Origin of the sequence: Pseudomonas sp. ANT_J28 (genome assembly GCF_008370005.1) — a bacterium.
Classification (GTDB): Bacteria; Pseudomonadota; Gammaproteobacteria; order Pseudomonadales; family Pseudomonadaceae; genus Aquipseudomonas; species Aquipseudomonas frigoris.
The window spans coordinates 1-57,671 of sequence record NZ_VOBM01000001.1 but is presented as its reverse complement, the minus strand read 5'-3'; the positions used below and the strand labels follow the sequence as shown (position 1 = coordinate 57,671).

Here is a 57,671-nt window from a genome sequence, read left to right as displayed (position 1 = left end):
GAAACTGATGCTGCCGTCCGGGTTCCACTCGACGGTGTCGCCGCTCAGGTAATAGTTGCCGACGAAGGCCTTGGTCGGTGCGCCTTCATAACCGGCGAACCAGCACATCGGCGACTGGGTGCGATCGATGGCCAGAATGCCCGGCTGACCGACGCCGAGTTCTTTGTACTCGTCATCCAGCACCACAATACGGTGGCCCGGCGAGGCGAAACCGGCCGCACCCATGTGGATCGGATGCTCCAGGCCATGGTGGTTGCACAGGACCATGCCGAGTTCGGTCTGGCCGTAATGATCGTGGATGACCACGCCGAGGTTGTCGGCGAACCAGCGAATCACTTCCGGGTTCAGCGGCTCGCCGGCGCTGCTGACGATGCGCAGCTTGCCCTTGATCGAGCGGGCGAACTCGTCGCCACCCGCGATCAACAGGCGATAGGCCGTCGGCGAACCGGTGAGGTTGGTGATCCCGTATTTATTGATCACCCGGCAGGTGCTTTCGAGGGTGAACGGGCCATCGTAAAAGGTGATCGGATGCCCCATGGCCATGGGACCTGTGACACCGAAATAGATGCCGTAGGCCCAACCCGGATCGGCGACGTTCCAGAAGGCGTCTTCAGGGCGCAAGTCCACGGCGTCACGGGTGTAGCTCTGGAAGGCGACGATGGCCTTGAGCGGTACGGACAGCGCTTTCGATGGACCGGTGGTGCCCGAGGTGAACATCAGCAGGAACGGGTCTTCGCCGGTCAGCAGGACCGGTTCGCACTCAGGAGAATAATTGGCCAGTTCGGCCCAGAAGCTGTAATCGCCGCGGACGATGCCTTGGCCTTTGGGGCCGGCGACGGTGACGATGGTCGGGCAGTCGGCGACTTCAGAGAGTTTGGAGCGATTGCCCGCGTCGGTGACCACCACTTTGGCGCCAGAGGAGCTGAGGCGGTGTTCGATGGCTTTCGGGCCGAAGGCGGTGAACAGCGGCTGGTAGACCGCGCCGATGCGCCAGGTGGCGAATACGGTGATCAGTAATTCGATGTTACGTGGCAGGAGACCGGCAACCTTGTCGCCTTTCTTCACGCCCTGGGCCAGGAGGAAATTGGCGAAACGCGCAGCTTTGTCCTGCAAGTCGCTGAAGGTGTAGGTCGCGCTGGCGCCATCGCGACCTTCCCAGAACAGCGCGATGCGCCCCGGCAAGGCATGCCGGTCGCAACACTCGACACAGGCGTTGAGGGCAGTCAAATCGCCGGCGAGCGCGGCGTCGACGGTGTGCTGATAATTGAACTGTGAGGTAGCAGACAAATAATCGCGCATTGCCAGAATCCCTTTGTATTTTTATTAGGTCGGGGGAACCGTAATTAACAGGGAAATACTCGCTCTGCGCGGGGCGCGGGACAATGGTCAAAGCTATCAAGTTGCGTGACTGGTTTGGCCAAGGTGGCCATCGGTCAGCTCGCTTCGTTGAGGATCAAACTCCGGTAGTGCCCCGGATTTGACCCCGACCACTTGCGAAACGCTTTGTAGAACGAGCTGGCGTCGGCAAACCCTAAACGCGTGGCGATCTCGGCAAAGCTGATGGTAGGTTCTGCCAGCCAGACAATCGCCAGTTCCTTGCGCACGCTGTCCTTGAGCCCTTGATAAGTCTGGCCCTCTTCGGCCAGGCGCCGACGCAGGGTGGAAGCCGACATACACAGCTGTTGCGCCAGGGGTTCGGTTTCCGGCCAGTGTTCGGCGGGCAGTTGCCGTAAATCATGCTTGATCCGGCTGGCCAGGCTCTGCGGATCACGGTACTTGACCAGAATATTGGCCGGCGCATGGGCCAGGAATCGCTTGAGTTCTTCCGGGCTGCGCTTGATCGGCAAGTCCAGGCACTCGGCGGAGAAAATCATCCGCGTGCGCGGCCGCTCGAAACGCAGGTTCTCGGAGAACATCACCTGATAGTCATCGCAGAAGTCCGGTGCCGGGCAGCGCAACTCGATGGCCAGGATCGGAATCCGCCGCCCTGCCAGCCAGCAGGCGACGCCGTGAACGATCATCCAGTAAGTGAAGTAAGTGAAGGCGCGGCGCGGTTCCTGGTCGTCTTCGAGCAGGACGATTTCCGCTAGACTTTGCTGACGAACCAATTGCGCCGGCAGGTGTTCGAGCATCAACGACAAAAAGCTCAATCCCGAGGTCAGACCGGCGGCCAGGCTCGGCTGGACCATGGAGCAACGACAGAGAAACTCCAGGCTGCCGGATTTGAGCTTGCGCGGGTCCATGCCAAAAAACTCATCGTCCCGGCGCCGGGCCAACAAGCGCCACAGTCTTGCGTAAGCGGTAGCCGGCACGCGGGCAGTGGTGGTTTCCAGCAGCGCCGGATCGATGCCGACCTTGTTCAACACCTCATCGGTGGCCGCTCCGGGGGCGCAACTCTGCAACAGCGCTTCACGCACCAGTTGAATGGAGATGGTGTCTTTTTCCGACATTGACCGAGGCAAGCCCTGTTCTTGTTTGAAATGGGGGCATATTAGCGCAGCCTTCGGCAGCTCCTACAGTGGGATGACGTACACCCGTAGGAGCTGCCGGCGGCTGCGATCTTTTGCTTTAAGCCTTACAAAATCCGATAGAGCAACCGCTCGATCCGCACCCGACTCACGCGCTTGAGAAACTTGGCCACCCCCGCCGGGTATTCCGGCAGCGTTTCCAGGTCCTGATAACGCTCGATGCGGCGGGTGTTCTCGAAAATCTCCGCCAGCTCTTTACGACGCGGCTCCAACAACTCGCCTTTCGGATCATCGATCAGCAAGGCGTTTTCCAGATCGAGACGGAACGCCCGCGGGTTGAGGTTGTTACCGGTCAGCAAAGTGTAGCGCTGATCGATCCACATGCCCTTGAGGTGGTAGGTGTTGTCGCCGTCACGCCACAGATGCAGGTTCAGCTGGCCGCTGTCGACACTGCGATGATGACGCTTGGCGAAACGCCGCAGGCTGATCTCGTAAAGGTACGGCAGCGCCGAAATCACCTTGAACGGTTCGCTCGGCGGGATGTAGAAGTCGTTGGCCGTCTTGTCGCCGACGATGATGTCGATCTTCACGCCCCGCGCCAGTGCCCGGTTGATTTCCCGGGTCACTGCCAGCGGCAGGTTGAAGTATGGCGTGCAGATGGTCAGTTGATGCTGAGCGCTGGCGATCAACTCGCAAATCACTCGGCTCAACGGGTTGTTCTTGCCGACACCGAGCAATGGGCTGACCGACAAACCGCCCTTTTCCGTAGTGCCTGTCGTGGTGTCGTACGCCGCGTGCTTGAGGCGGCTGCGCAGATCGCCGATGTCGTTGCGCAGGCTGCGGGTGGTCGGCAGGTTCGGTAAATCGAGACGATGCACCGCTTTGGAGGCGATCAGACCGTGCTGGACCAGGTGCTGCATCGAATCGGCCAGCGCGCTGTTATTTAGCAGGTGATAACGGTCGTAGCGGTACTTGTCGAATTTGTGCAGGTAAACGTTGTTCAGACTCGCGCCGCTGTAGATCACGCAATCGTCGATCACGAAGCCTTTCAAGTGCAGCACGCCGAACAGTTCACGGGTCTGCACGGGAACGCCGTACACCGGTACTTCACTGGCATGAGTACGGGTGGTTTCCTGATACCAGGCCGAGTTGCCCGGCTGCTTGCCCGCGCCGATCAAGCCGCGCTGGGCGCGCAGCCAGTCAACCACCACCACCACGTCCAGTTCCGGACGCGCCAGTTTGGCGGCGTGCAAGGCATCGAGAATTTCCTGGCCGGCTTCATCCTGTTGCAGATAGAGCGCGACGATATAAATGCGCTGGGTGGCGCTGGCGATCTTTTCCAGCAGGCACTGGCGAAACTCGGCAGCGCCAGAGAGGATGGTGACGGCATCGGCGGTCAGCGGAAAACTGCGCAGTTTGGGCAGCAGAGAGCGTTTGAAAAGCGACGGCATAGGGCTCGCAAAAAGGTCGAATCCGAAGAACCCGAGAGCTTACACCATGGATTGCCTTGGGTCTTGTGAGTGTCTGTAAAGGCCCCTTCGCGAGCAGGCTCGCTCCCACATTGAAATGCATTCCCCTGTGGGAGCGGGCTTGCTCGCGAAGACGATTTTTCAGACGACAAAAACATCTACTTGACCAAGGAGAACGATCGTTCTACTGTTCGCCACATGAACGAAATAACCAGCAACGACACACGCGACATAATTCTGGATGTCACCGAAAAGTTGATCTACAAAATTGGCATCGCTGCCACCGGGATGGATCTTCTGGTGAAAACCGCCGGCGTCTCCAGAAAGAGTATTTACCGCTACTTCGCCAACAAGGAGGAGCTCACCGTCGCGGCCCTGCAACGCCGTGATGTGCGCTGGATGCACTGGTACAGAAGCGAAGTCGACCAGGCCGAAACACCGGCCGACCGGCTGCTCAACCTGTTTACCGTACTCAAGGCCTGGTTCGCATCCGAAGGCTTCCGTGGCTGTGCATTCATCAACACCAGCGGCGAAACCGGCGACCCGCAAGACCCGGTTCGCCTGGTTGCCAAAGACCACAAACAGAAGCTGCTCGACTACGTGCGCGAGCTCTGTACCGAACATGGCGCCACAGACCCGGAGACGTTGGCCAAACAGCTGCTGATCCTGATCGATGGCGCCATTACCGTAGCGCTTGTCATGGGTGATCACAGTGCCGCCGATAATGCGCAATGCATGGCGCGAAAGTTATTGGACCTGTAACACTTCAACCAAGCCCGACAACTTGCTAGAACTTTACTTTGATAGGGAGACTATTAATGTCTAATGCCGAAGTTCGTCCGCCATTGCCACCATTCACCCGTGAATCGGCCATCGAAAAAGTACGCCTGGCCGAAGACGGCTGGAACTCCCGCGACCCGGAACGCGTGTCGCTGGCCTACACCCAGGACACCAAATGGCGCAACCGCGCCGAGTTCGCGTACAACCGCGAAGAAGCCAAAGGTTTCCTGACGCGTAAATGGGCCAAGGAACTGGATTACCGCCTGATCAAAGAACTTTGGGCCTTTACCGGCAACCGCATCGCCGTGCGTTATGCCTACGAATGGCACGACGATTCGGGCAACTGGTTCCGCTCCTACGGCAACGAAAACTGGGAGTTCGACGAGAACGGTTTGATGGCCAATCGGTTTGCCAGCATCAACGACATGCCGATCAAGGAAAGCGACCGCAAGTTCCACTGGCCGCTGGGTCGTCGCCCTGACGACCATCCAGGTCTGTCCGACCTCGGCCTGTGAGCTCACACAGTTCAAATGTGGGAGCGGGCTTGCTCGCGAAGGCGGAGTGTCAGTCGACATCATTTTGCCTGATACACCGCTTTCGCGAGCAAGCCCGCTCCCACAGGGTTTTGTGGTGTTCAGGCTACCGCGGCCTGCTGCTTGGCCGCTGCTTTTGCTTCCAGCTCACGTACCAACGGCAACACCCGCTTGCCGAAATACTCCACCTCTTCCTGAAAGTGCAGAAACCCCGCCAACACCAGGTCCACGCCCCCCGCTTTCAACGCGACGATCCGCTCGGCAATCTGCTGCGGCGTACCGATCAGGTTGGTCTTGAAGCCGTCGTTGTACTGCACCAGATCTTCGAACGTCGACTTGGCCCAGTTGCCCTCGCCCTCAGGCGATGCACTGCCAGCTTGTTTCGCCGCATCGCCAAACGCATTCACCGCCTCCGGGTCCGCCTGGTCGATGATTTGCGCCAGCACGGCGCGCGCTTCTTCTTCGGTGTCGCGGGCAATGACAAACGCGTTCACGCCGACTTTCACCGAATGATTGTTCGCTGCCGCCTTGGTGCGAATGTCGTCGACCTGGGCCTTGATGCCTTCCGGGGTGTTGCCGTTGGTGAAATACCAGTCGGAAACCCGTGCCGCCATGTCCCGAGCCGCGCGGGAGCTACCGCCCTGGAAGATTTCCGGTTGACCCAGTGGTTTCGGTTTGAGGCTGTAGTTGTCGAAGCGGTAGAAGTCACCGCGAAAGGTAAAGTTGTCCTGGCTCCAGATACCCTTCAGCGAGCGGATGAATTCTTCGGAGCGGCGATAACGCTCGTCGTGTTCCAGCCAGTGCTCGCCAATCGCCTGGAATTCACCTTTGAACCAGCCACTGACGATGTTCACCGCCACCCGGCCGTTAGTCAGCTGGTCGATGGTTGCCAATTGCTTGGCCGCCAGCGCCGGTTGCCAAGGACCGGGCAGGATGGCGGCGATCACTTTCAGTTTGGTGGTGGCAGCCAGCAGCGCATGGCTGAAGGCGACGGATTCGTGCTGGTACTCGGCACCGTAACCGGCGGTGAAGCGGATCTGCGTAAGGGCGTATTCAAACCCCGCCTCCTCGGCCAATTGCGCCAGTTTGCGGTTGTAGTCGATGCCCCAGTGGGTGCGTTGCTCGATCTTGCTGACCACCAGCCCGCCGCTGACGTTCGGCACCCAGTAGGCAAATTTGACGGCTTGCTGACTCATTGGCATGTCCTCGGGACTTTAGGGATGTCCTGAGGTAAGAGCAGCAACCGTGCCAGCGCGCAAACCGCAGATTAAAGGGACATTCACGATTGTTTGCTGTGAGCAATCAGGACGATTTGCTGATGGACTGTTGGCGGAGCAACAGTTGGGCGCGCTTGAGCAGCGACTTCACGGCGTAAATCCTGGCCGCGCGCTCCCGGCATGGACCGTGCAATCCCCTTGGCGTGTAACTTTTTTTAGCCGAGCCCAGGAGCCGTCCCATGACCGAACACCAGGTAATCAATCCGCTCTCCATTGGCACCGACTATGAAGCGCTGGCCGCAAGGTTCCGGCCGATCTTCCAACGTATCGCCGCCGGTGCCGTTGAACGCGAACAGTCCCGCAGCCTTCCCTACGAACCGATTCAGTGGCTCAAGGACGCCGGTTTCGGCGCAGTACGGGTTCCGGTTGAGTACGGCGGTGGCGGCGCCTCCCTGCCACAACTGTTTGAGCTGCTGATCGAAGTGGCTGAAGCCGATTCCAACGTCCCTCAGGCCTTGCGCGGGCATTTCGCCTTTGCCGAGGATCGCTTGAACTCGGCGCCCGGGCCGACGCGGGATCTGTGGTTCAAACGCTTCGTCGACGGTGACATAGCCGGCAATGCCTGGACCGAAATCGGCAGCGTCGCCATTGGCGATGTCATCACCAAAGTCTCGCCTCACGGCGATCAGTGGCGGCTCAACGGCGAGAAGTTCTACAGCACCGGCAGCCTGTTTTCCGACTGGATCGACGTGTACGCGCAACGCAGCGACACCGGCGGCGACGTGATTGCCGCGGTCCGAACCCGTCAACCGGGCATCGTACAAAGCGACGACTGGGACGGTTTCGGCCAGCGCACCACCGGCAGTGGCACCTCACGGTTCATCGATGCCGATGTGGAGGCCGAGAACATCATCGACTTTGCCACCCGCTTCAAATACCAGACTGCGTTTTATCAGTTGGTGCTGCTGGCGACCCTGGCCGGGATCGGTCGTGCAGCGTTGCGCGATGTGGCTCATCAGGTGCGTGAACGCAAACGCATCTACAGCCATGGCAATGCGCAGCACGTCAGCCAGGATTCGCAGGTGCAGCAAGTGGTCGGTGAAATCGCGGCACTGGTGTATGCGGCCGAGGCCAGCGCCTTGAGGGCTGCACAACCGGCCCAGCGGGCTTATGTGGCGCGTTTCTCGGGTGATGAAGCCTTGGAACAGGCAGCGAATGTCGCGGCAGAAATCGAATCGGCCAAGGCTCAGGTGGTGGTGTCGGAGCTTATCCAGCGAGCGACCACAGAGCTGTTCAATGCACTGGGGGCTTCGGATACCCGCGTGGGTAAATCGCTGGACCGGCACTGGCGCAATGCGCGGACGGTGTCGTCGCACAATCCGGTGATCTACAAGGCACGGATTGTCGGGAATTGGGAGATCAACGGGACCGAGCCGCCGTTTGTGTGGCAGATCGGGAATGGGCCTGACCGCAAGTGATGTAGCGCAAGGGAGGACGCCTTCGCGAGCAAGCCCGCTCCCACATTTAACCGTGTTCCCACAGAAGAATGCGGTCAAATGTGGGAGCGGGCTTGCTCGCGAAGGGGCCGGACGGGTCGCCGCAAAGGGTGGATATGCGTAAGATATCGGCCCTTCCCCGCAGCCCTGTCCTGCACCCCGCCGAATAAGCCGATTCCATGCCTTTCGAACTCAGTGTTGACCTCACCACCCTGGCCATTCTGGCACTCGTCGCTTTCATTGCCGGTTTCATCGACGCCATTGCCGGCGGCGGCGGTCTGTTGACCACCCCGGCGCTGCTGACCGCAGGCCTGCCGCCACATCTGGTGCTGGGCACCAACAAACTCAGTTCGACGTTCGGCTCGGCCACCGCCAGTTTCACCTTCTACCGACGCAAGCTGTTCCATCCCAAGCAATGGATGCACGCCATTGTCGGCACGCTGGTGGGCGCGTTGACCGGTGCCGTGGTCGCTCACTACCTGCCGGCGGAATGGCTGAACAAGATGCTCCCGGTGATCGTTTTTGGCTGCGGCGTCTATCTGTTGTTTGGCGGCACGCCAAAAGCGCCGCTGGACAGTGACGCACCGATCAAGAAAAAGTGGCAATCGACCCAAGGCTTCGGACTCGGGTTTTACGACGGCGTGGCCGGTCCGGGCACGGGTGCGTTCTGGACCGTCAGCACGATGCTGATGTACCCCATCGACTTGGTGAAGGCCAGCGGCGTGGCGCGCAGCATGAACTTCGTCAGCAACATTGCGGCACTGTCGGTGTTCGTGTTTTCCGGGCAGGTGGACTGGATCATCGGCCTGAGCATGGGCCTGTCGGTGATGGTCGGGGCGTTCTTCGGGGCTCGCACCGCCATCAGCGGCGGTGCGAAGTTCATTCGCCCGGTGTTCATTACCGTGGTGCTGGGCTTGACCGTGCGGTTAGCCTGGCAACACTGGTTCAGCATGGCCTAAGCGCCGAGCCACATAGACGTCGATCAGGTAACGGGCAATCGAGCGTGACGCCGGCAACGGCGGCAGCTCATGAACGTTGAACCACTGGGCGTCTTCGATCTCGTCTTCCTGACACACGATCTCGCCACCGACGAATTCGGCATGGAAACCCAGCATCATCGAATGCGGGAACGGCCAGCACTGGCTGCCCATGTACTGGATGTTCTTGACCTCGATCTGCACTTCTTCGCGGACTTCGCGAATCAGGCAGTCTTCGGCCGACTCGCCCGGTTCGGCGAACCCCGCCAACGTGCTGTAGACCCCGCTGACAAAGCGCGGCGAACGGGCCAGCAGGACTTCATCGCCCCGGGTCACCAGCACGATCATGCTCGGCGAAATGCGCGGGTAGCTGCGTAAATCACACGGTTTGCAATACATCGCCCGTTCCCGGGTCACTTGGGCCATCGCCTGCCCGCAGTTACCGCAAAAGCGGTGTTCGCGGGCCCAGGTGCCGATTTGCGCGGCATAACCGAGCACTTTGTAGAGCGTATAGTCGCCTTCGAGCATGAACGCCCGCAGGCCTTTCCAGTTGCAGCCCGGCACATCGCTGTGACTGCGCAGCTCCAACAAATAGACCGGTTCGCCGTCCAGGTGACCGATGCCATGTTCGGCGAGGATCGACAAGTCCTGACGCTTGAGCCATTCGCGCGGAAACAGCGCGCCATTGTCATCGAACAGAAAGCCTTCGGGGCTGCGCGCCACCGCCCAGCCGCCGGGCTGGTGGGTGTCCAGTACTGCAGTGGTCCAGCGTGAAGTCATTTTTAATCAATCCAGAAATTCGGGTTTCTGTTTGCTCATATGAGCCGCCATGGCCACGCGCAGATCGGTGGATTGCAGCATGGCGGCGTTCCAGGTGGCGACGTATTCGAGGCCGTCGTCGATGCGATGGTCGCGCATGTAGCTGATCATCTCTTTAGTGCCGGTGATCGCAATCGGCGACTTGCCGGCGATCTCGCGGGCTATGCCCATGACACCGTCGAGCAGGCTGGCCGTGTCGCTGTAGACGCGATTGACCAGGCCCATGCCACGCGCTTCTTCGGCACCGAACGTACGACCAGTGTAAGCCAGTTCACGCAGCATGCCGTCACCGATGATCCGCGGCAAGCGTTGCAAAGTGCCAACGTCGGCGGCCATGCCGATGTCGATTTCCTTGATCGAGAATTGCGCGTCTGCGGCGGCGTAACGCATGTCGCAGGCGGAAATCAGGTCGATGGCGCCGCCCAGGCAATAACCCTGAACCGCCGCCAGTACCGGTTTGCGGCAATTGTCGACGGCATTGAAAGACGCTTGCAGGGCGAGGATCTTGCGGCGTAGCAGGCGCGCGTTGCGCCCCACGTCCTTGCCCAGTTCATTGGCCACGCCGGCCAGCATCATCAGGTCGATGCCCGACGAAAAATGCTTGCCCGCACCACTGAGCACCACCACCCGGACTTCGTCGGTGTCATCGACCCACTGGAAAATCTCGATGATCTCGCTCCAGAACGCGGCATTCATCGAATTGATTTTTTCCGGCCGGTTGATCTGCACATGAGCGATTTTATCGGCCAGTTCGACGGTGAACGCAGTGTACTGAGACATGGCAGTGATCCTTTTACCGGGCAGAAAACGAGGCCCGGACTATAACAAGGCATCAAGGCCGGCCGTAAGGCAGCGGTTCGGCCAAAAACGGGACTGGCCGCTGCGCACCATAACGATGCATGAGCATTGCCGCGCTTCGCACACTCATGTGACATCTCGAATTTCTTTTAAGGCTAAACGGTAAAAAAACATGCTCTTCGTCGGTGCGTTTCCCCCTCCAAGCGGTACGTCCGTACCTCTTTAAACCGATTGTCGAACAATTTTGCCATCTGGCCTCCCCCGCTCTAAGTTCTGGCCTAGACTCAGTTCCGCGGGGCGAAACCGGTCGGTCACGAAGCGGAAAGAAAGTCGAAACTTTTGCCGGTCGTAACGGGTCAGGTTAAAGGGAGGTGCGTTGCGACTGGTGCAATCCTTGCAATGATCTCTACAGCCATTCTGCTACATCGTATTGGCAGCGCTTGCTCACCGATGCGTAGCGCGTTTGCGCCCGGCCACAGGAATTGGCCACGAAACACCGTTTGTGCCAGACCTAAGAATTAGATCACCAACACGGGAGATTCATATGATCAGTGCGGCTTTAGGTATTCAGGGAGAACGTGCGCATCAGCAGGTCGGCGAAACGAGCGCTGTGAGCGCCCCCAGTCACCAATCGATCAGCGTACCAGGCACCAAGACGCTGACACCGGTGGCCAGCCAGAACCCTAACAAGAAGAAAGTGCTGTTCGTCACCTCGGAGATCGCCGATCTGGTGAAAACCGGTGGTCTGGGCGATGTTTCCGCAGCGCTGCCGCGAGCCATGGCTCATTTGCACGATGTGCGAGTGTTGATCCCCGGTTACCCGCAAGTGCTGAACAGCGAAAACCCGATTCATATCATTGGTGAGCTCGGTGGCCACGCCGCCTTGCCCCCTTGCAAGATCGGGCGCATGGACATGCCCGACGGTCTGGTCATTTACGTGTTGATCTGCCCCGAACTCTACGAGCGCGAAGGCTCACCTTACGGCGCCAACAACGGCCGCGACTGGCCGGACAACCACATTCGTTTCGCCCGCCTGGGCCTGGCAGCCGCCGATATCGCCGCTAATCTTGCACAAATTCACTGGTGCCCGGACCTGGTGCACGCCCATGACTGGCCTGCCGGTCTGGCGCCCGCTTACATGCACTGGCGTGGACAGCGCACCCCGACGCTGTTTACCATTCATAACCTCGCCTATCAGGGCGTGACCAGTCTTGGCTCGTGCCCGGAACTGGGTATCCCCCTGCATGCCTTGCAACAGGAAGGCATGGAGTTCTACGGCAAGATGTCGTTCCTCAAGGCCGGCATGGCTTACTCGAGCCACATCACCACCGTCAGCGCCACCTATGCCCAGGAAATCACCACCCCGGCCTTCGGCTGCGGTCTTGACGGTTTTCTTACCGCCAAGACCCAGCAAGGTCAGCTCAGTGGTATTCCCAATGGCATCGATGAAAGCTGGGACGCTGCCACCGACCCGCACCTGTTCTGCCCCTTCAAAATTGGCGATTGGGAAGGCAAAGCGGTCAACGCCGCCCACGTGCGTAAGCTGTTCGACCTGGACGCCTGCGAAGGTCCGCTGTTCGCCGTGGTTTCGCGACTGGTTTATCAGAAAGGCCTGGACCTGACCGAAGCCGTCTCCGAGTACATCGTCAAATCTGGGGGGCAGATCGCGATCATCGGTCGTGGTGAGCCGGAAGAAGAACAAGCCATGCGTGAACTGGCCCTGCGTTTTCCAGGCCAGATCGGCGTACGCATCGGCTTCAACGAAACCGACGCCCGTCGCATGTTTGCCGGCAGTGATTTCCTGCTGATGCCTTCGCGTTACGAGCCTTGCGGGCTGAGCCAGATGTACGCCCAGCGCTTCGGTTCGTTGCCGGTGGCACGCAACACCGGTGGTTTGGCCGACACCATTGAAAACGGCGTGACCGGTTTCCTGTTCGACGAATCCACGGCCGAGAGTTACCAGGAAGCCCTGAGCCGGGCCTTCAAGGTTTTTGCCTTCCCCGAGCTGCTCAATGCCATGCGCTGCCGGGCCATGGCCGCGCCTTTCAACTGGTGCAAGGCGGTCGAACCGTACGCCGAACTCTACGAAAAACTGGTGACCAAGGCGCTGGGTAAATCGGGCAAACATTGAGGTTTTCAAAGATGCCGTTACGGACCCTTGAGACCTGGCCCCACGGCGCAATCATGCTGGACGCAGAGCACACGCGTTTTGCCTTGTGGGCGCCAGATGCGTTTTACGTCAGTGTCGAACTGGAAGATGGGCAGTCCTTGCCACTCCTGCCCCAGGCAGATGGCTGGTTCGTGATCAACACCCGCAGCCCCGCCGGCACGCGTTACCGCTACAACATCGACGGTGAGCTGGAGGTGCCCGACCCGGCCTCCCGCGCGCAGGCCGGTGATATCGACTGCCACAGCGTGGTGGTCGATCCACTTGCCTATCAATGGCAACACCGCGCCTGGCTCGGGCGGCCGTGGAATGAGGCGGTGATCTACGAATTGCACGTCGGTGCGCTCGGCGGCTTCAGCGAAGTCGAGCAGCACCTGGCGCACCTCGTGGAGCTGGGCATCAGCGCGATCGAATTGATGCCGCTGGCGCAGTTCCCCGGTGATCGCAATTGGGGCTACGACGGGGTTCTGCCCTACGCGCCCCAAGCCTCCTACGGCACTCCCGAACAACTTAAACACCTGATCGACACCGCCCACGGCCATGGCCTGGCGGTGATTCTCGACGTGGTCTACAACCACTTCGGCCCGGACGGCAATTATCTGCATCGCTACGCCAAGGGCTTCTTCCGCGAAGACAAGCACACCCCGTGGGGTGCGGCCATCGACTTCCGGCGACGCGAGGTGCGGGACTTCTTCATCGACAATGCGTTGATGTGGTTGCTGGAGTACCGCTTCGATGGTTTGCGTCTGGACGCAGTACACGCCATCGAAGACCCTGACTTTCTTCAGGAACTGGCGCAAAAGGTTCGCCAGCAAACCGATCCGGCCAGGCATGTGTGGCTGACCGTTGAAAACGAACACAACCAGGCCAGTCTGCTGGAAGAAGGTTTCGACGCGCAGTGGAACGACGACGGCCACAACGCCTTGCACGTATTGCTGACCGGCGAAACCGACGCCTATTACGCCGACTATGCGCAAAACCCGACTGAACAACTGGCGCGCTGCCTGAGCCAGGGCTTTGTGTTTCAGGGCCACGTGACCCGTCACGGTACAACCCGCGGTGAGCCCAGCGGTCATTTGCCGCCCAGTGCTTTTGTGCTGTTTCTGCAAAACCACGACCAGATCGGCAACCGCGCCTTGGGCGAACGGCTGCATCAACTGGCCAATCCCGACGCGCTTAAGGCAGCCACCGCATTACTGCTGTTGTCACCGATGATCCCGCTGATGTTCATGGGCGACGAGTTCGCTGCCGAGCAACCGTTCCTGTTCTTCACCAGCCATCACGGTGAACTCGCGGAGTTAGTCCGCGAGGGACGACGTAACGAGTTTGCAGCGTTCAGCGCGTTTGCCGATCCGCACAAACGCGAGCAGATTCCCGACCCCAACGCGCGCCAGACCTTTGAGGCTTCACGCCCCAAGCTGACATCAACCCGCCAATCCGCCATGCACGATCTGTATCGCCAACTGTTGCAGATCCGTCATCAGCAGATCATTCCCCGCCTGCCCGGTGCTCAAGCACTGGGCGCCGAGATGCTGGCCGCCGGCGCAGTAACGGCGCGCTGGCGACTGGGCGATGGCAGCCTGCTGTGCATTGACCTGAACCTCAGCGACACACCTGTGGTCCACACCCCACAGGCCGACGCTTCGTTGTTGTTCGAATACCCGCCACAGTCAGCCGGCCTGTTGGATCAGGGCACGCTTGCCCCGTATTGCGCGCTAGTCAGCCTCACGGCCGCAGCCCCTTTGCTAACCCCGGATGGAGAGCGCCAATGAGCGATGCGCAACTGGAAATACTGGCCAGCCGAGCTGGCCTGGCTGTCGATTGGATCGACGCCAACGGCCGCCCACAGAAAGTCGCCCCATCGGTGTTACGCAACGTCCTCACCGGACTCGGCCACCCGGCCGGCAGTGCCCAGGAAATCGACGCCAGCCTGCTGGAACTGCAGCAGGTGCAACAGACCCGGCACCTGCCGCCGCTGCTGACCGCCGACTTCGGTGTCGGCCTCAGCCTGGCACATTACTTTGAGCCCGAAACACCGTGCGAAATTCACCTTGAAGATGGTTCGCGGCTCAACCTGAAACTGGATGCCGAGGCGATATTGCCCGGCCTGATCCCGGTCGGTTATCAGCACGTCAGCATCGACGGACAGGAATTTACCTTGGCCGTGGCACCGACTCGCTGCCACAGCGTCGGCGATGCCGTCGACAGTCCGATACCGCGCGCCTGGGGCCTGAGCGTGCAGCTGTACTCGCTGCGTCGTCCGGGCGATGGCGGTTTCGGCGATACCCAGGCGCTGGAAGACCTGGCCCGGGTCGCCGGCGAACGCGGTGCCGAAGCGCTGGCGATCAGTCCCCTGCATGCGATGTTCGGCAGCGACACCCAGCGTTACAGCCCTTATTCGCCGTCCAGCCGCTTGTTCCTCAACAGCCTGTACGCTGCGCCCGGCGCCATCCTGGGTGATCGAGCGTTGCGTACGGCGATTGATGCCACAGGCCTGGCGGCAGAACTCAAGCACCTTGAAGCATCACCGTTGATTGATTGGCCGGTGGCGGCCGAAGCCAAACATCGTCTGTTGCAGGCGTTGTACGAAGGCTTTGTGCAGGGCGAACACCCGTTGCATGCCGACTTCAGCAGCTTCCGCCACGCCGCTGGCGAAGCCCTGGAAAACCACTGCCGCTTTGAAGCCATTCAAGAGTCCCGCGCCGCCAAGGGTGAAAGCCTCGACTGGCGGCAGTGGCCCGAACAATGGCAAGACCCGCGCAGCGCGGCCCTGGCCGAATTCGCTGAAGAGAACGCCGGACGCATCGGCTTCTTTGCCTTCTGCCAATGGCTGATCACCCGCTGCCTGGAACGCGCACAAACCGCCGCCCGCAGCGCGGGCATGAGCATTGGCTTGATCGCCGATCTGGCGGTGGGTGCCGATGGCGGTGGCAGCCAGGCCTGGAGTCGTCAGGACGAGTTGCTCGCCTCGCTGACCGTGGGCGCCCCCCCCGACATCCTTAACCGCACCGGTCAGGGCTGGGGGATTTCCGCGTTCTCGCCCGAAGGTCTGGTACGCAATGGCTTTCGTGCCTTCATCGAAATGCTCCGCGCCAATTTTGCTCACGCCGGTGGCCTGCGCATCGATCACGTCATGGGCCTGCAACGTCTGTGGGTGATCCCCAATGGCGCGTCACCCGCCGACGGCGCCTACCTCTATTACCCGGTGGACGACCTCCTGCGTTTGCTGACCCTCGAGTCCCATCGGCATCAGGCCATCGTCCTCGGTGAAGACCTCGGCACGGTGGCTGACGGTCTGCGAGAAAAGCTCATCGCCCGCTCGATCCTCGGCATGCGCGTGCTGCTGTTCGAACAGGACAACGCGCACTTCAAACCGATACTCGACTGGCCGGACAACGCCCTCGCGACCACCAGCACCCATGACCTGCCGACGCTCAATGGCTGGTGGCATGGCCGCGATATCGACTGGAACGCCCGACTGGGGCTGGTCGACGCCGAGGGTGAAATCGCATGGCGCCACCACCGCGAACGCGAGCGTGAAGGCCTGCGCCGGGTGTTGAGCGAGGACCCGCAGAACTTTCGCGAAGAGTCCCATGAAACCGATCAGGTGCTCGACGCCGCGATACGTTTCCTCGGTCATACCCGTGCGCCGCTGGTGTTGCTGCCGCTGGAAGATGCCCTGGGCATCGAGCAGCAGGCCAACTTGCCCGGCACCACCGACACGCACCCCAACTGGTCCCGACGCTTGCCCGGCGACAGTGAAGCCTTGCTCGATGACCCGGACGCCGCCCGGCGCCTGGAACTGCTCGCCTGTGCGCGGCTTCAGGCGGCCGAGCGTGACCAATGAAGCAAACGCTTATCCAACCGCTGCGGGCAACCCTGCGGCTGCAGTTCCATAAAGATTTCACGCTGGACGATGCGGTGCCGCTGGTGCCGTACTTCGCCAGCCTCGGCATCAGCCATGTCTATGCGTCACCGTTACTGAGTGCTCGCGCCGGCTCCATGCATGGCTACGACGTCGTGGACCCGACCACGGTCAACCCGGAGCTGGGCGGCGAAGCGGCGCTGCGGCGATTGGTCAGCGTATTGCGCGAGCAGAACATGGGGCTGATCCTCGACATCGTCTCCAACCACATGGCCGTCGGCGGTGGCGATAATCCCTGGTGGCAGGATTTGCTGGAATGGGGACGCCTGAGCCCTTACGGCGAATTCTTCGATATCCAGTGGCATTCACCCGACCCGTTGATGGAAGGCCAGTTGTTGCTGCCCTTCCTCGGCAGCGACTACGGCATCGCCTTGCAGGATGGCACCCTGCCCCTGCGCTTCGATGCGCAAAAGGGCGCGTTTTATGTCGAGCACTATGAGCATCACTTCCCGATCTGCCCGATCCATTACGGCGAACTGCTCAGAACCGATGACCCGCTGACCGCCGAATCGCTCAAGTCGCTGGCAGACCGTTTCAGCACGTTGAGCTACCAGACCGACGCCCACAGTCTGGCGATACCACTCAAAGCAGAGCTGCGTGAACTGGCCAATGATCCGGCGATTCTGCAAGCCATCCAGCAAAACCTCAGCGCCTACGACTCGCTCACCGACGAAGGTTTCCAGCGCCTGCACCCGTTGCTTGAACACCAAAGCTATCGCCTGGCCAGTTGGCGCACGGCGGCAGATGACATCAACTGGCGGCGTTTTTTCGATGTCAACGAACTGGGCGGCCTGCGAGTCGAACGCCCCGCCGTGTTCGAAGCCACCCACGCGAAAATCTTCGAGCTGGTGGCCGAAGGTCTGGTCGATGGCCTGCGCATCGACCACATCGACGGCCTCGCCGACCCTCGAGGTTACTGCCGAAAACTGCGGCGGCGGGTCGACAGCCTGTCGCCGGATCGGCACCTGCCGATCTACGTCGAGAAGATCCTCGGCGAGGGTGAAACCCTGCACCGTGACTGGTCGGTGGATGGCACCACGGGTTACGAGTTCATGAATCAGCTGTCGCTGCTGCAACACGCTCCCGAAGGCGCCGACACCTTGGGCGAACTGTGGAATCGCTACAGCGAGCGGCCCGCCGATTTTCGTCAGGAAGCGCAACTCGCCCGCCAGCAGATCCTCAACGGTTCCCTCGCCGGAGACTTCGAAAGCGTCGCCCAGGCCCTGTTGCAAGTGGCCCGGGATGACCTGATGACTCGCGATCTGACCCTCGGTGCGATCCGTCGGGCGTTGCAGGAACTGATCGTGCATTTCCCGGTGTACCGCACCTATATCAGCCCCTGTGGGCGTTCGGCGCAAGACGATGTGTTTTTCCAGCAAGCCATGGACGGTGCGAGGCTTACCCTCGGCGAGGCCGACTGGCCGGTGCTCGATTGCCTGGCCAGCTGGCTGGGGGGTGAACCCTGGCGCAAACACCCGTTGGGCCGGCCGCGCAAGATGCTCAAGCATGCCTGTGTGCGTTTTCAGCAACTGACGTCGCCGGCGGCAGCGAAGGCTGTGGAGGACACCGCGTTCTATCGCTCGGCGACATTGTTGTCGCGCAATGACGTGGGCTTCAGCACCGAGCAGTTCAGCGCGCCGGTGGCTGATTTCCATGCGGTTTGCATCAACCGTCTCGAAACGTTCCCCGATAATTTGCTGGCCACCGCGACCCACGACCACAAACGCGGCGAAGACACCCGCGCGCGCCTGGCGGTGCTGAGCGAGCGCAGTGCCTGGTACGCCGAGCAAGTCCCGCTCTGGCGGACCCTCGCCCGCCCCCTGCGCGACGACGACCAGATGCCGACTGCGGGCGATGAGTTGATCCTCTATCAAGCGATCCTCGGCAGTTGGCCGCTCGATTTGCGCAGTGATGATCAAGCAGCTCTGGAGAACTACGCTCAACGTGTGTGGCAGTGGCAACAGAAAGCCTTGCGCGAAGCCAAGTTGCAAAGCAGCTGGAGCGCGCCGAACGAGGCTTACGAACAAGCGGTTCACCAATTCCTGCAACGTCTGCTTCTGAGCCCCGAAAGTGAACTGTTACGCACTGCCCTCGGCAAAGCAGCCAAAAGTATCGCCGTCCCCGGCGCCCTCAACGGGTTGGCGCAAACCTTGCTGCGCATGACAGTGCCGGGGGTGCCGGACCTTTATCAGGGCAACGAGTACTGGGACTTCTCGCTGGTCGATCCTGACAACCGCCGGCCGGTGGATTACGTCAGCCGTCAGCAGTCGTTGCAGACGCCATTGGCACTGCCCGAGCTGTTGGCTGACTGGCGGGACGGGCGTATTAAACAAACGCTGATCGCTCAAGTGTTGAACCTGCGGCTGGAGCACACCGAACTGTTTCGGCGAGGGACGTATCAAGCCCTTGAAGTCGTCGGCAGCCAGGCTCACCGGGTGCTCGCATTTGCTCGCTCGCTGGAAGGAAAACGCGCCATCGTAATCGTACCGATACGTTGCGCCGAACTGCTGAAAAACAGTGCCGAACCCCGGATTGAAGCGCCGCTGTGGGGCGATACACGGGTCAAATTACCGTTCACCGACCCTGATGAAAATTTGAAGGGACTTTTTTCAAGCACAACAGTCACACAGCAAAGGGAGCTGAACATCAGCGACGCGCTAGTGGATTTCCCGATCAATCTTTTTATCCAAACTACCCAAATTTGAGTTCAGTTCAGGAGCATTGCGATGAGCACTAACGATAAACGCATCCGCGAATTCGCCTATCAGATCTGGGAATCGGAAGGAAAACCCGAGGGTCAAGACGCTCGCCACTGGGAGATGGCCCGCAAACTGGCTGAAGCCGAAGCCCTGGCACCGAGCAAATCGCCAAAAGCCGCTGGCAGCAAAACCGCCGCCGCCAAGGCCCCAGCCAGTAAACCCAATGGCAAGGCGGCGGAGCCAAAAACCAAAGCCAAGCCCGCCGCTGCCTCCAAGGTCATCCCGCCGGGCGAAAAAGCCACCGAGAAAAAGCCTCGAGCAGCGCGTAAACCGCCCGCTGTCTGACGCCTCTCACCTGTGTCCTGATTGACCTCGTGGCGAGCCTTCTCGCCACCGAGGGCTCGCTCGCCCTCAAAAAAAACCAGAGCCAAGAACCGTCCCCCCTTTGCAGGAGCAACTATGACCAATCCAAAAAAAGCCGCGCCAGAACCTCAGGTCGAGGCCTCGCGAATCCGTGAAGGCTTGCCCTTCCCACTGGGCGCGACCTGGGATGGCCTGGGGGTCAACTTTGCCTTGTTTTCCGCCAATGCCACCAAGGTCGAGCTGTGCATCTTCGATGATGCCGGCGAGGTCGAACTGGAACGCATCGAACTGCCGGAATACACCGACGAGATCTACCACGGCTACCTGCCCGACGCGCATCCGGGGATGATCTACGGCTACCGTGTCTATGGCCCGTACGACCCGGCCAACGGTCATCGCTTCAACCACAACAAACTGCTGATCGACCCCTATGCCAAACAATTGGTCGGCCAGCTGAAATGGTCCGAAGCGTTGTTCGGCTACACCATCGGCCACCCCGACGCCGACCTCAGTTTCGATGAACGCGACAGCGCGCCCTTCGTGCCCAAGTGCAAGGTGATCGACCCGGCTCACACCTGGGGCCGCGACCATCGGGTCAGCGTGCCGTGGGACAAGACGATCATTTATGAAACTCACGTGCGCGGCATCAGCATGCGTCACCCTTCCGTCCCCGAGAACCTGCGTGGCACCTTCGCCGGGTTGATGGTCGATGACGTGCTGGAACACATCCGCAAGCTCGGCGTGTCAACTGTGGAATTGCTACCGATTCACGCCTTCGTCAACGACCAGCATCTGTTGCACAAAGGCATGACCAATTACTGGGGCTACAACAGCATCGCGTTCTTCGCCCCCGACCCGCGCTACCTGGCCAGCGGCAAGATCGACGAGTTCAAGGAGATGGTCGCGCACCTGCACGAAGCCAATCTTGAAGTGATCCTCGACGTGGTCTACAACCACACCGCCGAGGGCAATGAGCAAGGCCCGACCCTGTCCATGCGCGGCATCGACAACGCCTCCTACTACCGCTTGATGCCCGACGACAAGCGCTTCTACATCAACGATTCCGGCACCGGCAACACCCTGGACCTGAGTCACCCTTGCGTACTGCAAATGGTCACCGATTCCCTGCGTTACTGGGCTACGGAAATGCACGTGGACGGTTTCCGCTTCGACCTGGCGACCATTCTCGGGCGCTACCACGATGGCTTCGACGAACGTCACAGCTTCCTTGTGGCCTGCCGTCAGGACCCGGTGCTGCGTCAGGTGAAGATGATTGCAGAAGCCTGGGATTGCGGCCCCGGTGGCTATCAGGTCGGTAACTTTCCGCCCGGCTGGGTCGAGTGGAATGACAAATTCCGCGACACCGTGCGTGCGTTCTGGAAAGGCGACGACGGCCAACTGGCGGACTTCGCCAGTCGCATGACCGCCTCCGGCGAGATGTTCAATCAGCGTGGCCGGCGGCCGTACGCCTCAGTGAATTTCGTCACCGCCCACGACGGTTTCACCCTCAACGACCTGGTGTCGTACAACGACAAACACAACGAAGCCAACGACGAGAACAATCAGGACGGCAGCAATAACAACCTCTCCTGGAACCACGGCGTCGAAGGCCCGACCGACGATCCCGAGATCAATGAGCTACGTCAGCGGCAGATGCGCAATTTCTTTGCCACGCTCCTGCTGTCCCAAGGCACGCCGATGCTGGTGGCCGGCGACGAATTCGCCCGCACCCAGGAAGGCAACAACAACGCCTATTGCCAGGACAGCGAGATCGGTTGGGTCAATTGGGACCTGGGCGAAGACGGCAAAGCCCTGCTCAAGTTTGTTAAACGCCTGATCAAGTTGCGCCTGGCCTACCCGATCCTGCGTCGTGGTCGGTTCCTGGTGGGCAATTACAACGAGGACATCGGCGTCAAGGACGTCACCTGGCTCGCGCCGGATGGCAGCGAAATGTCCATCGAACAATGGGAGGAAGGCCATGGTCGCTGCCTCGGCATGCTGCTCGATGGCCGCGCCCAGGAAACCGGTATCCGCCGCAAGGGCGGTGACGCGACCCTGTTGCTGGTGGTCAACGCGCACCACGACATCGTCAATTTCACCTTGCCGCAAGTACCTGACGGCTATCACTGGACGTGCATGATCGACACCAATCAACCGTCGATTCGCGGGCAGGAACGCTTCGAGTTCGGACACGAATATTCCGTCACCGGTCGTTCTCTGCTGCTGTTCGAATTGCAGCATGAGGAAGAAGAGTGAAATGGACCTTCAGGGATTTCTCCAGCGTCAGCCAGCGGACTACGCCGACACTCAGGCGTTAGGCCGGTGCCTGCGGGCGCTGGTTGAGGCGGGTCTTGATCAGCTTCCGTTGCCCGGCGGTGGCCAGACACTGGCAAGATTTCAGCGCCTGGCCGAGGTCGGCGGTCATGATCTGGGGTTGTGCAAGTTGTACGAAGGCCATACCGACGCTTTGGCGATCATCCAGCAACTCGGCGGTTCACCGACGCCTTCCAGCACGTGGGGCATTTGGGCTGCAGAACCACCGCAAGCGCGCGTGCAAGTCAGGCCGCAAGGTCCGATGGTTGTGTTGAATGGGCGCAAGGCCTGGTGTTCAGGCGCTTCGGTGTTGAGTCATGCATTGCTCACGGCATGGGATCATCACGACCGGCAGCAATTGGTTGCGGTGGCGCTGGATCAACCCGGCGTGACCGTTACGGATCAGGGCTGGGAAGCCGTCGGAATGAGTGCCACCGGCAGCGTCGAGGTGCTGTTCGAAGGCGCCGAAGCACAAGCCATTGGCAACCCCGGTGATTACCTGCAACGTCCCGGCTTCTGGCAAGGCGGAATCGGCATTGCCGCTTGCTGGTACGGCGCGGCACAGAGCATCGCCGAACGCCTGCGCAGCCATTGCGCTCAACTTGGAGAACCCCACGCCCTCGCCCACCTGGGCGCGGTCGACAGTGCGCTGCATGCTGCCGCCGAGGTATTGCGGGTCAGCGCATTGATGATCGACGCCGCTGCGCTGGACGACGCCGAACTGCTGGCCCTGCGCGCCCGGGCGGTGGTGGAACACGCTGTCGAACAGGTCATGCTGCACGTCGGCCATGCCCTCGGCGCGGGCCCCTATTGCAAAGATCGACAGTTCGCCCGTTTGATCGCCGACCTGCCGGTGTTCCTGCGTCAAAGCCACGCCGAACGGGATCTTGCAGCGCTTGGGCAGAAAGTACTTTCGGGGACATGGGCGCTATGAAAACCAATCCGATTGTCGGCCAGGGAACGCCTCTGCATTTATGGCAAACCTCAAGCCATCTGGCGCAGTTGCCAGTGACCGACATCCTGACGCTGGTGCCGCAAGGCTCGCGCGCCGTGATCATCGCGCCCCATCCGGATGACGAAGTGCTGGGGTGCGGCGGCTTTCTGCAATTGCTCGCTGCAGCCGGCCGGCCGCTGCAACTGATCTCCGTCACCGATGGCAGTGCCAGCCATCCCGGTTCCGAGCGCTGGCCGGTGGAACGCCTGAGCGCGGTCCGCCCGCAGGAATCGGCCCAGGCCTTGCGCCGTCTCGGCCTGCCGTTGCACAGCCTGAAATGGCTGCGCGGTGGTTTCGCCGACAGTCAGGTGGCGGCACGGGAAGCCGAGTTGTGCGAGTTCATCGAACGTCATCTGCGGCCCAACGATGTGGTCTTTACCACGTGGCGTGAAGACGGCCATTGCGATCACGAGGCGGTGGGGCGTGCCAGTGCCGAAGCGGCGAAACGGGTCGGTGCGACGCTGCATGAGCTGCCCGTCTGGACCTGGCACTGGGCAACCCCCGAAGACAGTTTCGTGCCTTGGCACCGGGCGCGAAAGATTCTGTTGGCCCCGGCGCTGGTGGCGCGCAAACGTCACGCCATTCATGCCTTCGCCAGCCAACTGGAGGGCGACCCGACAATCGGCTTGCCACCGGTGCTGGCACCGTATGTGCTGGACCGGTTACTGCAACCGTTTGAAGTGGTGTTTGTATGAGCATCGAGGATCGCTATTTCGACGGCTTGTTCGCCGGCAACGACGATCCCTGGGCGTTCCGTCAGCGCTGGTACGAACAGCGCAAACGCGCCATAACGCTGGCTGCACTGCCCCGACCGCACTACCGCGCGATCTTCGAACCCGGTTGTGCCAACGGGGAACTGAGCGCTGATCTGGCCACTCGCTGCGATCGCCTGTTGTGTTGCGATACGGCAGCCGCCGCCGTGGCGCTGGCTCGCACTCGTCTGAGTCTGTTCGACCATGCCGAAGTCCGCCAAAGCCGTCTGCCGGGGGATTGGCCGAAGGAGCAGTTTGACCTGATCGTGCTCAGCGAAGTCGGTTATTACCTGGATGCCGAAGACCTCAAGCGCCTGATCGAACACGCCGCCCGCTCACTGACCACCGACGGCCAGCTCCTGGCCTGCCACTGGCGCCCACCGATCGATGGCTGCCCGCTGAACGCCCGGCAGGTCCATGACCTGCTTCACGAACAGTTGCACTTGCCGCGCCTGGTCCTGCATCAGGAGGCCGATTTCCTGTTGGAACTCTGGAGCCGTGAACCGCGCTCCGTGGCCGCGCTGGAGGGCTTGCGATGATTGGCATTTTGATCCCGGCGCATAACGAAGAAGAGTTGATCGAGCAGTGCATACGGGCCGCCCTGCGCGCCGCGTGCCATGAACGGCTGGAGGGTGAAACGGTCCTGGTGCTGGTGGTGCTCGACAGTTGCACTGACCGATCCTCAGAGATTGTTGACAGCTATCCGGTGCACAGCCTGGCGATCGAGGCGTGTAATGTCGGCCAGGCGCGCGCCGCGGGTGCACGGTTTCTACTGGATCGGGGGGTGCGCTGGATTTCCTGCTCCGACGCCGACAGCCGGGTTACCAAGGACTGGCTGGTGGCGCAACTGGACCTCGGTGCCGACGCGGTCTGCGGCACAGTCACGGTGGATGCTTGGCACGCGTCATTCGATGAGTCGGCGCAAATTCGCTATCACCAGCACTACCAGGCCCGAGAAGGTCATCGTCATATCCATGGTGCCAACCTGGGCATCAGTGCCGAGGCTTACCGGCGTGCCGGTGGTTTCGAACCGCTGGCCAGTGACGAAGATGTACAACTGGTGCGACAACTCGAGCGCTGCGGGGCGAATATTGCCTGGAGCCAGCGTCCGCAGGTGCTCACGAGTGCCCGACTGGACAGCCGCGCACGGGGAGGATTTGGTGATTTTTTGCGGGACATGGTGCAGGTCGGATAAAAAAACGTACCGGAGGGAACGCCGAGGCGACGAATAGCGTGACATGAGCAATACTCTGCTCGCGGCAATCCAGGGTTTGGAGCGCTGCACATTGCTATCAACGAGAACAAGGACGTAGCCATGAAATCGGTCTCCATCAGTGAAAGCAGCCTGGCAGTACAAATCTGGAACAGCGCCCCGCAACTGGACAACATTCCTGTCATCAGTACTCAGACCCTGGTCCCCGCCGGCGCACGCGCCGTGGTGATTGCTCCACACCCCGGCGATGAAGTCGTGACCTGCGGCGGCCTGCTGCAGTTGCTCAGCGCCCTGGGACATCCGCTCCAGTTAATCTCGATTACCGACGGCAGCGCCAGCCATCCGGGCTCGCAACAGTGGTCGGAGAAACGCTTGAGCGTGTTCCGCCCCCAGGAAAGCCTCGAAGCCTTGCGCCGGCTTGGGCTGCCGATGCACAGCCTCAAATGGATTCGTGGCGGCTTCACCGACAACGCCCTGGCTGAACGGGAATTTCAGATGACTCAGTTCATTGCCCGTTATTTACGCCCCGGGGATGTGGTGTTCAGTACCTGGCGCGAGGATGGCATTGTCGACCATGACGCCGTCGGCCGGGCTAGCGTCAAGGCCGCGGCCATGGTCGGGGTGGCGTTCAACGAAGTACCGGTCTGGGCCTGGCACTGGCCAACGCGTGATCGAGGGCTCATCCCGTGGCATCGCGCGCGCAAGGTTCGCCTGGACACCTGGACCGTCGCGCGCAAAAGCCACGCCACCCACGCCTATGCCAGCCAGCTCGACGGCGAGCCGGCCATCGGCCTCGCCCCGCTGCTGCCCCCGGTGCTTCTGGAGCGGATACGGTTGCCTTATGAAATTGTCTTCGTCTGACGTAGCGCTGGTAGCAGCCTGTAGATACCGTCTTGACCCTCACCGGGCAAGCGCAAGTTTCGGGTCATAGGGTTGGCCCGACTTGAGTCTGCTGGAAAGCCATCGCCAGTTGCAACTCCAGCTACTGTGCCAACTGCTCGAATCCTTGCCCGACGATGCGCCGGTGATTATCGCCGGTGACTTCAATGACTGGCAGCTGCAAGGCAACACTGCCCTCGCCCGACGCGACTATCTGCATGAAGCCTTCGAGCGCCACCACGGTCGCCCGGCAAAAACCTATCCTGCGCGTTTTCCGCATCTGCGCCTGGATCGGATTTATTTGCGCAACGCCAGCAGTCATGAGCCGCGAATACTGGGGCACAAGCCCTGGACGCATTTGTCGGATCACTTGCCATTGGCGGTGGAAGTGCATCTTTGAAACGCCATTAGCTTCGTAGACTGCTGTGCCGGCCTGCGCCTATGGGGCAACCGCACTGCGGGCTGGCCCACCGTCACACACACATGCGCAACTTCGAAAACGTACGGCGCACCAAAGACGTCGTCGACGAATCAACCGGCATCGCACTTAATGTCGGACGCTTCCTCGAATTTTCAGACGCTTTCATGCGTTTAGCGGACGCGTTTAAAGACACTCGGTGTTACGACCTAACGGCTACAACGCCTTGCGTCGTTACCTACACGTGCGCCAGAATCCGCCGGCTTGTGCGGCTTGATGCCGGGCTATATCGTTTGCTGGTCACTGCAAAACAGTGATCGGGTTTGGTAGCCCGGATATAAGGAATGCACAGCATCACCATTCGCGGCGTTTTTTTCGTCTCGGCACTATGGTGGTCATGCGCAGGGCACCTTCGGGTGCGCCGGTTTCCTTATGTCCCGGTCTACCAACCTGCGTATGGCCACCACCCTTCGTTTGGTAGCGAGGTTGGTTGGCTCTTATTCACGGCATAAGGAGTTCTAACTATGTTCAAGGTAACGCCCAACCCCCCTAATACCGGTCCGGTACCCTACGACGCCTTTATTGATCTTGACCCCAAGAAAATGAAAGAGGCGGCCGACCGCGCACTCAGCTTCTACCTCAACCCCGGGGCGTCGAAAACGCAGATACCGCCCTACAAGCCCAGCACCATTTTCACCATCGACGCAGCGGTGGATGACGAAACGTTGCTCGTCGATGCCTGCGAATCGTTGGCATCAGCCAGCGCCATGGTCAACGATCTCACCGCCTTGACGGATGGCCCACGACGCCAAACGATGCTGGTGCTGCAAAGGATGATCATGTTGGGTGAGTTAGCGGTCAATCGAGTACTGGATAACCACAAGCCTGGGTAGTCGCCAGGCGGGTAGCGAGGGCGCCTGCGTCATCGCTGTTTAGCAGCATTCAAAGGTCTCTTTCGACTCCGACGGTGCCTTGACCGGTCGCCTCGGCGCTCGACTCAAAGGCCGCTACCAAGTCAGTGGACGACCACTGGAACCTATATACGAGCCAACCTGTGGCACACCCTTTCCGGTACCGACTCGGTAACCTTCGACGGCGCGGACCGGATCGATACCGAGCAAAAATCGTCATCGGCCGACCTCGGTGTCGGCTTTGTGCTTAGCCTCGCGAAAACCGTGAGCGTGTATGGCGGAGTCGACTACACCAGCAATATCGACAGCAATCAGCTGCGCGCAACGGCCGCAAATGTCGGTGCCAGGGTGAGTTGGTAGACCGGTAGCCAACTATCAAAACCGCTCTGGAACGCGGATTTTTTGACGATTTTTCGAACAAACAAGACCTTAGATGTGCGGCGTAAATCAGTCACTTGCAAGTCCTAAAATACACATACCATTTATCGGCCATTTTCTTGACGCGATGTCAAGGGTCTTCTTAGCTACACGTTACTACCCCCGGAAATACACCATGGGGCAAATCCCGAGACACCCGCAAAATCGGGCGGCCAGAGGCTTGCCCCACTATATTCGGTCGCCCCTCATTCGGGGTAGGAGAGACGCCAGAGCGAGATACCGCACGCGATTGCAAGGTAGACCTCCATGAAAACTTCTTTCACCCAACATGAGATCAAAGTTACTTTTTGCACTGTCTCGAGTTCACTACTCCTGTGCTCGTCCATGGAAGTACAGGCAGGGCCGGCAGAGGATGAAACCACGCCTTGGTATCGTCAGGATGTTCCGGTCATGACTTTACCCGCCGTCACTTTCTCCGCCCCCTCCTCCGGCCGTTTCAGCGCCGCCTCCGATCCACGAAGTTCGCGCCTGACCATCGAGGACGCTGCGCCTTCGGCCTGGGATCAGGTGTATGGACAGGCCTCACGGCAGGCGCAAACCGATGTTCTGGCTCAGGGATTTGCTATCCCTGGCAGTAGCGAATTCAAAGGTCCGGCGATCCTGACTCTGCAAAGCGGTAGCGGTCATACCCAGCGGGTCGGACTGGTTGGCGGCATCACTCAGTTACAAGGCAACAGCAACGGGCTGCTGACCGGCCCCGCCCTTGCTGACCCCGGCAACGACACCCTCAACCTCGAAGGCCAAAGCCTCGGCGCTTACTGGAGTCTGACCGGGCCACAAGGCTGGCACGTGGATTTGACGGCCAGCGGCGGCCGGCTCAACGGTTATACCCGCAATGACCAGGGCGCCCGACAAGCGACCGAGGGCAGCGCGGTGACGCTGTCGGTAGAAGGTGGTTTCCCCATTGGCCTTAGCGATCACTGGGTAGTCGAACCCCAGGCGCAATTGATCAATCAACGCATTACCCTGGACACCCCGTATGCCGGGTCAGGCAATGCCTCGTCCAGCGATCTGACGTCCTGGAGCGGCCGGGTCGGTGCACGGTTGAAAGGTAGTTACGACATCAACGGCCTGGGGGTCGAACCCTATGTGCGAACCAACGTGTGGCACACGGTCTACACCAGCGATACCGTGAACCTCGATCAGGTCGAGAAGATCAGCAGCAGCCGCTATTCATCGACCGTCGAAGTGGGTTTGGGCTTGGTGGCCAGAGTGACGCCCGCCGTGAGTCTCTACGTCAGCGCCGACTACAGCAGTAGTGTGGATGAGAATGATTTGAACGGGTTGATTGGGAGTTTGGGGGTGCGGATGCGTTGGTAGAAAGATCAAAAGATCGCAGGCTCCGCCAGCTCCTACAGGAGGTACACCGACCCAATGTAGGAGCTGGCGAAGCCTGCGATCTTTTCGGTCAACCCTCCGGACGCAGCATCAACACCGCCAGCGGCGGCAGGTTCAATACCAACGAGAGTGCCTGGCCATGGCTCGGCTCTTCCTCGGTAAACGCCCCGCCGCTGTTGCCATAGTTCGAACCGGCGTAGGTGGCAGCATCGCTGTTGATCACCTCGGTCCAACGCCCGGCAAACGGTACGCCGATGCGATAACCCTCACGCGGCACCGGCGTGAAGTTAGCCACCACCAATACCGGCCGCCCATCCCTGCTCCAGCGCATGAAGGCGTAGACGCTGTTGATTGCATCATCACCAATCAACCACTGGAAGCCTTGCGGCGCGTCGTCCTGGTCATGCAGCGCCGGCTCTTCGCGATACAGCCGATTAAGATCGCCGACGAGTTTCTGCACACCTTTGTGTTCCGAGTACTGCAGCAAGTACCAGTCGAGTTGCTGATCGTGGTTCCACTCACGCCACTGACCAAACTCGCAGCCCATGAACAACAGCTTCTTGCCCGGATGCGCCCACATGAAACTGAGGTAGGCGCGCAGGTTGGCGAATTTCTGCCAGCGGTCGCCGGGCATCTTGTCGATCAGCGAGTGCTTGCCGTGTACCACCTCGTCGTGGGAGATCGGCAGGATAAAACGCTCGGACCAGGCATACACCAGACCGAAACTCAGTTCGTTGTGGTGATGGGCGCGGTACACCGGGTCCTGCTGGATGTAGTGCAGCGAATCGTGCATCCAGCCCATGTTCCACTTGTAGTCGAAGCCCAGTCCGCCCTGTTGCGTGCCCTGGCTGACACCCGGCCATGCGGTGGATTCTTCGGCAATCACCAGCGCGCCGGGGGCTTCGAGGTCGACCACGTCATTGAGATGGCGCAGGAAGTCGATGGCTTCGAGGTTTTCCCGACCGCCGTGACGGTTCGGCACCCATTCGCCGGCCTTGCGCGAGTAATCGCGATACAGCATCGAAGCCACAGCATCGACCCGCAGACCGTCGACGTGGAAATGTTTGAGCCAGTGCAGCGCCGAGGCCAGCATGTAGCCGTGCACTTCGGTGCGACCCAGGTTGTAGATCAGCGTGTCCCAGTCCTGATGGAAGCCTTCCTGCGGGTTGCCGTATTCGTACAGCGCGGTGCCGTCGAATTGCGCCAGGCCGTGGGTATCGGTCGGAAAATGTGCCGGCACCCAGTCGAGGATCACGCCGATGTCGGCCTGGTGGCAGGCATTGACGAACGCGGCGAAGTCATCCGGCGTACCGTAGCGGGCGCTCGGGGCGAATTGCGACAGCAACTGATAGCCCCAGGACCCGCCGAACGGGTGTTCCATGATCGGCATCAGCTCGATGTGGGTAAAACCCAGATCCTTCACGTAAGGAATCAGCCGCTCGGCCAGCTCATGCCAGGTGTACTGGCGGGCGACCTCGCCCAGATCATCCAGCTCACATTGCCACGAGCCAGCGTGCAATTCGTAGATCGACAGCGGAGCACTCACCCGATGACGGTCGCCCCGGGATTGCATCCACTCCTGATCCTGCCACTCGATGTTCAGCGGCGAAGCGACTTTTGACGCGGTGTCCGGCGGCAGCGAGGTGGCCAGCGCCATCGGGTCGGCCTTGAGCGGCAGAATGCCGTGGGTACCGAGGATTTCGTATTTGTACGTTTCCCCCGCTTGCATGCGCGGGACGAAAATTTCCCACACGCCGGTAGGATGACGCAGGCGCATCGGGTGCCGGCGACCGTCCCAGTTGTTGAAGTCACCCACCACCGACACCCTTTTGGCGTTCGGTGCCCACACGGCGAAACGCACGCCTTCGACACCGTCGACCGTTTTCAGCTGCGCGCCCAGGCAAGCGCTGAGATCGCGGTGATTGCCTTCGGCGAACAGGTACAAATCCATCTCGCCGAGCAACGGACCAAAGCTGTAAGGATCTTCGGAAACCTGTTCGCCGCCAGCCCACCGGGTTCGCAGCAGATACGCCTGCGCCCGATCGAAGTGCCCGACGAACAGGCCCGGCGTCTGGGTGGCCTCAAGGTTGCCGAGTTCCTCCCCGGAGTCCTTGGCCAATACCTGCACGCTCAAGGCGTCCGGCAAATAGGCCCGAATGAATTGCCCGCCGGCACCATCGCCGTGGGGGCCGAGAATTGCAAAGGGGTCGTGATGTTCGGCGCGTACCAGCGCGTCGATGTCCCGCGATCTGGGCAGCAACGCTTCTTTAGCGTGACCCTGTTCCTTGTTCGAGAAACTCATGACTACTCTCCACCAAGATCGGAAAAGGGTTTAAGCCCTCTCAATAACCCATACAAACCGTGCAACGGCACGGGCAACCAGGTGGGGCGATTTTCTGCCTCATAGGCCACTTCATACGCTGCCTTCTCCAGGCCGAACAACGCCAATGCGGCGTCCTCGCCTTCCGGATCTTGCCATGCATGAGCAAGACTAGCTGCCGCCAGCCGATAAGCGTCGACAAATGCTTGTCTTGCTTCATTTAAATAGCGATCAGCGACACGTTGACGAGCGGCTTGGGCATCGGCCGTGTTGTCGACGTTGTGCACATTGATCGCCATCGCCGCAGCGTAGTCAAAAGAACGCAATACGCCACTGACGTCTTTGTACGGGCTGTGTTTTCCCCGTCGTTCGTGCAGCGGCCGCGCTGGCTCGCCTTCGAAGTCGATCAGGTAAGCGTCGCCCTTGATCACCAGCACCTGGCCCAGGTGCAAGTCGCCGTGGACGCGAATGCGCAGACCACCGGCGGCTTTTTTGCCCAGTTCCTGAACATGGCTGAGGATGGCTTTTTTGTTGTCCAGCAAACGACTGACCAAGGCTTTGTCTGCCGGGTTCAATTCGCTTTGATGCTGCTTGAGCAACTTCAGCGCGTACTCCAGTTGCGCCGTCACGTCCTTGGCCGAGGCCAAGGCATCTTTCTGGGAAGTGACCTGCGGGGCGAAGTCCTTGTTGTCGCTGGGCACCGCCAGCAGCTGATGCATTTCGCCCAGACGCTGACCGAGCATGCTGGCGAAGTCTCTCAGTTCACCCAAGGCGTTGTAGTGTTGCTCCTGCTCAGACATGGCGTCGGCCAGTTCGTCGCGCAGCGCCCGTTCGAGGTTGTTCTGGGTCCATTCCCAGGCGTCGCCCTGATTGCTCAAGTAGCCTTGAGCAATCATCAGCAGATTGTCCTCGCCCGCCGGATCACGGCGAACCACCGAACCCAGCAGCGGCGAGATATTGCGGAAACCGGCATGAGTCAGGTACGCGCTCATTTCCAGCTCCGGGTGCACGCCAGACGCGACCTTGCGGATCAGTTTCAACACCAGGCTGTTGCCGATCACCACCGAGCTGTTGGACTGTTCGGCGGACAGGTAACGCACTTCCGATTCCCCGGTCAGACCGAGTTTCGCCAGTTCCGACGTCGGCTCAAAGTGAATCTCGCCCGCGCTGGATGGCAATACGGAATTACTTTGTATGCTGTGCAAGACCGTATGCACAAAGGTGTCGAGGCTGAAGGCGTCGGTGATCAAACCGACCTGACGCACGCGCCGGACCCGAGACAAGGCCAGTTGCTGAGGCAGCGCGGCACCCACCTGATCTTCGGAGATAAAGCCGAACGGCAACTGATAGCGGCTGGTCTGGCCGCCACTGGTGACATCGATTTCACTCAACAGCACGGGGTGCATCGGATCGCCGAAGCGCACGCCGTAAGCGATGTTGACCTGTTCGATGGCCGCGTCCTTGCCGGCAAACCAGCGGCGATTCTGTAGCCAGCTCGGCAGGATGCTCTGCTCCAGTGTGTTGCGGGACGGCGCTTCGAGCAGTTCTTCCATGCGTTTCTTCAGCACCAGCGTGGTGAAGTCCGGCAGGCTTTGCGCCGGTTCCACGTGCCAGCTCGGCATCTGGTTTTCCGCCGCCAATACGAACCAATAGAAACCGTATGGGGCCAAGGTCAGCAGGAAATTCAACTGACCAATAGGCGGGAAGGCATTACCGCCGAGCATCTCCACCGGCACCATGCCGACGTAGGCCGACAGGTCCAGTTCCGCCGCTTGCGCGCTACGGGACACGTTGGCCACGCACAAGATGATTTCGTGCTTGCCGTCCGGCCCGGTGAATTCCCGGGTGTAGGCCAGGATCCGCCGGTTGCTCGGCGACAGCATTTTCAGCGTGCCGCGACCGAAGGCCTTGGACTGCTTGCGCACGGCGAGCATGCGGCGGGTCCAGTTCAGCAGCGAATGCGGGTCACCGGCCTGGGTTTCGACGTTGACCGACAGGTAACCGTATTGCGGGTCCATGATCGGTGGCAGCACAAGGCTAGCCGGATCGGCGCGGGAGAAACCGCCGTTACGGTCAATCGACCACTGCATCGGCGTGCGCACGCCGTCACGGTCGCCGAGATAGATGTTGTCACCCATGCCGATTTCATCGCCGTAATACATTGTCGGCGTGCCGGGCATCGACAGCAGCAGACTGTTGAGCAGCTCCACGCGACGACGGTCTCGTTCCATCAGCGGCGCCAAGCGGCGGCGAATGCCCAGGTTGATCCGCGCCCGACGGTCGGCCGCGTAGTAATTCCACAGGTAATCGCGTTCCTTGTCGGTGACCATTTCCAAGGTCAGCTCATCGTGGTTGCGCAGGAAAATCGCCCACTGACAGTTGGCCGGGATCTCCGGGGTCTGGCGCAGAATGTCGGTAATCGGGAAACGGTCCTCCTGGGCCAGCGCCATGTACATGCGCGGCATCAGCGGGAAGTGGAACGCCATGTGGCATTCGTCGCCGTTCAGGCCTTTGGCGTCGGTGTCGCCGAAGTACAACTGCGTGTCTTCCGGCCATTGGTTGGCCTCGGCCAGCAGCATGCGGTCCGGGTAATTGGCGTCGATTTCGGCACGGATCTGCTTGAGGACGTCGTGGGTCTCGGGCAGGTTTTCGTTATTGGTGCCGTCGCGTTCGATCAGGTACGGAATCGCGTCCAGGCGCAGACCGTCGATGCCCATGTCCAGCCAGAAGCGCATCACCGAGAGCACGGCTTTCATGACTTGCGGGTTATCGAAATTCAGGTCTGGCTGGTGGGAATAGAAGCGATGCCAGAAGTACTGGCCGGCCACCGGATCCCAGGTCCAGTTGGATTTTTCGGTGTCGAGAAAGATGATGCGGGTGCCGTCGTACTTTTGATCGTCGTCGGACCAGACGTAAAAGTCCCGCGCCGCCGAACCGGGTTTGGCTTTGCGCGCACGCTGAAACCAGGCGTGCTGGTCCGAGGTGTGGTTGATGACCAGTTCGGTAATCACCCGCAGGCCACGTTTGTGGGCTTCCGAGATGAAACGCTTGGCGTCGGCCATGGTGCCGTAATCGGAATGTACGCCCCGGTATTCGGCAATGTCGTAGCCGTCATCACGCCGTGGCGAGGGATAGAACGGCAACAGCCATATGGTGTTGACGCCCAGGTCGGCAATGTAATCGAGTTTGGCGATAAGACCGGGAAAGTCGCCGATCCCGTCATTGTTGGAGTCGAAAAAAGACTTAACGTGAACCTGGTAGATGACCGCATCCTTGTACCAGAGCGGGTCCTTGATAAAGGTGGCAGCCTTGGGTTTCTTCGCCATTTGAAACTCCTGTTGAAAACTGGAAACGCCGTGACCCAGTGTTAAACGGTAATCCGCCAGATCCCGAACGGTTGATGTGCCGGGTCGATTCGCATGAACTGGTACTTGCCGTGCCAGGTCCAGCGATGACCGCTCATCAAGTCTTCGCCCTGGGTGCTGGCGTCGTCGGACAAGCCCATTTCCCACAGCGGCAATTCGAAATTCGCTTCCTGGACGTTAAGCGGATCAAGGCTGACAGCCACCAGAATAAAATTGCTGCCATCGGCGCTGCGTTTGCCGAAATACAGAATGTTGTCGTTCCAGGCGTTGTAGACCTTCAAGCCCAGGTGCGTCTGCAGCGCCGGGTTCTGCCGGCGGATGCGGTTGAGCTGGGCGATCTCGGCAATGATGTTGCCCGGCGCGTTGAAGTCCCGTGGGCGGATTTCGTACTTCTCGGAATTGAGGTACTCCTCCTTCCCCGGCACCGGTGCCGCTTCGCACAGTTCGAAGCCTGAATACATGCCCCACAGACCGGAGCCCATGGTCGCCAGCGCCGCGCGGATCAGAAAACCGGCGCGCCCCGACTCATGCAAAAACGCCGGGTTGATGTCCGGTGTGTTGACGAAAAAGTTCGGCCGGAAGCATTCGCGCCACGGTGACTCATTGAGTTCGGTGAAATAGGTGGCCAGCTCGGACTTGTCGTTGCGCCAGGTGAAGTAGGTGTAGCTCTGGGAGTAACCGACCTTGCCCAACCGCGCCATCATCGCCGGGGTGGTGAAGGCTTCAGCCAGGAAGATCACCTCGGGGTATAGCGCCCGCACATCAGCGATCAGCCATTGCCAGAACGGCAGCGGTTTGGTGTGAGGGTTGTCGACGCGAAACAGCTTCACGCCCTCCTCGACCCAGCCCACCACGATGTCGCGCAACTCGACCCACAGACTCGGGATCGCATCGCTGGCATAGAAATCGACGTTGACGATGTCCTGGTATTTCTTCGGCGGGTTCTCGGCGTATTTGATCGTGCCGTCGGGACGCCAGTTGAACCAGCCCGGATGCTGCGTCAGCCACGGATGATCCTGGGAACACTGAATCGCGAAATCGAGGGCGATCTCCAGTCCATGTTCCGCAGCCGCCGCGACAAGTCGACGGAAGTCTTCGCGGCTCCCCAGCTCCGAATGAATGGCTTCATGCCCGCCCTCTTCGCCGCCAATGGCATATGGACTGCCCGGATCGTCCGGCCCGGCGGTCAGGGAGTTGTTCGGGCCTTTGCGGTAACTGCGGCCGATCGGGTGGATCGGCGGGAAGTACAGCACATCGAAGCCCATGTCTTGGATCATCGGCAGCCGCGAATGCACATCGTTGAAGGTGCCATGACGGGCCGGATCGTCAGTGATCGAGCGCGGAAACAATTCATACCAACTGGCGAACTGCGCCAGGTCCCGCTCGACGTCGAACGGGTACTCAGGGCTGATGCTCAAATAGGCACGATGATCGGCCTGCGCCATCAGCTCGGCGCTACGCTGGTGCAGAAACAGCTCGACCTGCTCGATTTCGAGCAGACCCGACAATTCATGGTGCAGCGTCGCCAGTTGTTCACTCAGCTGCCCTTCGGTGCGTTCGGCGGCTTGTTGGACCAGCGTTCGTCCCTCCTGCAACTCCAGGCTGATCGGCACCCTGGCGGCGTGTTTTTTCTCCAGCTCATAACAGAAGCTGGCGAACTGATCGATCCAGGCTTCGATGCAAAACACATAACGGCCCTGGCGCGCGACCCGCAACTGGCCCTGCCAACCATTGTTGCCCAGGTCAGTCATGACTTCGCTTTGCCAGGTCTCATCACCCTCGGCACGCGAGCGTATACGCACGGCCAACTTGTCGTGACCGTCGGCAAACACTTTGCTGGTCACCACCACGTCCTGGCCCACCACGGCTTTGACGGCGAACTGCCCGCCATCGAGGGTCGGCATGGTGTTTTCGATGGCGATGCGCGGTAGCAGTAAAGCCTGCGACAGCGGTATATGAGGGTTGTAGCTCAGCTCTGTCGGTTTTTCAGCAGTCATCGAGCATCTCTCCTTTACGCCCCATGGACGCTCTTGTGTCTGTGGCTTGTCACTGGATCGTCACCCCGCAGGACCGTCCGCCCCGGAATGAACTCACTTAGGTTCCGAGCGACAGGCACCGGTAAAGTTCACGAGGATTTGCCTGGGCCTTCGGGGGAATCAATTCCTTTACACGGTGGTCAACACACTTAAGCACGACTTACGCCATGTGCCACTGGAGGTTGAATTCATGAGCATTCCGATCCCTGCCGAAACGCCTGATCCAAACATCGACAGCCCGACCATTCCACCGACCGAGCCTGCACCTGTGCCTGAGCAAGACCCGCCCGGCACCACACCGCCTCCTCGGGAAGAACCGCCAGAGACGATGCCGCCGGTGATCGTTACACCGTAGGGGAATCGCGTTCCAGCATTTTTACGATCCTCGGCATCACACTGAATATCGCCAACGCCAGCAACGTACTGAACACCGCCGTCGCCTCTCGCCCCAACCCGGCCGAGACGCCGATGGCGGCGGTCATCCACAACCCCGCGGCGGTGGTCAGGCCTTTGACGTGCCCCTCGTCGCCCTCGTTGTTTTTCAGAATAGTCCCTGCGCCAAGAAAGCCGATCCCCGCGATCACACCCTGCACCACCCGGCTCATGGCATCGGCCTGCGAGCCGGACATTTGCGGCACCAGCACGAACAGCGCGGCGCCGAGGGCAACCAGCATGTGGGTGCGGACCCCGGCGGCCTTGCCTTTGTGCTCGCGTTCGAAGCCGAGAATCCCGCCCAACACCGCCGCCATCAGCAAGCGCACGGTAATGCGCGTCAGTTGTGAAGCGTCGCCAATGTCGGCGAACTCCGCTTGCAGGGTCACCCAAACCTCATGCCACCATGCGTTCATGGCGTTTTCCTTGTTAAAGGTCGTTTCAGGATGGACCGCGCCGACCATTAATCGGTTGCACAGAACGATGATCCTCGGCTGTGCCCTAACACCTTATAACCCGCAGAAAAAAGGACGCCTCCATGACTGTGCGCATCGAAAACCAGACCTGCTTCTTCATTACCGAGAACGGCGAAGAAATTCGTTTGTGTCCCGACGTCACCATCATTACCGACTCGGAAAAAGCCATGTCGGCGGTGGAGCTTGATGGCCAGCGCTTCTACATTACCGAAGCAGAAGCCGACGCATTGACCGTAGCAGGCGCAGTTGACGGGCGTAAGCATTTGAAGGCCACCGACAGTGATTCGGTGATTTGACTGACCCGGATCAACAACACCCGCAGACGCTTGACATAGGCGCTTGCGTCCCGCCGTAGCGGGTGCATCAACTTGTCGCAAGCAGCGGATCAATGCCCATCTGATCCGCTTTTTATTGCAATAGGTGAGTCTGTTATGCGAACAGATCGCCGCTCATAGTGCTCAGGCCTGATGGAGGCTGATGAGCGAAAGACCATGAGCGATAGAATCCCCGTCCGAATTGTTGAAAGTGCCCCGTCCGTTCAAAGCTATGAGCCTTCGCGTCCAAAGATGAAGGCCAAGTCCAGCGACAACCTGATCCACACCCGCAGCTTCACCGGTTTATTTCGCACCCTGCGCATGAGCGGCGCGGGGTTTCTGTTTTTGCTGTTCTTCGGCACGGTGTGGTTGAACTGGGGCGGCCGCCAGGCGGTGCTCTGGGATCTTGCCGAAAGCAAATTCCACATCTTTGGCGCAACCTTCTGGCCGCAGGATTTCATCCTGCTGTCGGCGCTGCTGATCATTGCCGCGTTCGGCCTGTTTGCGATCACTGTGTTCGCTGGGCGGGTCTGGTGCGGTTATACCTGCCCGCAGAGCTCCTGGACCTGGATCTTCATGTGGTGCGAGAAGCTCACCGAAGGCGAACGCAACCAGCGGATCAAGCTGCAAGCCGCACCCTGGGGTCTGAACAAACTGATCCGCCGCTCGGCCAAGCACACCTTGTGGCTGTCCATCAGCCTGTTGACCGGCCTGACCTTTGTCGGCTATTTCACCCCGATCCGGCCGCTGGCCGAAGAACTGCTGACTTTGCAGATGGGCGGCGTCAGCCTGTTCTGGGTGCTGTTCTTTACCGGCGCGACCTACATCAACGCCGGTTGGCTGCGTGAAGCAGTGTGCATGCACATGTGTCCGTATGCGCGGTTCCAGAGCGTGATGTTCGACAAAGACACCCTGACCATCTCCTACGACGTGGCCCGTGGCGAAAACCGTGGCCCGCGCAAACGTGACGTGGCACCGGCTGAAGTCGGCCTCGGTGATTGCATCGACTGCCAGTTGTGCGTGCAGGTCTGCCCGACCGGCATCGACATCCGCGACGGCTTGCAGATGGAATGCATCGGTTGCGCCGCGTGTATCGACGCCTGTGATTCGATCATGGACAAAATGGGCTACGCCCGCGGGCTGATCAGCTACACCTCGGAGCATCAACTGCAGGGTGGAAAGACTCATTTGTTGCGGCCGCGTTTGATCGGCTACACCGCGGTCCTGCTGGTGATGATCGGTGCGCTTGCCCTTGCGCTGGTGGAGCGGCCGATGGTGTCGCTGGACGTGAGCAAGGACCGTGGCCTGTTCCGCGAGAACACTCAGGGGCAGATCGAAAACATCTACAGCCTGAAAGTCATCAACAAGACCCAGCAACGTCAGGATTACCGTGTGACCCTGGTCGATGGCGAAGGCTTCCTGCTGCAAGGCAAGACCGAACTGAGCCTGGCACCGGGCGAGATTGTCGATGTACCGGTGTCGGTGGCGATGACCACGGAACGGCCGAGCAGCAGTTCGCAGACGATCAGTTTCAAGATTGTCGACAGTGATGAGCCAGAGATTTATAGCGTGGCGAAGAGCCGGTTTGTTGCGCCGATGAATCGGTGATCCCTTAGACTGCGGTGCTCGCGAAAGAAGGCGACTCGGTCTTCCAGAATGAAATCAATCCGGACCCAAGATGAAACGCTACGAAAAATTCGCCGACGACATCGCTGAACTGATCCGCTCCGGTGTTCTCGGCCCCGGCCAGCGTTTGCCATCGGTGCGCTACGCCAGCCAGACTTACGGGGTCAGTCCGTCCACGGTGTTCCAGGCCTACTACCTGCTCGAACGCCGCGGCCTGATCCGCGCTCGCCCGCGCTCCGGCTACTTCGTCAACGCGCACGCGCCGAGCCCGTTCTCGGAGCCGGTGATCAGCAGTCAGGTCAACGAGTCCACCGAAGTCGACGTCAGCGAACTGGTGTTCTCGGTCCTCGACTCGATCAAGGACCCGAACACCGTACCCTTCGGCTCGGCCTTCCCCAGCCCGACCCTGTTCCCGCTGCAACGCCTGTCCCGTTCCCTGGCCAGCGCCGCTCGCGAGATGGACCCGCGCATGGTCGTCACCGACATGTCGCCGGGCAACCCGCAACTGCGTCGACAAATCGCCCTGCGCTACATGGTCGGCGGGCTGATGCTGCCCATGGAAGAACTGCTGATCACCAACGGTGCGCTGGAAGCGTTGAACCTGTGCCTGCAAGCGGTCACCGAACCCGGCGATCTGGTGGCCATCGAAGCCCCGGCGTTCTACGCCTGCCTGCAAATACTGGAACGGCTGAAGCTCAAAGCCGTGGAAATCCCTGTGCATCCGCGCGATGGCATCGACCTTGGCGTACTCGCGCAAACCCTGGCACGGCACCCGATCAAGGCTGTCTGGTGCATGACCAGCTTCCAGAACCCGATGGGCGCGACAATGCCCGAGGCGAAGAAACAGGACCTGGTTGAGCTATTGCGCAGCCATCAGGTGCCGCTGATCGAAGACGACGTCTACGCCGAACTCTATTACGGCCAACAGGCGCCGAAACCGGCGAAGGCTTTTGATACCGAAGGGCTGGTGATGCACTGCGGTTCGTTCGCCAAAAGCCTGGCTCCCGGCTACCGCATCGGTTGGGTCGCCGCCGGGCGCTATGCGCAGAAGATCGAACGGCAGAAACTCATGACGTCGCTGTGCGCGTCGATGCCGGCCCAGGCGGCCATTGCCGATTACCTGCAACACGGCGGCTATGATCGGCACCTGCGAAAACTGCGCTACGCCCTTGAAGAACAGCAAAGCGCCATGCTCGCCGCTATCGCGCGCTACTTCCCGACGCAGACTCGCGTCAGCCAACCGGCCGGCGGCTACTTTTTGTGGCTGGAATTGCCACCGCAGATGGATTCACTGAAGTTGTTTCAGATGGCGTTGGCGCAAGGGATCAGCATCGCTCCGGGACCGATCTTTTCACCGACCCAGCGCTTCAGGAATTGTATTCGCCTGAATTACGGCAGCCCCTGGGATGAGACTGCCGAGAAGGCGATGGAGACGTTGGGACGGATTGTGCGGTCGTTCTGAAGGTTTGATGGCGTCACGACTTGCTCGCAAAGAGGCCAGATCAGACAACAACGAATCTATAGGTTAACGCCCGCCGCCAAGGTCAACGAATGTCCCGGTCGCATAAGAAGCCTTGTCCGACAACAACCATACAATCGCCTCAGCCACTTCATCCGGTCGCCCGCCCCGAGCCATGGGAATCGCCGATTCCAGTTTGCTGACCCGATCCGGGTCGCCGCTTAACGCATGGAAATCGGTATAGATGTAACCAGGACGCACGGCGTTGACGCGGATGCCTTCGCCGGCCACTTCTTTGGACAGGCCGATGGTGAAGGTATCGAGCGCACCTTTGGAGGCGGCGTAGTCGACGTATTCACTTGGCGCGCCCAGGCGTGAGGCCACCGAGGACACGTTAACGATGCTGCCACCCTGCCCGCCATGCTTGGGTGACATGCGCAGGATCGCGTGTTTGGCGCAGAGGATCGGCGCCAGGACGTTGGTTCTGAGGATTTTAAGAATACGGAATTCAGACATTTCATCGACTCGGGACTTATGCCCGGCGGTCTCGGCGTTGTTCACCAGTGCCGTGACCCGGCCCAACTCAGTGTCCACGCGGTGGAACAGCGCGATTACTTCGTCTTCGATGCTGACGTCAGCGCGCACCGCGATGGCTTGGGCGCCGAGGGCGCGGACTTGCTCCAGCACCTGCTGCGCGGCCGATTCATCGGCCAGGTAGTTGATACAGATCCGATAGCCTTGTTCGGCGGCCAACAGGGCTGTGGCAGCGCCGATACCGCGGCTGCCGCCGGTGATGACGATGACTTTGTCCATGCGAAACTTCCCCCATTCCAAGCGTTAGCGGTCGGGGGGCAAGAATAACCGTCATCGCTGGCTTTTGCATGGGCTCACATCAATCAGCTTGTTCTCAAGACACCGCCAATTGCTCTGCACGCAGAATATCTACCATGAAACGTTCGGCCGGCAACGGGTGCCCGAGCAGATAGCCCTGTAGCGAATCACAACCGAGTTGCGTCAGGAAGTCTTGCTGCGAGTCGGTCTCCACCCCTTCGGCGACGATCCGCAACCCTAGCGCCTGACCTAGGGCGACGATGGCGGAAACGATGGCGGCGTCATCGCTGTCACGCTCCAGATCGCGGACAAAACCCCGGTCGATCTTCAGTTCGTTAGCCGGCAGGCGCTTGAGGTACATCAAGCTCGAATAGCCGGTGCCAAAGTCGTCGATCGACAGGTCGACACCCATGGTCGAAAGCTCCTGAAGCACCGTCATGCTCGCATCGGCATCGCTCATGGCCGTGGTTTCTGTGATCTCGAGGGTCAGGCTGTTGGCCGGCAAATGGTGAGTGGCCAAGGCTTTGGCGACGCTCTGGACCAGGCCCGCGTGGCAGAACTGCAGGGCTGAAAGGTTCACCGCGATGCGCCAGTCGGTGTACCCGAGCACGTACCACTCGCGCATCTGACGGCAGGCTTCGTTGAGCACCCATTCGCCAATCGGAATGATCAGCCCGGTTTTTTCCGCCAGTTCGATGAATTTGTCCGGCAGCAGCATGCCTTGGGTCGGATGCACCCAGCGCAGCAACGCCTCGGCACCGACCGGCCGGCCATTGTTGGCATCGAACTTGGGTTGGTAATAGAGACTGAATTGCTGCTGATCAAGGGCGATACGCAAGTCCTGCAGCAATTGCAGCTGTTTGCGTGCGTTGCTGTTCATCGAGGCATCGAAGAAGCTATAGCCGTTTTTCCCGGCGCCCTTGGCGTGATACATCGCCGCGTCGGCGTTCATCAGCAACTCTTCGGCGGTTTCACCGTTACCCGGATAAATCGCGATGCCGACGCTGGCGGAAATCTGCAAGTCATGTTCGGCGACCCGGAACGAACGCGCGATCAGCCCGACCTGACGGGCCGCCAGGTTCAATGCATCGTTCTGCTCGCCGAGTTGCACCAGCAATACAAACTCATCACCGCCGATCCGCGCCAGGGTGTCATGGCTGCGCAAATCCTCGCGCAAGCGCAGACCGACTTCACGCAACAACAGATCACCCATATGGTGACCGAAGGCATCGTTAACCGGTTTGAAACCGTCCAGATCGATGAACATCAACGCGAAACAACCGCCTTGCTCGCGCACCATAGACATTGCCTGATCGATGCGGTCAGCCAGCAACACTCGATTCGGCAGACCGGTCAGGGTGTCATGCAGGGCCAGTTGGGTCAGTTCGCGGTTGGCCTCGGTCAATGAGTGGCCGAGTTCTGCGGTCCGTGCCTCAAGACGCGCATCGAGAATCGAGGTCAGCAAGGCAATGCTCAACACCGCCAGGGTGGTGATCAACACCAGATTGTCCAGGCCCTTGCCGTTCAAGCCGCTGACGGCCCCGCCACAGAAGCTGCCATCCGGGAAACGCGCCGCCGCCATGCCGGTGTAATGCATGCCTACGATCGCGAGACCCATGATCACCGCCGCACCGCCACGGATCAGGCCGACATAAGGTGTGTGCTGGCGCAGGCGGAAAGCGATCCACAACGCGGCGCCCGAGGCGACTACGGCGATAAGCAGCGAGGCGCCGAACAGCGTCGGATCGTAATCGATACCCGGCTGCATGCGCATGGCGGCCATGCCGGTGTAGTGCATGGCGCTGATCCCGGAACCCATGACCAGCGCGCCGAATGCCAATTGCCAGGCTGGCAATTGTGGCTGGCTGACCAGCCACAGGGCAAAGCCGCAAGACAGGATGCTAATCAGCAGAGACAGCAACGTGATGCCGACGTCGTAACCGAGGTCGATGGGCAGTTTGAATGCGAGCATGCCGATGAAATGCATCGACCACACGCCAACCCCCATGGCAAAGGCGCCGCCCGCCGTCCATAGATGCACGGCCCGGCCCTTGGCCGTGGCGATGCGCTCGGTCAGGTCGAGCGCGGTATACGAGGCGAGAATCGCCACAAAAAGCGAGATGATAACCAGCGTGGGGGAATAGCTACCGATAAGCATGAGACTTCTCGCGACAGCCCTCCGTTCTCGGGGGGCAAATTGGGCGATTGTACTGATTGCGCAAAAGAACGCACTGACAAAATAAGCAAATGGCCATCAAGTCGATGAAACGCTTGTTTTAAGGTTTCACATTAAGTGCCGCTCAACTGATCGTTCCCATGCTCCGCGTGGGAACGATCATCGGAGCTGATGCCTACTCCTTTTCGCTCACTTGCAATGCCCCATCCCAGCCACCGCCCAGTGCCGCGATCAACTGCACGCTGGCAATCAACCGGCTCTGCAACAGGCTCAGCACGCTGCGTTCATTGTTCAACGCTGTGGCCTGAACGACTACCACGCCCAGGTAAGCGATCACTCCGGCCTTGTACTGGTTCTGGGTCAGACGCAAGGATTCTCGCGCCGCGTCCAGTGCTTCCTGGCGCACGCCCGCTTCGTCTTCCAGGACCTTGAGCTGCACCAGATAGTTTTCCACCTCACGGAAACCATCGAGCACGGTCTGGCGGTACTTGGCCACGGTCTCGTCGTAGGCCGCTTCGCTGCGGTCAACTTCCGCGGAGCGCTGACCGCCGTCGAACACGGTCATGGCCAATTGCGGTCCGACCGACCAGAAGCGGTTCGGCACGCTGATCCAGTTGGCATAGGTGCTGCTGCTGTAACCACCGTTCAGACTCAGGGTGAAATCCGGGTAATAGGCCGCCTTGGCCACGCCGATGTTGGCATTGGCGGCCATCACCGAGCGTTCGGCGGAGGCTATGTCCGGGCGGCGCTCGAGCAATTGCGAAGGCAGGCTCAGCGGTATCTCGGGCAACGCAGGAATGTCTTTGGTTTCAGCCAGGCTGAACTGGGCCGGCGGTAACCCGATCAGTACGGCAATGGCATTCTCGAATTGAGCACGCTGCCAGATCAGATCGACCAGGTCAGCCTCGGTGCTCTTGAGCTGAGTCTGGGCCTGCGCCACCGCATCCTTACCGGAGACACCAGCGCGATACTGGTTTTCAGTCATTGTCAGCGAGCGCTGATAGGCCTCGACCGTCGCTTCCAACAGGCGTTTCTGCTCGTCGATCACGCGCAGTTGCAGATAGTTCTGCACCAGTTCCGACTGCTGACTCAAGCGCATCGCCGCCAGATCGGCAAAACTCGCCTCGGCGTTAGCAGTGTCGGCTTCAAGGCCTCGGCGCAGCTTGCCCCAAATGTCGGCTTCCCAACTCACCCCAGCCTGTGCGGTGTAAGTGTCGCGAATCCCGCTGGAAGAACTGGTCAGGCTCGAACTGCTGCTGCCCGTGCCCTGGCTGGAGCGGTTTTTCCCGACAGTCAGGTCCACGGTGGGGAAAAACGCACCACGGGCACTGCGCACCAAGGCCTGGGCCTGACGGTACTGGGCTTCGGATTGCGCGACGGTCTGGTTGGAACTGTTGAGTTGTTGGATCAGGCCATTGAGCTGCTGATCGCCATACAACTCCCACCAGGCGCCACGGGCCAGAGAATCGCCGGGGTTGGCCTGACGCCAGCCTGCCGCTTCCTTGTATTGCGCCGGCGCAGCCGCTTGCGGGCGCTGGTAATCCGGGCCGATGGCGCAAGCGCTGAGCATCGCCACGCTTAGCGCCAGGCTCAACAAACGCGAGCCTCGGGCCGTTACCAGCGGTGCAGCCAGATTGATAAGCGAACGGTCAGTCATAGCGGAGTTTCCAGAGCAGCATCGGTACGCACCCCACGCCAGTGGTTGAAGCGATGGCGCAGTTTGTCGAGATAGAGGTAAACCACCGGGGTGGTGTAAAGGGTCAGCACCTGGCTGAAGATCAGCCCGCCGATGATAGTCAGGCCCAGCGGCTGACGCATTTCCGCACCTTCGGCGCGGCTCAGCAGCAACGGCAACGCGCCGAGGATCGCCGCCAGGGTGGTCATCAGAATCGGCCGCAGACGTTGCAGGCAGGCGCTGCGAATCGACTCCAGCGGAGCCATGCCCTGATGTCGCTCCAGCTGCAAGGCCAGGTCGATCATCAGAATGGCGTTTTTCTTCACCACGCCGATCAGCAGGAACAGCCCGAGCAACGAGATCAGGCTGAACTCACCGCCCAATGCGTAAATCGACAGCAACGCGCCGACCCCGGCCGACGGCAAGGTCGAGAGAATGGTCAGCGGGTGAATGTAGCTTTCATACAGCACACCGAGCACCAGATACACCGCCACCAGCGCCCCAAGAATCATCCACGGCTGGCTCTTCTGGGTCGCGGCAAAGGCGTCGGCTGTGCCGGCCATTTTCACGATCACGTCTTCCGGCATGCCGAGTCTGGCGATAGCCCGCTCGATGGCCGCTGTGCCCTGCTCCACCGTCACGCCTTCGGCCATGTCGAAGGAAATGCTCTCGGAGGCGAACTGGCCTTCGTGGCTGACGCGGTCGTCTTCCAGGCTGTTTTCGTAATGCGCGATGGTCGAGAGCGGAATCCGCGCACCGTCAGCGGTGATCACCTGAACCTGTTTGAGGGTGATTGGGTCCTGGGCATATTTCGGATTGACCTCCATGACCACCTGATACTGGTTAAGGCTGTCGTAAATCGTCGAAATCTGCCGCTGGCTGTAGGCGTTGTTCAGCACCGCGGTGACCATGTCCATGTCGACGCCCAGGCGTTTGGCCTGATCACGGTCGACGATCAGGGTCACCTGTTGGGCGCCGCGCCCTTCACGGGCGTCAATCGCGGTCAGCTCCGGCAACGCCTTGAGTGCGGTAACGACTTTCGGATACCACTCACGCAACTCGCCAAGGTCGGCGCTTTGCAGGATGTAGGAATACTGGGACGTGGTCTGTTCACGACCGCCACCAAACTGCAGGTCCTGATCGGCCATCAGCATCAACTGCGCACCGGCGACCTTGGGCATTTCCTTGCGCAGGCGTTCGATGACCTTTTGCGCAGAAATGTTTCGCTCCTTGATCGGTTTCAGCCGCACCAGCATGAAGGCGTTGTTGGTGCCGTTGGTGCCGCCGATGAAGCCAGCGACGCTTTGCACCGCGTCATCCTTGAGCACGGCACGGCGGAAGGTTTCCATTTTCGGCTGCATCACACTGAATGACAGCCCGTCATCGCCGCGCACGAAACCGATCAGTTGGCCGGTATCCTGCTGAGGCAAAAATGTTTTAGGAACAACGACATACAGAGCAATGTTAACGCCGACTGTCACAATAAGACTGAGCAAGGTCAACCGGCGATGTCGCAGCACCCAGTCGAGGCTTGTGGCGTATTTGCCGACCATCCACTCGTTGGCGCGCTGACTCCAGCGCTGCAAACGGTTTTCCTCACCCGGCGTATGCGGCTTGAGCCAGCGGGCGCAGAGCATCGGGGTCAGCGTCAAGGAGACCACCAGCGACACCACGATGGACGCCGCCAACGTGATGGAAAACTCGCGAAACAGGCTTTCGACAATCCCGCCCATAAACAGAATCGACAGAAACACCGCCACCAGCGAGACGTTCATCGACAGCAAGGTGAAGCCGACTTCCTGCGCCCCGAGGTACGCGGCCTTCATCGGCGGTACGCCTTTGTCGATGTGCCGCGAAATGTTCTCCAGCACCACAATGGCATCGTCCACCACCAGCCCGGTGGCCAGAATCAGCGCCATCAGCGACAGGTTGTTCAGGGAGAATCCATAGAGGTACATCACCGCAAAGGTGCCGACCAGCGACACAGGCACCGCAAGGGTCGGAATCAGCGAGGCGCGGAAGTTACCGAGGAACAGGAACACCACCAGAATCACCAGCGCCACGGCAATCAACAGGGTCATTTCCGCTTCGTGCAAGGTCGCCTTGATCACCGGCGACCGGTCCATCGCCACGTTCAGCTTCACGCTGGCCGGCAACACGGCCTGCAACGCCGGCAGTTGAGCCTTGATTTCGTTGACCGTCTCGATGATGTTCGCGCCGGCCTGACGGTTGATCACCAGCAGTACCGCCGCATCGTTGTTGAAGAAGCCGCTGTTGTAGCGGTCTTCGACGCCGTCGCTGACCTTCGCCACGTCCTTCAGGCGCAGGGCCGCGCCGTCCGCGTAGTGAATGATCAGCGACTCGTAATCCTTGGCTTTCTCGAGTTGATCGTTGGCCTGAACCTGCCACAACCGCTGGCCATCTTCGACCGACCCTTTTGGCCTGCGTACGTTGGCGTTGGCGATGGTGTTGCGCACATCGTCCAGCGCCACGCCGTACTGGTTTAGCGCCTGCGGTTCGAGTTCGATGCGCACCGCCGGCAAGGAACTGCCGCCGATCTGCACTTCGCCGACGCCCTGCACCTGAGACACGCTCTGGGACAGAATCGTCGAGGCCAAATCGTAGAGCTGGCCCTTTTCCAGTACGTCGGAGGTCAGCGACAGCACCATGACCGGCGCCTGGGACGGGTTGACCTTCTTGTAGGTCGGCATGCTGCGCATCCCGCTCGGCAGCAAATTGCGCGAAGCGTTGATCGCCGCCTGCACTTCCCGCGCCGCGCCGTTGATGTCGCGGTCCAGGTCGAACTGCAAAATCACCCGGGTCGAGCCCTGGCTGGAGCGGCTGCTCATGGTGTTGACCCCGGCGATGGCGCCGAAGGAGCGTTCCAGCGGCGTGGCCACCGTCGAGGCCATGACCTCCGGGCTCGCACCGGGCAGACTCGCCTGGACCACGATCACCGGGAAGTCCATCTGCGGCAACGGCGCCACCGGCAACAGGCCGAAGCTCACGCCGCCCAGCAGCAGGATCGCCAGGCTCAGCAACATCGTCGCGACCGGGCGGTTGATGAAAGGTCCGGACAGGTTCATGGCTGTTCTGCCGCTTCCACGGCTTCAGGCTTGCGCCCCCAACGCCGACCGAGTCGGTCGAAGTACAGGTAGATGACCGGAGTGGTAAACAGCGTCAGCACCTGACTCACCAACAAGCCACCCACCATCACCAGACCCAACGGTTGACGCAGTTCCGCGCCGGAGCCGGTCGCCAGCATCAGTGGTACCGCGCCGAACAACGCGGCCAGTGTGGTCATCAGAATCGGCCGGAAACGCAGCAGCGCCGCCTGATAGATCGCCGTTTCCGGGTCCATGCCCTGATTGCGTTCGGCGTCGAGGGCAAAGTCGATCATCATGATCGCGTTCTTTTTCACGATACCGATCAACAAAATGATGCCGATGATCGCGATCATGCCCAGGTCATTGCCGCTCAACAGCAACGCCAGCAAGGCACCGACCGCCGCCGAGGGCAAGGTCGAGAGAATGGTGATCGGGTGGATGTAGCTCTCGTAGAGCACGCCGAGCACGATGTACATGGTGACCACCGCCGCCAGAATCAGCAGCAAGGTGCTCGACAGCGACGCCTGGAATGCCTCGGCCGCGCCCTGGAACTGGGTCTGCACGCCAATCGGCATGCCGATGTCTTTCTGCACCTGGTCGATGATCTCCACCGCATGCCCCAGCGCCACGCCGGGCGCGAGGTTGAACGACATCATCACCGCCGGAAACTGCCCGATATGAGTGATCGCCAGTTGTGCCTGACGCTCCTCCATGTGCGCCAGACTGGACAGGCGCACTTGCCCGCCGTCGGTGGTTTTCACGTGAATCTGGTTCAGCGCCTCCGGGCCGATCTTCTCGCCGGACTGCGATTGCAGCACCACGCGGTACTGGCTGGCCTGGGTGTAGATGGTGGAAATCTGCCGCTGACCGAAGGCGTCGTACAGCGCATCGGTGATGTTCGACACCGACACACCGACCCGGGACGCCGCATCGCGGTCGATCACCAGATACACCTGCAGGCCCTTGTCCTGCAAATCGCTGGCAACGTCGGTGAGCTCCGGCCGTTGGGCCAGTGCTTCCACCAGACGACCACTCCATAGACTGAGCAGCTCGGAATCCGGCGACGACATACTGAACTGGTATTGAGTCCGGCTGACGCGGTCTTCGATGGTCAGGTCCTGCACCGGTTGCATGAACAGGCGAATGCCGATGAGTTTGTCCAGTTCCGGTTGCAGACGTGCAATCACCTCGGCGGCGCTCAGGTCGCGATTGCTGTGGGATTTTAGGTTGATCAGCAGACGACCGCTATTGAGCGTCGAGTTGTCACCGTCGACGCCGATGTAGGACGACAAGCTCTCCACCGCTGGATCCGCCAGGATCACTTTGGCCAGTTCCTGCTGACGTTCGCTCATGGCCGCAAAGGAAATCGACTGCGGCGCTTCGGAAATGCCCTGGATCACCCCGGTGTCCTGCACCGGGAAAAAGCCCTTTGGCACCACCATGTAAAGGAACACGGTCAACGCCAGCGTGCCGATGGCCACCAGCAGGGTCAGCGGTTGATGCTTGAGAACCCACTTTAACTTGCGCCCGTAAGCCGCGATCATCCAATCAATTGTGGCGCCGCTGGCCCGGTAGAAACGACCCTGTTCTTCTTCCTTCGGCTCACGTTTGAGCAAACGAGCGCACATCATCGGCGTCAGGGTCAGAGACACCACCAGGGAGATCAGGATCGCCACCGCCAGGGTGATGGCAAATTCGCGGAACAACCGCCCTACCACGTCGGCCATGAACAGCAGCGGAATCAGTACGGCGATCAGCGACAGGGTCAGGGAGATCAGGGTGAAGCCGATCTGCTTGGCGCCCTTGAGCGCCGCATTCAGGGGGCTATCGCCCTCTTCGATAAATCGGGAAATGTTCTCCAGCATGACAATCGCATCGTCCACCACGAAACCGGTGGCGATGGTCAGTGCCATCAGGGTCAGGTTGTTGACCGAGAAACCCGCGAGGTACATCACGCCGAAGGTGCCGATCAGCGACAGTGGGACCGCGACCGACGGAATCATCGTGGCGCTGGCCCGACGCAGGAACAGGAAGGTCACCATCACGACCAGCGCAATGGCGATCAACAATTCGTGCTGCACGTCGGTGACCGAGGCGCGGATAGTCTGGGTGCGGTCGGTCAGCACGGTGACTTCGAGACCGGCCGGCAGGTTGTCGGTGATGCTCGGCAGCAGGGCTTTGATCCGGTCAACCACTTCGATGACGTTGGCGCCAGGCTGACGCTGGATATTCAGCAGCACGGCCTGATTTTCGTTGGCCCACGCCGCCAGACGTTCGTTTTCCGCGCCATCGACGATCTCCGCCACGTCCTTGAGCCGCAACGGCGCGCCGTTGGCGTAGGCGAGAATCAGATTGGCGTAGTCCTTGGGCGAGGTCAGTTGATCGTTTGCATCGAGCATCGACACCCGGGTCGGGCCGTCGAAGTTGCCCTTGGGCTGGTTGACGTTGGACGCACCGATCAGGGTTCGCACGTCGGAGAGGTTCAAGCCATTGGCCGCCAGTGCCTCGGGGTTGACCTTGATCCGCACGGCCTGCCGCTGGCCACCGGCAATGCTGACCATGCCGACGCCGCTGATCTGGGCAATTTTCTGCGCCATGCGCGTGTCGACCAAATCATTGAGCTTGGGCAGCAGCATGGTCTTGGAGGTGATGGCCAGGGTCAGCACCGGGGTGTCCGCCGGGTTGACCTTGTTGTACACCGGCGGCGCCGGCAGGTCCTTGGGCAGCAAATTGGTCGCGGCGTTGATCGCCGCCTGCACCTGCTGCTCGGCGACATCCATGTTGATGTCGAGGCTGAAACGCAGGGTCAGCACTGAAGCGCCGCCGGAGCTGGTCGACGCCATCTGGGTCAGGCCGGGCATCTGCCCGAATTGACGCTCAAGGGGCGCGGTCACGGCGCTGGTCATGACATCCGGGCTGGCACCGGGGTACAGCGTCATGACGCGGATGGTCGGGTAATCGACCTGAGGCAATGCCGACACCGGCAACAGCCGATAGGCGATCACGCCGGCCAGGATAATGGCCAGCATGCTCAGGGTCGTGGCGACCGGGCGAAGGATGAACAGCCGCGAGATGTTCATGCGCCGCCCTTTTTCGCCTTGTCGGTGGTCGTCGCGTCAGGCACCGTGGCGGCCGATTTGCCTTGCAGGTGCTCGGTCGGGGTGGTCGGTACATCCTTGGTGTCGTTGACCACTTCCACTTCGCTGCCTTCCTTCAAGCGGTCGGTGCCTTCAAGGACCACGCGATCCCCGGGGGCCAGGCCTTCGGTAATCACGGTGTTTTCACCGTCACTGGCGCCGACTTTCAACTGACGAATCGCGACTTTCTTGTCGCCGTCCAAGGCGTAGACAAACGTGCCGTTGGTGCCGAACTGAATCGCTGCCGAAGGTGCGAGCACCACGTCTTTGAGGGTGTCGGCCAGCAGGTGGACGTTGACGAACTGGTTCGGGAACAGCGCCTGATCGCGGTTCTCATAGCGTGCCTTGAATTTCAGGGTGCCGGTGGTGACGTCGATCTGGTTGTCCAGGCTCTGCAAGACGCCGGTGGCCTGCAACTTGGTGTCGCCACGGTCCCAGGCTTCGGCGGGCAGTTTGGCGCCGGTGCGATAACGGGCCAGCACGGTCTCCAGGCTGTTTTCCGGCAAGGTGAACGCAACGCTGATCGGTTGGGTCTGGGTGATGATCACCAGCGCGGTGGTGTCGTTGGCCGCCACCAGGTTGCCGACATCCAGCTGACGCAAGCCCACACGCCCGGCAATCGGGGCGCGGATCTTGGTGAATTCCAGATTGAGCTTGGCGTCGTTGACCGCCGCCTGATTGGTTTTGACCGTGCCCTGATACTGGCCCACCAGCGCTTCGGCGGTGTCCAGGGTCTGCTTGGCAATACTGTCTTCGCGATACAGGCCGCGATAGCGTTCCACATCGACCTGGGCGTTTTTCAGTTGTGCCTGGTTCTGCAGCAACGTGCCTTCAGCCTGAAGCAAGGCGTTCTGGTAAGGACGCGGGTCGATTTCAGCCAGCAGATCGCCCGCCTTGACCATCTGCCCTTCCTCGAAGGAGATCTTCATCAGCTCACCGCCGACGCGGCTGCGCACATTGATGGTGTTCAGCGCCGTCACGGTGCCCAGCGCCTTGTAGTACAGCGGGAAGTCGCCCTTGACCGCTGGCGCGACACGCACTGGAACAGGCCCGGTCGCCCCTCCGAAACCCGGACGCATCCCCCCCGACCTGCCGGTTTGCCCGGCAACGGCTTTTTGCCCTGCGCCCTCTTTTTGGGCAGTGCCGGCGGGCCAGAATTTCCAGCACAGGCCAGCGATGACCAACAGGACAAGCAGGCCAAACAGCCAGCGACGGGGACTACGGGAAACGGAGGATTGCATGGAATGATCAACCATTGGGCGCGTGGGCTTCTTCTACAGGAGGCTGAACGATAAGCACTGGCGGGTATTAAGCAAAGCGGCTTTACCGGCAATTTACCTTCGGCTTACGTAACAGGAGATTTATCTAAGACACTGAAGCACAAATGAAAACGGCCTGGACAGTGCCAGGCCGTTAACAATTGTAATGCTTTACTTATTTAAGAACGGCGAGTGCCGCTTCGTAGTTCGGTTCTTCAGCGATTTCCTTGACCAGTTCGCTGTGCAGAACGTTGTCGTTTTCGTCCAGAACCACGACGGCACGGGCCGTCAGGCCTTTGAGCGGGCCGTCTGCGATGGCAACGCCGTAGTTCTCGATGAACTCGGCACCGCGCAGGGTCGACAGGTTCTGTACGTTTTCCAGGCCCTCGGCGCCGCAGAAGCGAGCTTGAGCGAACGGCAGGTCAGCGGAGATGCACAGCACGACAGTGTTGGCGACATCACTGGCCTGGGCGTTGAACTTGCGAACCGAAGTCGCGCAGGTCGGGGTATCGACGCTTGGGAAGATGTTCAGCACTTTGCGCTTGCCGGCGAAGCTCGCCAGGGTCACGTCGGACAGATTGCCGGCAACCAGGGAAAAGGCTGGCGCCTTGGAACCGGCTTGTGGCAGTTGGCCGTTGACTTGAACCGGGGAGCCTTTAAGAGTGACTTGAGCCATGAACGGAGTCCTTCTGAACGTTGTTGTAGAGAATTTTGAAGAGGCCGAAGTTAACCACGAAATTGCCCGACGACCTATGCCCAGATACAAATTGTGAAGTCTCGTCGCACGCATTGGATACAAACCGCCCCCCCATCACCGCAAAGCGAGTTTAGTGTCGAGAAACAAATCTGCTTTTCGGCGATATTCCGTAAGAAGCGCTGTCGATTCAGGCGACGGCCATTCGACTAGCCTTGAATCACTAACATCCAGCGGAGATAAGACCATGCGATTCATGATCATTGTGAAAGCCAGCCAGGATTCCGAGGCCGGTGTGATGCCCAGCGAGGAACTGATGACAGCGATGGGCAACTACAACGAGGAGCTGGTCAAAGCCGGCATCCTCATCGAGGGCGATGGCCTGCAACCCAGTAGCAAAGGAGCCCGCGTGCGTTTCTCGGGTGACCAACGCACGGTGATCGACGGCCCGTTCGCCGAAACCAAGGAGCTGATCGCCGGCTACTGGATATGGCAGGTGAAGTCGAAACAAGAGGCGATCGACTGGGTCAAGCGATGCCCCAACCCAATGCCAGGCACCGACGCCGAGATCGAGATTCGCCAGGTGTTCGAGGCTGAAGATTTCGGGGCCGAGTTCACACCGGAACTGCGGGAGCAGGAAGAGCGGCTGCGTGCGCAGGCGAAGACGCGCTGAATAGTCCAGTCATTGTGGCGAGGGGGCTTGCCCCCTCGCCACATCAACAGTCTGTCGATCTCAAACCCCCCTGTTTCGAATTAACTTTTTAGTACACATAAACTCACGCAAACGTGCACAAAAAACCAAAGATCAACTCCCTTCGACTGGCAAACCCCGAGTTGGTGAATACCAATGCGGGTTTCAACGAACGGATGAACGCACACCAGCAACGCCTGATGCAGTTCTATCGGGCGAGTCTGCATGCTTATGACGGTGACCGCGACGCGTGGACCAGGGATATTCGCGAGGTGATGCGCGGGGATGGGGGAAATCCGTATTTCCGGTGGTTTGTCGGGGAGTAGATCACAACCGTCATTTGACAGACGCCGGCCATCCGGCAAAGCTGCGTCGAGCTTGAACGCGCGCCTGACGGCAAACGCACCCGGACTATGGAAGTCGCAATGCCGAAACATAAAAATAAAGCGGTACAGCCAAACCCTGATTCGCCACCGACCTTGATTAACCGTTACCTGTTTCCCGTCACCCTCGGCGTTTTGCTGTTGGCCATAGCGGGCATCGGCTGGTTTCTGTTCAGCAGCAAACCGGCCCCCGTGACTTATGCGCCTGTCAGTACGCCGGTCGCTCAGCCGGCCAAATCGCAACCGGTCGCCATGGCGCCGGCAACGATGGTCGATGAGCAACAATGCCAAGGCTGCCACAGCGAGCAGGTCAAGGACTGGCAAGGCTCCCATCACCAATTGGCGATGCAGGAGGCCAATGCCGATACGATGCTCGGCGACTTCAATAACGTCACCTTCAAAGCGGAAAACGAAACCACCCGTTTCTCGCGCAAGGACGGCGGGTTCTGGGTCAACACCCCCGGGATTGACGGCAAGAATACCGACTTCAAGGTCGCCTACACCTTCGGCATTGCGCCGTTGCAGCAATACCTGATCGAGGTCGGCGAAGGTCGGTTGCAAGCCCTCGGCGTGGCTTGGGATACCGAAAAGCACCGCTGGTTTCACCTCTATCCGGGCCAGGGTGTGAACTTCAAAGACCCGTTGCACTGGAGCAAGCCGAGCCAGAACGCCAACTTCATGTGCGTCGAGTGCCACACCACCGGTTACAAGCGCAATTTCGATGCCGCAAAAAACACTTTCGACAGTCACTGGAACAGCCTCGGTGTCGGCTGTCAGGCTTGTCACGGCCCGGCCTCCAATCACCTGGCATGGACGGCAAAAAAAGGTGACCTGGTCCATGCCGGTTTTGCCGTCGACCTGAAGGACAAGAACGCCACCGTCGAAATCGAAACCTGTGCCCGCTGCCACTCGCGCCGCGCGCCACTGGGCGACGGCTTCACCGCCGGCAAGCACCTGATGGATGACTACCTGCCGAGCCCCCTGACCCGCGAGTTGTACGCACTGGACGGCAAGATCAAGGACGAAGTGTTCGAACACGGCTCCTTCGCCCAGAGCAAAATGTTCGACAAGGGCGTGCGCTGCAGCAACTGCCACAACCCGCACAGCACCAAGCTCAAGGCACCGGGCAACGGTGTCTGCATGCAATGCCACAACACCGCCGGCAAAACTTCAGTCGCGGGTGTTGACGGCGCAGGCCTGCAAGCGAAGAACTACGATTCCATCGAACACACCCGCCACACCATGGGCCAACCGGGTTCGCAGTGCGTGGATTGCCACATGCCCGGCAAGTTCTACATGAGCAATGACTTCAGGCATGACCACAGTTTCAGCATTCCCAACCCTGAGCGGGCGAAAAAACTCGGCACGCCGGACGCTTGCCTGACCTGTCACCAGGGCAAGGCCGGCGACAAGGTCGCCGAGCAATTCAAGCTCTGGAACACCGCCACCGCGCAGGCGCCGCGTTACGACGAAAGCCTGTGGCTGATTCGCAACGGTCAACCCGGCGCGGCACAAGCGTTGTACGAGCAGCTTCAACTTAGCCATTTGCCAGCGATTCAACGCGCAACCCTGCTGGCCGAGTTGCCGCTGTATCCAAGCGAACAGGCGTTGAAACTGGCCACCCAGGACTTGAACAACCCGGCCCCGCAAGTGCGTGAAAGCGCCGCCCGGGCGATCGGCGCGTTCCTGCCGCCACCGGAGCGCGCGTCGCTGCTGACGCCGTTGTTGCATGATCCGGTGAAGGCTGTGCGGATTGTCGCTGCGCGGGATCTGCTGAGCGTGGCCCGTAATGGCTTGGGCAGTGCCCAGGACAACTGGAATGCAGCCATCGCCGAATACGAGGAGGTCCAGAAGAGCCTGGCCGAACGCGCTGAAGCCAACCTCAACCTGGCCATGCTCTATCAGGCCAGCGGTCGTAGCGGCGAAGTCGAAGCGCTGCTGCGCTCAGCCCTCAAACGTGATCCTGATTTCTACCCGGCGCTGGTGACGCTGGTGCAATGGCTGGAGGCGAACGGCCGCAATCAGGAAGCTCAGACGCTGCTGGAGCAGAGCCTGAAAGAACACCCGGACGCCGCCCTTCTGCAACATACCCAAGGCCTGTCGCTGGTGCGCGCGGGCAAATCAGCCCAGGCCATGCCGGCCCTGCGCAAAGCCGCACAACTGGATCCTCAGAATGGCCAGTACGGTTACGTGTTGGCGGTGGCGTTGCACGACAGCGGCAAGGTCGATGAGGCCTGCCAAGAGCTGGAGCGATTGTTGAAAGTGCAGCCGGCCAATCGCAATGCCCGGTTGTCGTTGATCCAGTACTACCTGGATAACGGGCAGGAACCGAAGGCACAGGTGTTGTTGCAAGGCTGGAAGAAAATGAACATGGGGGATCCGGCGTTGAAGTAATTGATGGTGCAGTGGTCTAATTTCCCCGGACACCCCGATAGGTGGAAAATACACCTATTGAGGAGTTCTCCATGACCGACAAACGCAAAGTATTCGACGACAGCTTCAAGCTGGAAGTTGTAAAGATGATCAAGGACCAGGGCCTGAGTGTTTCACAGGTTTGTCGTGATCTTGATATTGGTGATACGGCCGTTCGACGCTGGGTACAACAGTATGAGGCCGAGAAGTTGGGGCAAGCCGGGATCGGCAAGCCGCTGACCTCTGAGCAACAGCGTATTCGCCAGTTGGAGCAAGAAAACCGTCAGCTCAAGATGGATAACGATGTATTA

42 protein-coding genes and 3 pseudogenes (1 of these 45 running past the window's edge) are annotated in these 57,671 nt (G+C 60.3%); 27 read left to right on the top strand and 18 right to left on the bottom strand.

The annotated features are described in order from the left end of the window. The 3 genes from FQ187_RS00215 to pssA form a co-directional block, all read right to left on the bottom strand. A protein-coding gene (locus FQ187_RS00215) for an AMP-binding protein (protein WP_149627947.1) crosses the window boundary here: on the bottom strand, positions 1–1,299 show its 5' portion. It extends 366 nt beyond the left edge of the window; only the first 1,299 of its 1,665 coding nucleotides appear in the window; its start codon is at positions 1,297–1,299; its stop codon lies off the left edge, out of view. Positions 1,300–1,433: 134 nt separating this feature from the next. Beyond that, the gene (locus FQ187_RS00210) at positions 1,434–2,450 is read right to left on the bottom strand and encodes an AraC family transcriptional regulator (RefSeq protein WP_149627946.1); all 1,017 of its coding nucleotides are present in this window, start codon (positions 2,448–2,450) and stop codon (positions 1,434–1,436) included. Between the two features lie 125 nt (positions 2,451–2,575). Beyond that, on the bottom strand, positions 2,576–3,919 hold the full coding sequence (pssA, locus tag FQ187_RS00205) for a CDP-diacylglycerol--serine O-phosphatidyltransferase (protein WP_149627945.1): 1,344 nt from the start codon (positions 3,917–3,919) through the stop codon (positions 2,576–2,578). Between the two features lie 216 nt (positions 3,920–4,135). Between pssA and FQ187_RS00200 the strand changes: the two genes are divergently transcribed. Both FQ187_RS00200 and FQ187_RS00195 read left to right on the top strand, forming a co-directional pair. Next, positions 4,136–4,699 (top strand): TetR/AcrR family transcriptional regulator, encoded by a 564-nt coding sequence (locus tag FQ187_RS00200; RefSeq protein ID WP_149627944.1) that lies wholly within the window; start codon positions 4,136–4,138, stop codon positions 4,697–4,699. Positions 4,700–4,755: 56 nt separating this feature from the next. After that, positions 4,756–5,232 (top strand): nuclear transport factor 2 family protein, encoded by a 477-nt coding sequence (locus FQ187_RS00195; RefSeq protein WP_149627943.1) that lies wholly within the window; start codon positions 4,756–4,758, stop codon positions 5,230–5,232. 119 nt (positions 5,233–5,351) lie between these two features. Here the strand turns inward: FQ187_RS00195 and sfnG are convergent, their stop codons facing one another. Further along, positions 5,352–6,446: a dimethylsulfone monooxygenase SfnG gene (gene sfnG / locus FQ187_RS00190; protein WP_149627942.1), complete on the bottom strand. Its 1,095-nt coding sequence runs from the start codon at positions 6,444–6,446 to the stop codon at positions 5,352–5,354. A gap of 260 nt (positions 6,447–6,706) precedes the next feature. On the opposite strand from sfnG, the gene FQ187_RS00185 reads away from it, so the two are divergent. Continuing rightward, the gene (locus tag FQ187_RS00185; RefSeq protein WP_149627941.1) at positions 6,707–7,945 is read left to right on the top strand and encodes an acyl-CoA dehydrogenase family protein; all 1,239 of its coding nucleotides are present in this window, start codon (positions 6,707–6,709) and stop codon (positions 7,943–7,945) included. Between the two features lie 197 nt (positions 7,946–8,142). Beyond that, positions 8,143–8,922, top strand: coding sequence for a TSUP family transporter (locus tag FQ187_RS00180; RefSeq protein WP_149627940.1), 780 nt, complete (start codon positions 8,143–8,145; stop codon positions 8,920–8,922). Here FQ187_RS00180 and nudC read toward each other — a convergent pair. Further along, on the bottom strand, positions 8,890–9,720 hold the full coding sequence (gene nudC / locus FQ187_RS00175) for an NAD(+) diphosphatase (protein WP_149627939.1): 831 nt from the start codon (positions 9,718–9,720) through the stop codon (positions 8,890–8,892). The genes FQ187_RS00180 and nudC overlap by 33 nt on opposite strands. A gap of 6 nt (positions 9,721–9,726) precedes the next feature. Then, on the bottom strand, positions 9,727–10,539 hold the full coding sequence (locus FQ187_RS00170; protein WP_149627938.1) for a crotonase/enoyl-CoA hydratase family protein: 813 nt from the start codon (positions 10,537–10,539) through the stop codon (positions 9,727–9,729). A gap of 562 nt (positions 10,540–11,101) precedes the next feature. Between FQ187_RS00170 and glgA the strand changes: the two genes are divergently transcribed. From glgA to FQ187_RS00100, 14 genes and pseudogenes are all read left to right on the top strand, one after another. Then, positions 11,102–12,688: a glycogen synthase GlgA gene (gene glgA, locus FQ187_RS00165; protein ID WP_149627937.1), complete on the top strand. Its 1,587-nt coding sequence runs from the start codon at positions 11,102–11,104 to the stop codon at positions 12,686–12,688. Between the two features lie 11 nt (positions 12,689–12,699). Further along, positions 12,700–14,496, top strand: a complete 1,797-nt coding sequence (gene treZ, locus FQ187_RS00160; protein ID WP_149627936.1) for a malto-oligosyltrehalose trehalohydrolase — start codon at positions 12,700–12,702, stop codon at positions 14,494–14,496. Continuing rightward, the gene (malQ, locus tag FQ187_RS00155; protein WP_149627935.1) at positions 14,493–16,571 is read left to right on the top strand and encodes a 4-alpha-glucanotransferase; all 2,079 of its coding nucleotides are present in this window, start codon (positions 14,493–14,495) and stop codon (positions 16,569–16,571) included. Before treZ ends, malQ begins: the two co-directional genes overlap by 4 nt. Further along, entirely contained in the window at positions 16,568–19,354 is a 2,787-nt protein-coding gene (locus FQ187_RS00150) for a malto-oligosyltrehalose synthase (protein ID WP_149627934.1), read from the top strand. Before malQ ends, FQ187_RS00150 begins: the two co-directional genes overlap by 4 nt. Positions 19,355–19,375: 21 nt before the next feature. Then, a complete protein-coding gene (locus FQ187_RS00145) occupies positions 19,376–19,693 on the top strand; it encodes a DUF2934 domain-containing protein (RefSeq protein WP_149627933.1) in 318 nt (105 codons plus the stop codon). 114 nt (positions 19,694–19,807) lie between these two features. Further along, positions 19,808–21,967 carry a glycogen debranching protein GlgX gene (gene glgX, locus FQ187_RS00140; RefSeq protein WP_149627932.1) on the top strand — a complete coding sequence of 720 codons (2,160 nt, stop codon included), beginning with the start codon at positions 19,808–19,810 and terminating at the stop codon, positions 21,965–21,967. Between the two features lies 1 nt (position 21,968). Beyond that, positions 21,969–22,958, top strand: a complete 990-nt coding sequence (locus FQ187_RS00135) for an acyl-CoA dehydrogenase family protein (RefSeq protein ID WP_149627931.1) — start codon at positions 21,969–21,971, stop codon at positions 22,956–22,958. Further along, positions 22,955–23,713, top strand: coding sequence for a PIG-L deacetylase family protein (locus FQ187_RS00130; protein ID WP_149627930.1), 759 nt, complete (start codon positions 22,955–22,957; stop codon positions 23,711–23,713). Before FQ187_RS00135 ends, FQ187_RS00130 begins: the two co-directional genes overlap by 4 nt. Next, on the top strand, positions 23,710–24,309 hold the full coding sequence (locus FQ187_RS00125) for an SAM-dependent methyltransferase (protein WP_149627929.1): 600 nt from the start codon (positions 23,710–23,712) through the stop codon (positions 24,307–24,309). The genes FQ187_RS00130 and FQ187_RS00125 overlap by 4 nt, the downstream gene beginning before the upstream one ends. After that, positions 24,306–24,965: a glycosyltransferase family 2 protein gene (locus tag FQ187_RS00120; RefSeq protein WP_149627928.1), complete on the top strand. Its 660-nt coding sequence runs from the start codon at positions 24,306–24,308 to the stop codon at positions 24,963–24,965. The genes FQ187_RS00125 and FQ187_RS00120 overlap by 4 nt, the downstream gene beginning before the upstream one ends. Positions 24,966–25,085: 120 nt before the next feature. After that, the gene (locus FQ187_RS00115; RefSeq protein ID WP_149627927.1) at positions 25,086–25,844 is read left to right on the top strand and encodes a PIG-L deacetylase family protein; all 759 of its coding nucleotides are present in this window, start codon (positions 25,086–25,088) and stop codon (positions 25,842–25,844) included. Between the two features lie 82 nt (positions 25,845–25,926). Beyond that, positions 25,927–26,262: pseudogene (locus tag FQ187_RS00110) on the top strand (endonuclease/exonuclease/phosphatase family protein); the annotation flags it as partial. Between the two features lie 542 nt (positions 26,263–26,804). Next, positions 26,805–27,173, top strand: coding sequence for a DUF6124 family protein (locus FQ187_RS00105; RefSeq protein WP_149627926.1), 369 nt, complete (start codon positions 26,805–26,807; stop codon positions 27,171–27,173). Between the two features lie 49 nt (positions 27,174–27,222). Continuing rightward, positions 27,223–27,551, top strand: a pseudogene (locus FQ187_RS00100) (autotransporter outer membrane beta-barrel domain-containing protein); the annotation flags it as partial. On the opposite strand, the gene FQ187_RS29880 reads toward FQ187_RS00100, so the two are convergent. Further along, positions 27,503–27,646 carry a hypothetical protein gene (locus FQ187_RS29880; RefSeq protein WP_178122647.1) on the bottom strand — a complete coding sequence of 48 codons (144 nt, stop codon included), beginning with the start codon at positions 27,644–27,646 and terminating at the stop codon, positions 27,503–27,505. The pseudogene FQ187_RS00100 and the gene FQ187_RS29880 sit on opposite strands and share 49 nt — an antisense overlap. A 229-nt stretch (positions 27,647–27,875) precedes the next feature. Between FQ187_RS29880 and FQ187_RS00095 the strand changes: the two genes are divergently transcribed. After that, positions 27,876–28,949, top strand: a complete 1,074-nt coding sequence (locus FQ187_RS00095) for an autotransporter outer membrane beta-barrel domain-containing protein (protein WP_149627925.1) — start codon at positions 27,876–27,878, stop codon at positions 28,947–28,949. 88 nt (positions 28,950–29,037) lie between these two features. Here FQ187_RS00095 and glgB read toward each other — a convergent pair whose 3' ends face one another. The 3 genes from glgB to FQ187_RS00080 are packed head-to-tail and all read right to left on the bottom strand — an operon-like array spanning position 29,038 to position 36,649. Continuing rightward, on the bottom strand, positions 29,038–31,269 hold the full coding sequence (glgB, locus tag FQ187_RS00090) for a 1,4-alpha-glucan branching protein GlgB (protein ID WP_149627924.1): 2,232 nt from the start codon (positions 31,267–31,269) through the stop codon (positions 29,038–29,040). A 2-nt stretch (positions 31,270–31,271) separates the two neighbouring features. Beyond that, positions 31,272–34,613, bottom strand: coding sequence for a maltose alpha-D-glucosyltransferase (gene treS / locus FQ187_RS00085; RefSeq protein ID WP_149627923.1), 3,342 nt, complete (start codon positions 34,611–34,613; stop codon positions 31,272–31,274). Between the two features lie 41 nt (positions 34,614–34,654). Continuing rightward, positions 34,655–36,649: an alpha-1,4-glucan--maltose-1-phosphate maltosyltransferase gene (locus tag FQ187_RS00080; protein WP_149627922.1), complete on the bottom strand. Its 1,995-nt coding sequence runs from the start codon at positions 36,647–36,649 to the stop codon at positions 34,655–34,657. Between the two features lie 229 nt (positions 36,650–36,878). Between FQ187_RS00080 and FQ187_RS29875 the strand changes: the two genes are divergently transcribed. After that, a complete protein-coding gene (locus tag FQ187_RS29875; RefSeq protein ID WP_178122648.1) occupies positions 36,879–37,043 on the top strand; it encodes a hypothetical protein in 165 nt (54 codons plus the stop codon). Here FQ187_RS29875 and FQ187_RS00075 read toward each other — a convergent pair. Next, positions 37,033–37,536 (bottom strand): MgtC/SapB family protein, encoded by a 504-nt coding sequence (locus FQ187_RS00075; RefSeq protein WP_149627921.1) that lies wholly within the window; start codon positions 37,534–37,536, stop codon positions 37,033–37,035. The two genes, FQ187_RS29875 and FQ187_RS00075, sit on opposite strands and share 11 nt — an antisense overlap. Before the next feature lie 122 nt (positions 37,537–37,658). Here FQ187_RS00075 and FQ187_RS00070 point away from each other — a divergent pair, with 122 nt between their 5' ends. The 3 genes from FQ187_RS00070 to mapR all read left to right on the top strand — a co-directional run bounded on the left by FQ187_RS00070 (position 37,659) and on the right by mapR (position 40,998). Beyond that, the gene (locus tag FQ187_RS00070) at positions 37,659–37,892 is read left to right on the top strand and encodes a DUF3203 family protein (RefSeq protein ID WP_149627920.1); all 234 of its coding nucleotides are present in this window, start codon (positions 37,659–37,661) and stop codon (positions 37,890–37,892) included. 195 nt (positions 37,893–38,087) lie between these two features. Continuing rightward, positions 38,088–39,518 carry a cytochrome c oxidase accessory protein CcoG gene (gene ccoG / locus FQ187_RS00065; protein ID WP_149627919.1) on the top strand — a complete coding sequence of 477 codons (1,431 nt, stop codon included), beginning with the start codon at positions 38,088–38,090 and terminating at the stop codon, positions 39,516–39,518. Positions 39,519–39,588: 70 nt separating this feature from the next. Further along, positions 39,589–40,998, top strand: coding sequence for a GntR family transcriptional regulator MpaR (gene mapR / locus FQ187_RS00060; protein WP_149627918.1), 1,410 nt, complete (start codon positions 39,589–39,591; stop codon positions 40,996–40,998). A gap of 63 nt (positions 40,999–41,061) precedes the next feature. Here the strand turns inward: mapR and FQ187_RS00055 are convergent, their stop codons facing one another. From FQ187_RS00055 to tpx, 7 genes are all read right to left on the bottom strand, one after another. After that, positions 41,062–41,808: an SDR family oxidoreductase gene (locus tag FQ187_RS00055; protein ID WP_149627917.1), complete on the bottom strand. Its 747-nt coding sequence runs from the start codon at positions 41,806–41,808 to the stop codon at positions 41,062–41,064. Positions 41,809–41,902: 94 nt separating this feature from the next. Then, positions 41,903–43,984, bottom strand: a complete 2,082-nt coding sequence (locus FQ187_RS00050) for a bifunctional diguanylate cyclase/phosphodiesterase (RefSeq protein ID WP_149627916.1) — start codon at positions 43,982–43,984, stop codon at positions 41,903–41,905. A 193-nt stretch (positions 43,985–44,177) separates the two neighbouring features. Then, positions 44,178–45,659, bottom strand: a complete 1,482-nt coding sequence (locus FQ187_RS00045; RefSeq protein ID WP_149627915.1) for an efflux transporter outer membrane subunit — start codon at positions 45,657–45,659, stop codon at positions 44,178–44,180. Then, positions 45,656–48,763 (bottom strand): efflux RND transporter permease subunit, encoded by a 3,108-nt coding sequence (locus FQ187_RS00040; RefSeq protein WP_149627914.1) that lies wholly within the window; start codon positions 48,761–48,763, stop codon positions 45,656–45,658. The genes FQ187_RS00045 and FQ187_RS00040 overlap by 4 nt, the downstream gene beginning before the upstream one ends. Beyond that, positions 48,760–51,864: an MdtB/MuxB family multidrug efflux RND transporter permease subunit gene (locus tag FQ187_RS00035; RefSeq protein ID WP_149627913.1), complete on the bottom strand. Its 3,105-nt coding sequence runs from the start codon at positions 51,862–51,864 to the stop codon at positions 48,760–48,762. The genes FQ187_RS00040 and FQ187_RS00035 overlap by 4 nt, the downstream gene beginning before the upstream one ends. Beyond that, on the bottom strand, positions 51,861–53,177 hold the full coding sequence (locus FQ187_RS00030) for an MdtA/MuxA family multidrug efflux RND transporter periplasmic adaptor subunit (protein ID WP_149627912.1): 1,317 nt from the start codon (positions 53,175–53,177) through the stop codon (positions 51,861–51,863). The genes FQ187_RS00035 and FQ187_RS00030 overlap by 4 nt, the downstream gene beginning before the upstream one ends. 178 nt (positions 53,178–53,355) lie before the next feature. Next, positions 53,356–53,856, bottom strand: coding sequence for a thiol peroxidase (gene tpx / locus FQ187_RS00025; RefSeq protein ID WP_008150862.1), 501 nt, complete (start codon positions 53,854–53,856; stop codon positions 53,356–53,358). Between the two features lie 265 nt (positions 53,857–54,121). Here tpx and FQ187_RS00020 point away from each other — a divergent pair, with 265 nt between their 5' ends. The 4 genes and pseudogenes from FQ187_RS00020 to FQ187_RS00005 all read left to right on the top strand — a co-directional run. Next, positions 54,122–54,547, top strand: a complete 426-nt coding sequence (locus FQ187_RS00020) for a YciI family protein (RefSeq protein ID WP_149627911.1) — start codon at positions 54,122–54,124, stop codon at positions 54,545–54,547. A gap of 155 nt (positions 54,548–54,702) precedes the next feature. Then, positions 54,703–54,891 (top strand): annotated as a pseudogene (locus FQ187_RS30195) (hypothetical protein); the annotation flags it as partial. 99 nt (positions 54,892–54,990) lie between these two features. Beyond that, positions 54,991–57,342 (top strand): tetratricopeptide repeat protein, encoded by a 2,352-nt coding sequence (locus tag FQ187_RS00010; protein ID WP_149627910.1) that lies wholly within the window; start codon positions 54,991–54,993, stop codon positions 57,340–57,342. 71 nt (positions 57,343–57,413) lie between these two features. Continuing rightward, positions 57,414–57,671, top strand: a 258-nt coding sequence (locus tag FQ187_RS00005; RefSeq protein ID WP_149627909.1) for a transposase, incomplete at its 3' end; no start/stop codon positions are given.

Excerpts from the sequence above, each read along its gene's own strand:
- FQ187_RS00195 (WP_149627943.1), top strand. The coding sequence starts at position 4,756 with ATGTCTAATGCCGAAGTTCGTCCGCCATTGCCACCATTCACCCGTGAA.
- mapR (WP_149627918.1), top strand. The coding sequence starts at position 39,589 with ATGAAACGCTACGAAAAATTCGCCGACGACATCGCTGAACTGATCCGC.
- FQ187_RS00180 (WP_149627940.1), top strand. The coding sequence starts at position 8,143 with ATGCCTTTCGAACTCAGTGTTGACCTCACCACCCTGGCCATTCTGGCA.
- FQ187_RS00135 (WP_149627931.1), top strand. The coding sequence starts at position 21,969 with ATGGACCTTCAGGGATTTCTCCAGCGTCAGCCAGCGGACTACGCCGAC.
- FQ187_RS00105 (WP_149627926.1), top strand. The coding sequence starts at position 26,805 with ATGTTCAAGGTAACGCCCAACCCCCCTAATACCGGTCCGGTACCCTAC.
- FQ187_RS00130 (WP_149627930.1), top strand. The coding sequence starts at position 22,955 with ATGAAAACCAATCCGATTGTCGGCCAGGGAACGCCTCTGCATTTATGG.
- tpx (WP_008150862.1), bottom strand. The coding sequence starts at position 53,856 with ATGGCTCAAGTCACTCTTAAAGGCTCCCCGGTTCAAGTCAACGGCCAA.
- sfnG (WP_149627942.1), bottom strand. The coding sequence starts at position 6,446 with ATGAGTCAGCAAGCCGTCAAATTTGCCTACTGGGTGCCGAACGTCAGC.
- FQ187_RS00150 (WP_149627934.1), top strand. The coding sequence starts at position 16,568 with ATGAAGCAAACGCTTATCCAACCGCTGCGGGCAACCCTGCGGCTGCAG.
- FQ187_RS00115 (WP_149627927.1), top strand. The coding sequence starts at position 25,086 with ATGAAATCGGTCTCCATCAGTGAAAGCAGCCTGGCAGTACAAATCTGG.
- FQ187_RS00080 (WP_149627922.1), bottom strand. The coding sequence starts at position 36,649 with ATGACTGCTGAAAAACCGACAGAGCTGAGCTACAACCCTCATATACCG.
- FQ187_RS00045 (WP_149627915.1), bottom strand. The coding sequence starts at position 45,659 with ATGACTGACCGTTCGCTTATCAATCTGGCTGCACCGCTGGTAACGGCC.
- FQ187_RS00185 (WP_149627941.1), top strand. The coding sequence starts at position 6,707 with ATGACCGAACACCAGGTAATCAATCCGCTCTCCATTGGCACCGACTAT.
- FQ187_RS00050 (WP_149627916.1), bottom strand. The coding sequence starts at position 43,984 with ATGCTTATCGGTAGCTATTCCCCCACGCTGGTTATCATCTCGCTTTTT.
- FQ187_RS00010 (WP_149627910.1), top strand. The coding sequence starts at position 54,991 with ATGCCGAAACATAAAAATAAAGCGGTACAGCCAAACCCTGATTCGCCA.
- FQ187_RS00035 (WP_149627913.1), bottom strand. The coding sequence starts at position 51,864 with ATGAACATCTCGCGGCTGTTCATCCTTCGCCCGGTCGCCACGACCCTG.
- treZ (WP_149627936.1), top strand. The coding sequence starts at position 12,700 with ATGCCGTTACGGACCCTTGAGACCTGGCCCCACGGCGCAATCATGCTG.
- FQ187_RS00020 (WP_149627911.1), top strand. The coding sequence starts at position 54,122 with ATGCGATTCATGATCATTGTGAAAGCCAGCCAGGATTCCGAGGCCGGT.
- FQ187_RS00040 (WP_149627914.1), bottom strand. The coding sequence starts at position 48,763 with ATGAACCTGTCCGGACCTTTCATCAACCGCCCGGTCGCGACGATGTTG.
- glgB (WP_149627924.1), bottom strand. The coding sequence starts at position 31,269 with ATGAGTTTCTCGAACAAGGAACAGGGTCACGCTAAAGAAGCGTTGCTG.
- glgA (WP_149627937.1), top strand. The coding sequence starts at position 11,102 with ATGATCAGTGCGGCTTTAGGTATTCAGGGAGAACGTGCGCATCAGCAG.
- FQ187_RS00210 (WP_149627946.1), bottom strand. The coding sequence starts at position 2,450 with ATGTCGGAAAAAGACACCATCTCCATTCAACTGGTGCGTGAAGCGCTG.
- FQ187_RS00125 (WP_149627929.1), top strand. The coding sequence starts at position 23,710 with ATGAGCATCGAGGATCGCTATTTCGACGGCTTGTTCGCCGGCAACGAC.
- FQ187_RS00070 (WP_149627920.1), top strand. The coding sequence starts at position 37,659 with ATGACTGTGCGCATCGAAAACCAGACCTGCTTCTTCATTACCGAGAAC.
- FQ187_RS00200 (WP_149627944.1), top strand. The coding sequence starts at position 4,136 with ATGAACGAAATAACCAGCAACGACACACGCGACATAATTCTGGATGTC.
- glgX (WP_149627932.1), top strand. The coding sequence starts at position 19,808 with ATGACCAATCCAAAAAAAGCCGCGCCAGAACCTCAGGTCGAGGCCTCG.
- FQ187_RS00120 (WP_149627928.1), top strand. The coding sequence starts at position 24,306 with ATGATTGGCATTTTGATCCCGGCGCATAACGAAGAAGAGTTGATCGAG.
- FQ187_RS00095 (WP_149627925.1), top strand. The coding sequence starts at position 27,876 with ATGAAAACTTCTTTCACCCAACATGAGATCAAAGTTACTTTTTGCACT.
- FQ187_RS00055 (WP_149627917.1), bottom strand. The coding sequence starts at position 41,808 with ATGGACAAAGTCATCGTCATCACCGGCGGCAGCCGCGGTATCGGCGCT.
- FQ187_RS29875 (WP_178122648.1), top strand. The coding sequence starts at position 36,879 with ATGAGCATTCCGATCCCTGCCGAAACGCCTGATCCAAACATCGACAGC.
- FQ187_RS00145 (WP_149627933.1), top strand. The coding sequence starts at position 19,376 with ATGAGCACTAACGATAAACGCATCCGCGAATTCGCCTATCAGATCTGG.
- treS (WP_149627923.1), bottom strand. The coding sequence starts at position 34,613 with ATGGCGAAGAAACCCAAGGCTGCCACCTTTATCAAGGACCCGCTCTGG.
- FQ187_RS00170 (WP_149627938.1), bottom strand. The coding sequence starts at position 10,539 with ATGTCTCAGTACACTGCGTTCACCGTCGAACTGGCCGATAAAATCGCT.
- FQ187_RS00030 (WP_149627912.1), bottom strand. The coding sequence starts at position 53,177 with ATGGTTGATCATTCCATGCAATCCTCCGTTTCCCGTAGTCCCCGTCGC.
- ccoG (WP_149627919.1), top strand. The coding sequence starts at position 38,088 with ATGAGCGATAGAATCCCCGTCCGAATTGTTGAAAGTGCCCCGTCCGTT.
- nudC (WP_149627939.1), bottom strand. The coding sequence starts at position 9,720 with ATGACTTCACGCTGGACCACTGCAGTACTGGACACCCACCAGCCCGGC.
- pssA (WP_149627945.1), bottom strand. The coding sequence starts at position 3,919 with ATGCCGTCGCTTTTCAAACGCTCTCTGCTGCCCAAACTGCGCAGTTTT.
- malQ (WP_149627935.1), top strand. The coding sequence starts at position 14,493 with ATGAGCGATGCGCAACTGGAAATACTGGCCAGCCGAGCTGGCCTGGCT.
- FQ187_RS00075 (WP_149627921.1), bottom strand. The coding sequence starts at position 37,536 with ATGAACGCATGGTGGCATGAGGTTTGGGTGACCCTGCAAGCGGAGTTC.